Origin of the sequence: Pseudomonas sp. ICMP 10191, assembly GCF_001467335.1 — a bacterium.
GTDB classification, from domain to species: Bacteria; Pseudomonadota; Gammaproteobacteria; order Pseudomonadales; family Pseudomonadaceae; genus Aquipseudomonas; species Aquipseudomonas cerasi.
Genome location: NZ_LKGW01000118.1, coordinates 1 through 54161 on the forward strand (window position 1 = coordinate 1; position 54161 = coordinate 54161).

Consider the following 54161-nt stretch of genomic DNA (forward strand, 5'->3'; position numbering starts at 1 on the left):
GGGCTTCACTACAACACGTTTCGGTATTACGATCCGGAGATTGGACGGTTTATTACGCAGGATCCGATTGGGTTGGCTGGTGGTGTGAATCTCTATCAGTATGCGCCTAATCCAATTCGATGGACTGATGCTCTGGGTTGGGCTTGCGAACTGTTCCGGGGAGTGAGCGCCAACCATCCAGCTATTGATGATGCTAAGAGAGGTGTGGCTAGGCCAGGCAAAATTGATAGTGATATTAGTCCTGCATCGCACAACGGCGGTGATGTATCTGATATAAGTTCTTACACATCATGGACGAAAGATCTAGAAATCGCTAAATGGTGGGCTAATAGACAAGGCCCGGGAGGTGTAATTTTAGGAACACCGACCGGGGCACCTAAGCCAGGTGATACATGGCGCTGGGAGTTTTCGCCTGATGAATATGGCGAGTCAGAAATTTTACTTAAGGGCATAAGAGATAAATTACAGGTATTTACTCCAGATGAACTCTAAAAAGTCAATAACCACTCAAACCATTGACGAGGCACTGTCAATTAACGACATTGACAAAGACACCAGAGCCTTACTATCTTGCTCAAAAAAAGATAAGGCTTTGGTGAACGGCATTAACATAGATAGGTACGACATACATAAATGCTCAGAGCTTAAAGAAATTGTTAATTATAGAATGGAGAGGCTGCAGTTAGAAAAAAGACCACTTGTAGGCGCTCAGACATGTATTGAGAAATTAAAAAAACTACCAAAAGACATGCCAACGAGTTGGGCCTCCGTACACATAGATAAAGAAGTATTGATTTTTATTATAAACCGCGTTAACAACAGCATCATACACGCAATGTCGTTCATCTCTAAAAATAAAATCAAACAACCAGACAAGTGACCGCTTGATTAATTCAACAAAAAGCATAGGAAACCTTCACTACGAAACGTCCCAGTATTACGATCCGGCGATTTGAAGGTTTATTACACCGCATCCGATTGGGCTGAGTGGTTGGGAGAATCTTTATCAAGATGCGCCTAATCCTAATGGGTGGGTTGATCCGTTAGGCTGGTGCGTCAATGCGAGTGTTACCCGAGGCACCGCAGGACAGCCTTTGCGAGCAGCGGCTACGATTACCAAGGCCGACATCAAAAAAGGCGGAACTGCGACAAACACGTCGTCCCGGAGTTGGGCGAGAAGTCTTGGAAATCCGGACGATGATGCTGGTCACATAATCGCTAAGCTACTCGGTGGAGCTGGAGGAAAAAATGGTGTCTTCCCTCAACTTCCGGGAATTAACAGAGGGCTTTTTAGAGACTTCGAAAAGGACGTTGCTGAGTATGTACTAAAAAAGGCCCTGTAAACGTCGATATAAAGTTTGTATATGGAAAGTCTCCAACACGCCCAGACCAAATATTGTACGATGTTTCACAAAACGGCAAGCGTGCACTATTTAATATATTTGATAATTAGAGGCACCCATGGAAAAAAAATCTAAACCCCTTGATGTGCTAATACAGTTTCTAGGCGACATGAATGAATGGGAAAGTAGTTTTTTTCGCGAAAAATCTTCTCTAATAGAAAAAGGCACTGATACAAAGTCATGCAGTGAATACTATAAAAAAAGACTTGAGGAAATTTTGCAAAAACACTCAATAAAGTCACCGAAAAGCTGGGCACGATTAGAGGGTTTGGCGTGTGGAGAGCCTACAATGTATGACCCTATAAGAGACCAGGTCGAAATGGACAAAGAAAGCGAGCATTCCGCTTCTTTTATAGTTGAGCAATCTATTGGACTTGAGGCGTCTTTTAAATTCACTTTAGTCAATTCGCAATCAGGATGGATGATTAGAAAAAAGGAGACTCTACTCAGTGGAAAATGGCAAGAATCGACACTTTAAAATTTGTACTAATATTGTCAATCTATTGGCATTGAAAACATAGTCATTATTCTGGATATTAAAAATCTGCTCCTTAAAAAATCAAACAAAACCACTACACTGGAGCTTAGGCCCAGAGACGGTAGAAAACTCGGTACCACTGCCGAGAAACTGACCGCCTGACACAGGAATCTTCGCCTCAGGGCACGCTGGCCTACGAGTACGATCCACTCAGCAACCTGACCACGCTGACCCTTCCCACCGGGCAGCACCTGAACCATTTGTATTACGGCAGCGGTCACCTGCATTAACTGAATCTCGATGGCCAAATGATCAGCGACATGACCTGCACCGCGAGATCTATCGCACGCAGGGCAAACTCACCAGTTGCTTCGGCTATGACGCTCTGGGGCGCAAGACCTGGCAATACGCAACCACCCTGCCCGCTGAAAAACTGTCACAGATCCAGAACCCGCTCATAAAGCCAGAGCGCTACGTCGAGCACGCCTACAACCCGCTCCACCGCCGCTACGAATATGACCCGGCCGGCGAACTGAGCCGCACCCTCGACAAACTGCGTGGCGAAGTCACCTACGAATACGAAGCCAACGGCCGCCTGCTTGAACACAACCCAGAAAAACGCTTCGACGGCGAAGAATTCCGCTACGACGCTGCCGGCAACCGCCTGAACTTCAACACCAGCCGCTTTGACCGCGTCAAAGACGACCGCCTCAAGCAATGGAGCAACCACGAATACAAGTACGACGCGTGGGGCAATCTGGTCGAGAAAATCGTCGGCATCGTCCGCTGGCAAACCTTCACCTACGACAGAGAAAACCGCCTGGTCAAAACCGAGACCATGGCCAACACCCTGGGCAGGCGGGTCGCCAAACACTCAGATATCAAGGGGCAGAGCGAATGCCCTTGCCACCGGTCGTTCCCTCGCCTGCCCGTCAATTGTGAAGCGCCCCAAAGGACGCCTCACTCAATCCCCCCCTCAAAGCACACTCAACGGATACTCCACAATCACCCTCACCTCATCCAGATCCGATTCGAACGCCGTGGCCCGGGTCGTTGCCTGGCGCACGCGAAGTGACAGGTCTTTGAGTGATCCGGTCTGCACGATGTATTTCGCTTCGATATCGCGCTCCCAGCGTTTTTGATCGGTCAGCGGGTTGCCTTGTGCGTCGCGGCGCATGTAGGTGCTGTTGGCGTTGGAGTAGTCGGCGTCGGTGCCTTTGCCGTAGCGGGTCATGAATGACAGGCCGCTCACGCCGAAGGTGGACATGTCGAGGTTGTAGGTGACCATCCACGAGCGCTCCTTGGGTGAGTTGAAGTCGCTGTACTGGATGGAGTTGGCCAAGTAGATGGAGTCGGACTGCCTGAGGTAGTCGAAATCGTCATCACCTTCGTTGCGCTGGTGCGAAAGCGACAGGGTGTGTGCGCCGTATTGGAGGGCGACTTTTGCACTCCAGATGTCGTTGTCGAATTCGCCGAGCAGTTTTTTGCCTTCGTCAGTGGCGTTGTAGTAGTTCAGGCTGCTGGTCAGCGACAGGTCGTCTGAGAGCGGCAGCACGTAGGACGCTGAAGCGTATTTCTGATCCCAGGCGTCTTTGAGTCGGCTGGTGTAGAGGTCAAGGCTCAGCCTGTCGGTGGCCTGATAGTCACCGCCGAAGTAGGCAACCCATGGAGAGTCCACGGCACCGCCGTAGAAGGTGACGAAACCGTCGCGCATGCTGCTGGAAACGGGCTGGCTCATGGAGTGCAGGCGACCGCCTTGCAGGGTCAGGCCGCTGATGCTGTTGTTGACGGCGGTAACGCCGCGAAAGCTTTCCGGCAGCAGTCGGGAGTCGCCGAAGGCAACCACCGGGGTGGAGGGAAACACATCGCCCACGTTGACGACGGTGTCGAAGGCTCTGGCCTTCAGCGAGCCACCTACCTTGGTGTATTCGTCACGGGCGCGGCCTTCCCCATCGACCGGCAGCACGTCGAATGCGCTGCGGCCGCCGTTGCGTCCGTCACCGGTGTCGAGCTTGATACCGATCATGGCAAATGCATCGACCCCGACGCCGAAGGTGCCTTGAGTGAAACCTGACTGGAATCGCCCGATGATGCCTTGCGCCCACGCTTCGGAGTAACCATTGCCGGTAGGGCTGGATTCGCCGTTGCGGTGGTCGCGGTTCATGTAGAAGTTGCGGTTGAGTACGGTCAGCGTGCTGCCTTCGATGAAGCCTTCTTTTTGCTCTTCGGCGAATACGGCAGCCGGTGCGACACCGGCAAGGGTCGAGCACAGGGCCAGTGATAGTGTTTTAAGTTGAGTCATGTGCGCTCCGTCTAATCGGCAGATTGTTATAAACATGTCGACCTGGCTCTTTTTATAGGTACGAGAGCTGCCAGTGGGGCACCATCTTGAAGTGGCGAAGATAACGGCGGGGTGACAGCGGGATTACAAATATGAAAGGAAGTGCGCTGCAGCGTGTGTCTATTCAATAAAAATGACTCACGCTTTGACCAACACAAGCCAACATTCAAGATAGGGCGCAGAGCGTCCAAAACTGCATTCCCTGGTTCAAGTGCACTCCTTCTGGCGGCTGTACCGGCCTTTTCGCGAGCAAGCTCGCTCCCACGGGCGCTGGAGCACGGGCGTGATAACGATTTTTGTAGATACGGGAATAAAAAAAGCGCCCCGAAGGACGCTTAAAGATTCGCCCCGACCAAAGGAGCAGGGAGCTGCTACAAAGGGCGAATGGGGGTGCAGCGGGTCGGGCATCAAAGGCATCAGCCTTCGGACTTGGTCGACCGCTCGGCCTTGGCGTTGTCGTCTGTATTGACGTAGCGCTCGGCTTTATTGCTGCTGTTCTGTTCCTTGAAGCGCAGTTCCTGTGCAAGACGCATCTTGTCAGCCGCTGTGCTTGCGTACTCGTTACCGTCGTCGGCAAAGGCTGCGCTGGCGGACAAGGCAGCTACTGCGAAGACCATCGATTTGACCAGTTTCATCATCGTTACCTTTATCGGTTGAATGTCGGACCTGCGCAGCGCTCGGCGCTCGTCAGGGATGAAACAAGCTTACGGAGGGGGAGCTAACAGGAAGGTGAGCGAACAATGACAATACTGTTAGGAAGCTGACATCTTCGAGATGACCGATTTGTAATGTTTCAGCAACCTTCCGGTTAGTGCGCATTGGTTAGGGTTAAGCCACATTCAAACGGAGACAAAAGAAAATGCGCACAGCCAAATCGTTGTTACTTGCTCTGGTCATCCTTTCGCCCATCAGTGCTTTCGCCTACACCTCTGATGAAGTCAAAGCCACTACGGTGATCAAGGAGCACCAGGCCAGCGTGCAGAAGTATGCCGCCATCCATAACAAGCCAATGCCGGAGATCAAGGAATACACGTACGGAATGAAGCTGGACATTGCCAAGCTGGTCCGCAAATCCCCGGATCTGCAAACCTGTAGCGTGATGCCAAAGCTGATGACTTACGAAGACTCCAAAGGCAAGCTGAACACGGTTCAGTACCAGGTCCTCGGCGGATGCAGAAACAGCCAATGATTCTGATCCTGCCAGGAAGGCCACTCAGCGTTACATCCCCCGTCAGCCCGGACCGTCATTCGGGCTGACTTTTTTGTGTCTGCAATGCCCTGCCTCTCCCGTCTCAAATCCAGCTTCGCTGGGTGATTCCAGCATTTTTTGCAACATCACCGCCTTTGCGTGGTCAACGCAAACCCCACTGTGGCGTGTCGAGATGTGTCTGGACGTAGATCCAGTCCATCAAACACAGGCTCGGTTACGGTGATCGAGACACTGCACTTACGGACTCTGGAATGACGGATGCTTGAACTCGCTGCTGGTTTTATCTGCCTCACTGCGCTGCTGACCTACGTGAACTACCGTTTCATCGGTCTGCCACCCACCATTGGCGTGATGGTCACTGCGCTGATGTTCTCGTTGCTGTTGCAGGGTCTGAGCTTTCTGGGCTATCCCGGCCTGGAAGATCGCGTTCAACAATTGATCGGTCAGATCGACTTCGGCGACCTGCTGATGAACTGGATGTTGTCCTTCCTGCTGTTCGCCGGGGCGCTGCACGTCAACCTTGGCGATTTGAGGAGCTACCGTTGGCCCATCGGCCTGTTGGCGACTTTCGGGGTGCTGATTGCGACTATGGTGATCGGCGCACTGGCCTACTGGATCTTCGCCCTGTTCGGCTGGCACGTCAGCCCGTTGTACTGCCTGCTGTTTGGTGCACTGATCTCGCCTACCGATCCGATTGCGGTGCTCGGTGTGTTGCGTACTGCCAACGCCTCGAAACCGCTGAAGACCACGATCGTCGGCGAAAGCCTGTTCAACGACGGCACCGCGGTGGTGGTGTTTACCGTTCTGCTGGGTATCGCGCAGCTGGGCGAAACGCCGACGGTGGGCGAAACCGCTCTGCTGTTCGCCCACGAAGCGGTGGGCGGTGTGCTGTTCGGCGGCCTGATCGGTTACGCCGTGTACCTGATGATCAAGAGCATCGAGCAGTATCAGATCGAGGTCATGCTCACGCTGGCGCTGGTGATCGGCGGCTCGGCGATGGCGTCTGAACTGCATGTGTCCGGTCCTATCGCGATGGTCGTGGCCGGCCTGATCATCGGCAACCTGGGACGTAATCTGGCGATGAACGACATGACCCGTCGTTACATGGACGGTTTCTGGGAGCTGCTGGATGACATGCTCAACGCACTGCTGTTCGCGCTGATCGGCATGGAGTTGTTGCTGTTGCCGTTCTCGTGGCAGCACCTGATTGCGGCCAGCCTGCTGGCAGCGGCGATTCTGCTGTCGCGCTTCGTCACCGTGGCCCCGGCCATCCTGCTCCTGCGTCGCTGGCGCAAGGTGCCGCACGGCACGATCCGCATCCTCACCTGGGGCGGCCTGCGCGGCGGTGTCTCGGTGGCCTTGGCGCTGGCGCTGCCGACCGGGCCGGAACGCGATCTGCTGCTGAGCATCACCTACATCGTGGTGTTGCTGTCGATCCTTCTGCAGGGCCTGACCATCGGCAAGCTGGTGAATGCCGTTACCCGTGCCCCGCAGGCGAAAGAACCGGCAGAGCATTGATCAGGCCGATGCAGCGGCGCGCCGGTATTCACTGGGCGTCTGCTGCATCTCCACGCGGAAGTGCCGGTTGAAGTTGGACAGATTGGCATAGCCGACTTCAAAGCAGATGTCCGACACCGACATCTCGCTGTGCAGCAGCAACCGGCAAGCCCGCTGGACCCGCAGTTTGCGCATCAGGTCGATAAAACAATGGCCCGTGGTGCGCTTGAAGAAGCGTGAAAAACCCGGATCGCTCATGTCCAGCCGCTGCGCGATGACGGACAGGCGAATATCGCTGGTCAATTCGGTCAGCAGATAGTCGAACGCCTTGTTGATCCGTTCGGAGCTGCGCGCATCCAGGGTCGGTGCATACCAGGTGCTGGCCAGCAGACGAACCTCCTGCGCAGGCGCTTTCATCAGCGTGTTGACCAGTTGCAGGAACAGAATCAGCCGCTCCAGCCCCTGAGCCGGGCCGATCTGTTCAAGCAGGCGCGCGGCCTGCACCGCTGTTGCACCGCTGAACTCAAGGCCACGTCGCGCCTGCTCGAACAGACGCTGCAAATCGCCTATCTCCGGCAGCGTGCCGCGTAAGGCCAGCAACGCGGCACCATCAAACTGCAGAACCACGTCCCGCCCGGGCAGATGCTCACCGGGGGCCAGATCGCCGATCCAGTCATGCGGCAGATCCGGGCCGATCAGGGCCACATGCCCTGCCGCGAACTCACCGATGTAATCCCCGGCCACCAGCTTGCCGCTGCCTTGGCGGATCAGATGAATTTCGAATTCCGGATGATGGTTCCAGCGCGCCAGTGCGTAGGGATAGTCATGCTCGTACCAGCGAAAGCAGTGGTCGGGCTGCGGGAGAATAACCTCGAGCTCGGCAGGGCGCTGCTCGAGCAAGGCGGCTCGGCTGTCAGGCACGGGATGCCCCTTTTTATCGTTATGAATGCGCTGTTGACGCTTGAACATACCCCCTCGCGTCCAACCAGCGCTAGCTCGCGTTCAAACCGGCACTGATACTTTTTTGCTTTCGGACAGCCGGAGCGCGGCCGGTTAAAAAAGTATCAGTCGATCATCCGCGCTGCGTTTGTTCAGCCCCCTGAGGGCTGCTGTAATCAAGCCGTCCACCAGGGTGACTCAACCGTGGCCAACAACAAAAACAATGACTCCCGCCAGACAAGGCGCGGGGTGGAGAGCACTACGATGAACATTCGGAAAACGCTTTTCCTGTCCGCAGGCGTGTCCGCCGCCCTTTTCAACCTGACCGTCCAGGCCGCCGAAACCGTGACCATCGCCACGGTGAACAACGGTGACATGATCCGCATGCAGCGCCTGTCGAAAACCTTTGAGCAGCAGCATCCCGACATCAAGCTCAACTGGGTAGTGCTCGAAGAAAATGTTTTGCGCCAACGCCTGACCACCGACATCGCCACGCAGGGCGGCCAGTTCGACGTGTTGACCATCGGCACCTACGAGACCCCGTTATGGGGCGCCAAACATTGGCTGGAGCCGATTACCGATCTTGCGCCGGACTACGATCTGGAGGATATCTTTCCCTCGGTGCGCCAAGGCTTGTCAGTCAAGGACACGCTCTATGCCCTGCCCTTTTATGGCGAAAGCACCATCACTTATTACCGCACCGATTTGTTCAAGCAGGCAGGCTTGAGCATGCCCGAACACCCGACCTGGACGCAGCTGGGCGACTTCGCCGCGAAGCTGCATCAGCCCGACAAGGGCGTTTACGGCATGTGCCTGCGCGGCAAGGCCGGTTGGGGCGAGAATATCGCTTTGCTCAGTACCATGGCCAATGCATTCGGCGCGCGCTGGTTCGATGAGCAATGGAAACCGCAATTGACCAGCCCGGAATGGATCAAGGCTGCGAATTTCTACGTCAACACCCTGAAAAACTATGGCCCGCCGGGCGTGTCGAGCAACGGCTTCAACGAAACCCTCGCGCTGTTCAACAGCGGCAAATGCGCCTTGTGGGTCGACGCCAGCGTGGCCGGCTCCTTCACGACGGACAAGGAACAGAGCAAGGTGGTCGACAGCGTCGGCTTTGCACCTGCGCCGGTTGAAGTGACTGACAAGGGTTCATCATGGCTTTACGCCTGGTCGCTGGCGATACCGACCACCTCCAAGCACAAGGATGCGGCCAAGGCGTTCATCACCTGGGCGACGTCCAAGGCGTATATCCAGCTGGTCGCCGAGACGGACGGCATCAGCAACGTGCCGCCTGGCACCCGCGCCTCCACCTACAGCGAGGCTTACCTGAAAGCTGCACCGTTCGCCAAGGTCACGCTGCAAATGATGCAACACGCCGACCCGGCGCACCCCTCGGCCAAGCCTGTGCCCTACGTTGGTATCCAGTACGTGACCATTCCCGAGTTTCAGGCCATCGGCACCTCGGTCGGCAAGCTGTTCTCTGCCGCCGTGACCGGGCAAACCACCACTGAACAGGCGCTCACAGCCGCGCAGGCGGTGACCGAGCGCGAGATGAAACGTGCCGGCTACCCGAAGTAGAGCGCCAGCCCTCAACTGTATTGAACGGACGATGAACCCATGAAACGACTTGAAGGTAAAAGCGCGCTGATCACCGGATCGGCGCGAGGCATCGGGCGGGCATTTGCGCAGGCGTACATTCACGAAGGTGCGCGCGTGGCGATTGCCGATATCGATCTGCAGCGCGCACAGGCGACAGCGACCGAACTGGGCCCCAACGCTTATGCGGTGCGGATGGACGTCACGGATCAGTCGTCCATCGATCAGGCCATCGCCGCTGTGGTCGCACAGACTGGCAAGCTGGATATCCTGATCAACAACGCCGCGCTGTTTGATCTGGCACCAATTGTCGATATCACCCGCGACAGTTACGAACGGCTGTTTTCGATCAACGTCGCGGGCACCCTGTTCACTTTGCAGGCAGCAGCCAGGCAAATGATTGCCCAGGGGCACGGCGGCAAGATCATCAATATGGCCAGCCAGGCTGGTCGGCGGGGCGAGGCGCTGGTGGCGGTGTATTGCGCGACCAAGGCTGCGGTGATCAGCCTGACCCAATCGGCCGGGCTGGACCTCATCAGGCACGGCATCAATGTCAACGCCATCGCGCCGGGTGTGGTCGATGGCGAACACTGGGACGGCGTGGATGCGCTGTTCGCCCGCTATGAAAACCGGCCGTTGGGCGAGAAGAAAAGGCTGGTGGGCGAACAAGTGCCTTTCGGGCGCATGGGCAAAGCGGACGATTTGACCGGCATGGCCATTTTCCTGGCTTCAGCGGACAGCGAATACGTCGTAGCCCAGACCTATAACGTCGACGGTGGCAACTGGATGAGTTGAAGTGCGACGGGAGTAAAGATGAGCCGAACCGCGCAAAAAAGCCTGCAACTGCTTCCATTGCCGAAGCGATTGGCTAAGATGCGCGGACCGCCTGCAGCCTGAGGCGGCTCATTGATGTACAGGAGTACGAATGTCCACTGAAGAGGAGATCGCCATTTCCGGCGGTACACCTATGATCCCTGACCAGCGCCGGGAGCTGATGCTGCGTCAGTTGCGCAAGCATCAGGTGCTCAGCGTGCATCAGTTGATGGAGATGTTCGATTGCTCGCACATGACCATCCGCCGCGACATCGCCCAGCTGGAGCAGGAAGGTCGCGCCTACTCGGTCACCGGGGGCGTGCGTATCGCCAGCCAGGTCCACAGCGAGCCCAGCCACCAGTCCAAGGCCGTAGTGGAGTTGCCGCACAAGCAGGGTATGGCGCGGCTCGCAGCGGGCTTGTTGCACCCGGACATGACGATCTATCTGGACGCAGGCACCAGCACACTCGAAATCGTCCCGCATATCATCGCGCTGTCGGGCATGACTGTGGTCACCAATGATTTCGGCGTGGTCAACGCGCTGGCCGATGCTGCGCATGTGGATGTGATTCACACCGGCGGGCTGCTCGATCATCCGAACCGCTCCAGCGTCGGCGGCCTGGCTGCGGCGACCCTGCGCCAGCTGGCGACCGATGTGGCCTTCATGTCCACCAGCTCGTGGGACCTGCAACGCGGCACCACCACACCGTCGGCGCTGAAGGTCGAGGTCAAGCAGGCCGCCATGCAGTCCGCCTCGCAAACCGTGCTGATCGCCACCAGCTCCAAATACGGCACCTTCGGCATGTACAAGGTCGCCGGGCTCGAGCAGTTCGACACCATCATCACCGACGCAGCCCTGGCCGAAGCGGCTGCCGACGGGATTCGCAAGCAGCGTATCGAACTGTTGCTGGCACCCGTGGCGGGCAAACGTCAGGCCCTCGATATCAAGTCCTGAACCTCATTGCGATGATCAGCAGGTCAAAAAAACCCCCGGTCTCTCGACCGGGGTTTTTTATTCAGCGCGGGCTAAGTATCAAGCCTTGGCTTTCTTGGCAGCGCGGGTACGCTCGCTTTCGTCCAGGATCTTCTTGCGAAGACGGATGGACTTCGGCGTTACTTCGCACAGCTCGTCGTCCTGGATGAATTCCAGAGCCTGCTCAAGGGTGAACTTGACAGGTGGAACCAGGGCGATGGTTTCGTCTTTGCCCGAAGCACGCATGTTGTCGAGCTTCTTGCCTTTGGTAGGGTTCACACCCAGGTCGTTGTCACGGCTGTTCAGACCAACGATCTGACCACCGTAGATTTCCTGACCGTGCTCGACGAACAGCTTGCCGCGCGCCTGCAGGGTTTCCAGGGAGTAGGTCAGTGCCTTGCCGGTTTCAACCGAAACCAGAACGCCGTTCTGGCGGCCGGACATGTCGCCGGACTTCATCACGTCGTAACGGTCGAAGATCGAGGTCAGGATGCCTGCACCGGAAGTGAGGGTCAGGAACTCGTTACGGAAACCGATCAGGCCACGGGCCGGGATGTTGTACTCGAGGCGAACACGGCCCTTGCCATCCGGAACCATGTTGGTCAGGTCGCCTTTACGCAGACCCATTTGCTCCATGATCGCGCCCTGGGATTCTTCCGGCAGGTCGATGGTCACGTTTTCGTACGGTTCGTGCTTCACGTCGCCTACACGACGGATGATCACTTCCGGACGACCAACACCCATTTCGAAGCCTTCGCGACGCATGGTTTCGATCAGTACCGAGAGGTGCAGCTCACCACGGCCGGAGACCTTGAACTTGTCGGCGGTGTCGCCTTCTTCAACGCGCAAGGCAACGTTGTACAGCAGTTCCTTGTCCAGACGTTCCTTGATGTTACGGCTGGTGACGAACTTGCCTTCCTTACCGCAGAACGGCGAATCGTTAACCTGGAAGGTCATCGAAACGGTAGGTTCGTCAACGGTCAGCGGCTTCATCGCTTCGACATTCAGTGGGTCGCACAGGGTGTCGGAGATGAACAGCTGGTCGAAGCCGCTGATGCAGACGATGTCGCCGGCAGCTGCTTCTTCAACGTCCACACGGTGCAGACCGTGGTGACCCATCAGCTTCAGGATACGACCGTTACGCTTCTTGCCTTCGGCATCGATGGCAACAACCGGAGTGTTTGGCTTGACGCGGCCGCGAGCGATACGGCCAACACCGATGACGCCCAGGAAGCTGTTGTAGTCCAGAGCCGAGATCTGCATCTGGAAAGGACCGTCACGGTCAACTTTTGGCGCAGGAACGTGATCGACGATCGACTGGTACAGCGGAGTCATGTCTTCAGCCATATCGGTGTGTTCCAGACCGGCAATGCCGTTCAGGGCCGAGGCGTAGACGACCTTGAAGTCCAGCTGTTCTTCGGTGGCACCCAGGTTGTCGAACAGGTCGAAGATCTGGTCCAGAACCCAGTCCGGGCGCGCGCCTGGACGGTCAACCTTGTTGATGACCACGATTGGACGCAGGCCGGCTTCGAATGCCTTCTTGGTCACGAAACGGGTTTGCGGCATAGGGCCGTCCTGGGCGTCGACCAGCAGCAGTACGGAGTCGACCATCGACATCACGCGCTCTACTTCACCACCGAAGTCGGCGTGGCCCGGGGTGTCCACGATGTTGATGTGGTAGCCATTCCAGTTGATCGCGGTGTTCTTCGCGAGAATGGTAATACCGCGCTCTTTTTCCTGGTCGTTGGAGTCCATCACGCGCTCGTCGTTGAGCTCGTTGCGCTCAAGGGTGCCGGACTGGCGCAGGAGTTTGTCTACCAGGGTGGTCTTACCATGGTCAACGTGGGCGATGATGGCGATGTTGCGTAGATTTTCGATCACTTGTGTATCTCGATCAGAGGATTCGGTCTGCTGACTGTTTAAAGGCAGCGATTAACTATTTCGAGTCGGCAAAAGCCGTTACGGCATGACGACTGGTGTCGGGGGGCCGGTGACGCAAGCCACAGGCAAACAGCCCCGGGCACTTAGCTCGGTCGATATACGCGCACATTGGCATGTCCCTCACTGAGCAAATGGTGGGCATGCAGGCGACTCATGACGCCTTTGTCGCAATACAGCAGGTACTGGCGCGTGTCATCCAGTGCCTTGAAACGGCTGTTCAATGCGTAGAACGGCAACGTCTGTATCTCCACGCCAGGCACCTGCAACGGCTGGTCTTCCTGGGCATCCGGGTGACGGATGTCGAGGATCACCTGACCGGCCAGCGCCTGGCTGACTTCTTCTATATCGACATTGCGGCTCAGATCGTCGATGACCCGATCGATCGAAACCAGCTTCGCGCGTTCGAGCGCCTGCTCGAGAATCGCCATGTCGAACTGTTTTTCTTCGTACTCAACGCGATTTCGCTTGGCGTTGGTCTTGGGGTTGACCGAAATCACCCCGCAATATTCAGGCATGTGCCGGGCGAAATCAGCAGTACCGATTTCAGTCGCCAGGTCCACGATGTCCTGCTTGTGGGTGGCAACCAGCGGCCGCAGGACCAGCTTGTCGGTCGCCGCGTCAATCAGCGACAGGTTGGGCAGCGTCTGGCTGGCAACCTGAGAAATCGCTTCGCCGGTCACCAGCACATCGATTTCAAGACGATCGGCCACGGCGGATGCAGCGCGTAACATCATACGCTTCAAAACTACACCCATATGACTGTTATCGACTTTCTGCAGAATTTCTCCGAGAACTTCCTCGAACGGTACGCTGACGAACAGCACGCGCTGAGAACTGCCGTACTTCTTCCAGATGAAGTGCGCGACTTCCATCACGCCCAGTTCATGGGCTCTTCCGCCCAGATTGAAGAAGCAGAAGTGCGCCATCAGGCCGCGGCGCATGATCTGGTAGGCCGCAACGGTCGAATCGAACCCGCCGGACATCAATACCAGGGTCTGCTCCAGCGCGCCCAGCGGGTAACCGCCCATGCCCTGATGTTGGTCATGAACGACAAACAACCGTTGGTCGCGAATTTCCATGCGCACCACCAGATCGGGCTTTTTCAGCTCGATTCCGGCCGCGCCGCACTGCATGCGCAACTTGCTGCCGACGTATTTCTCGACGTCCATGGAGCTGAAGTCGTGTCGGCCGGCGCGCTTGCAGCGCACTGAAAACATCTTGCCAGGCAACAGGTCGGCGTAGTGCAGTTTGCACTTCGCAACCACGTCATCCAGATCGCCCAGCGGGTACTCGGCGACCTGCAGAAAGTTGGCGATGCCTGGCATGCAGCTCAGCCGCTCCCTGATGCCCTGCAGCACTTTGGGGTCGGTCAGCCGGGTTTCGACCTCAAGGTTGTCCCATACGCCACCCACGACAATGTCCGCGTCCAGTTCACGGAGCACGGTACGAATGTTCTTGCCCAGTTGCCGGATGAACTTCTTGCGCACCGGCGGGCTTTTGATGGTGATTTCTGGGAAAACTTTAACGATTAGTTTCATGGAAACGGAGCGTGAGGTGCCGACCAAAAAAGGGGGGCGCGGATTATAGCGGAAATTGCTCAAGGTTTAACCAGTTATCGTACACGCAATCACTGATGCACCAAAAAGAGTCGGCGCACCAAATTGAAGCGCCATAAAGGTGCGTGTTTTTCCTGCGTGGTGCGTTTTCGCCCCCTGAAAACCAGCGTTTGAGGCAAAAAACCCAACACGGGGCACTGGCATGCAAATTGCTCCCTTGTGAGGCAGGTTGCCTTGGCAGAGTATTTGCGCCGGCATCACCCAAATTCAAGGGACCACAACTCTATCAAGTCGGTCTCTAGCCACCCGGAGGACACCATGTCGAAGTCGGTTCAACTCATCAAAGATCATGACGTTAAATGGATTGATCTGCGCTTCACAGACACCAAGGGCAAGCAGCAGCACGTCACCATGCCTGCGCGCGATGCACTGGAAGACGATTTCTTCGAAGTCGGCAAAATGTTCGACGGTTCCTCCATCGCTGGCTGGAAAGGCATCGAAGCGTCCGACATGATTCTCCTGCCGGATGACGAAACCGCCCTGCTCGACCCGTTCACCGAAGAGCCAACCCTGGTTCTGGTGTGCGACGTCATCGAACCTTCGACCATGCAAGGCTACGACCGCGACCCGCGCGCCATTGCCCACCGTGCCGAGGAATACCTGAAGTCCACCGGTATCGGCGACACCGTATTCGTAGGTCCGGAGCCAGAGTTCTTCATCTTCGACGAAGTGAAGTTCAAGTCCGACATCTCCGGTTCCATGTTCAAGATCTTCTCCGAACAGGCTTCCTGGATGACCGACGGCGACGTCGATGGCGGCAACAAGGGCCACCGTCCGGGCGTCAAAGGTGGTTACTTCCCGCTGCCACCGGTCGACCACGACCACGAAATCCGCACCGCAATGTGCAACGCTCTGGAAGAAATGGGCCAGGTCGTGGAAGTTCACCACCACGAAGTGGCAACTGCCGGCCAGAACGAAATCGGCGTGAAATTCAACACGCTGGTCAAGAAGGCTGACGAAGTTCAGACCCTCAAGTACTGCGTGCACAACGTTGCCGACGCGTACGGCCGTACCGCTACTTTCATGCCCAAGCCACTGTACGGTGACAACGGTTCGGGTATGCACGTACACATGTCCATCTCCAAGGATGGCAAGAACACCTTCGCAGGCGAAGGCTATGCCGGTCTGTCCGATACCGCCCTGTACTTCATCGGCGGCATCATCAAGCACGGCAAGGCTCTGAACGGCTTCACCAACCCGTCGACCAACTCCTACAAGCGTCTGGTCCCGGGCTTCGAAGCCCCGGTCATGCTGGCCTACTCGGCCCGTAACCGTTCCGCGTCGATCCGTATTCCTTACGTCTCCAGCCCGCGCGGCCGTCGTATCGAAGCACGCTTCCCGGATCCAGCGGCCAACCCGTACCTGGCATTCGCTGCCCTGTTGATGGCTGGCCTGGACGGCATCCAGAACAAGATCCACCCTGGCGACGCAGCTGACAAAAACCTGTATGACCTGCCGCCTGAAGAGGCCAAAGAGATCCCACAAGTTTGCGGCAGCCTGAAAGAAGCCTTGGAAGAACTGGACAAGGGCCGCGCGTTCCTGACCAAGGGCGGCGTTTTCAGCGACGACTTCATCGATGCCTACATCGAGCTGAAAAGCGAAGAAGAAATCAAGGTTCGCACCTTCGTACACCCACTGGAATACGAGCTGTACTACAGCTGCTGATCCAGCCACGCCAGCGTTGATGGCGTAACAGGAGACCTCCTTCGGGAGGTCTTTTTTTGCCCGGAGTTTACCGCGTGAACTTTTGTTCACCCCGCAACGCTGGCTCTGCCCGGTCGCCTGGAGTTAAATCTGCATCTCCCCACCGAACCGAGATGGAACTGCCATGCGCCTTATCCTGGCCACTTCCCTGCTGACAATGACGTTCATGTCTACCTGTTTCGCCTTCACTGCCGAGCAGAAGCCTTCTGCACTTGAACCTCTGCTGCAAGCGATCAGCGAGCGCCTGACCATCGCCGATCAAGTTGCCCTGAGCAAGTGGGACAGCGGCAAGGCCGTCGAGGATCCGCCGCGCGAGCTGCAAGTGATCAACGCCGCCCAGGCCCGCGCTGCCGAGTTCAAGCTCAACCCCGATGATGTTCAACGTCTGTTCCGCGCCCAGATCGAAGCCAATAAACAGGTGCAGAACGCCCTGCTCGCCCAGTGGCACGCGGCAGGCAAAGCGCCCGACACAGTCAGGCTCAGCCTGGTCGATGACATCCGTCCGAAGCTGGATCGCCTGCAGACCCAACTGCTCCAGGCCTACGCGGACTTCCAGCCACTGCGCAAGGCGGAAACCTGCCAGATGCAACTGGATGCGGCGCTGAAGCGTTATCAGACCGACCCGATTCACGATCAGGCGCTGGTACTGGCCACTGCCGACCTTTGCCCTGCGAAACTCTGACACATCAGGCAGATAGCGCAGCATAGGGCGATGTGTTCTATGCTGACGGCCAATCTTGCCCTGCTGTCGAGAGTCTCATGCGTCAAAGTCTGATTTGCCTGCTGCTGTTGATCAGCCTGCCCGCGCTGGCGCAGATCTATAAGTACACCGATGCGAACGGTAACACCGCGTTCAGCAACCAGCCGCCCAACGGGGCCAAGACCGAAGTGGTCGAGTTGCCGCCACTCAACAGCATAGAAACGCAGACGCCTTCCAGACCGGTCGTCAACAGTGCGCCGCAACCAGCCCCTGTCGCACCACCCTCGCAGCCGCAAACGGCCTATGACGTACTGGAACTCACCGACCTGCCCACCGACGAAGCGTTACGCGCCAACAATGGCACGTTCATCATCGGCGTGAAGATCCAGCCGCGTCTGCAACCGACTCACAGCCTGCAACTGCTGCTGGACGGCAACCTGTACGGGCAGCCCTCCAACCTGCCGCGCTTTCAAGTGGTCAACGTAGATCGCGGCGAACACAGCTTCGCGGTGGTCGTGAAAGACGGCGATCGGATCATTCAGCAGAGTGAAACCATCACCCTGACCGTACAGCGCGTACACCTCGGCAAGCCATGAGCAGACACACGATGCGCCGTCTGCTGACCTGCCTGTTGCTGCTGTTGACGCTGCCCGCAGCGGCCGACGTCTATACCTATATCGACGCGCAGGGTAATCGGGTGTTTACCGACCAGCCGCGCAAGAACGCCACCCGCGTCGACATCGCGCCCAGCAACAACATGACCGGCACGCCGCCGACCCGGACCTTGAAGGCCCACCCTGCCAAACCTGCAATAAAGCCGATGTTTCATTACCAATTGCTGAGAATTCTGGTGCCCGAACCGGACGCCACCCTGGTCAATCCCAGTGGCGACCTGATCGTTACCGTCACCAGCGAACCGGTGTTACAGGAGGGGCACAGCTATCGATTGCTACTGGATGGTGTTGCCGTCGGCCAGGCCGGCCGCAGCCCGGTGTTCCCGTTGAGCAATGTCGATCGTGGCACGCATCAACTGTCGGTAGAGATTTTCGACGAACTTGGCCGTGTGCTGGAAAAAACACCGAACCAGCCCTTTCACGTGCAGCGCATTTCCCTGGCGCAAAAGCGCGCGACTCACCCCTGCAAGGAGGATGACTACGGTGTGCGGCCGGAGTGTCCGCTCAAGGACAAGCCCGAGCCCAAAAGCAGCATCCTGCCCTTCTTCTGATCTCGCCAAAACGCCAGCACCTTTTTGGTGCGCTCAATGACTGCCTGCGCAACAATACAGCCCAATCTGGTTCAGGAAGCCCGGCCGGGTAGCGCCGTATGCGGGCACGCTTTGCAAAAACGTCCCGACTTTGCAGATAAAACGCTTCTTTTCGGAGCCTTGGTTTGTTTTTTGCAACTTCACTGACACAGCACCGTATTGGTGGCTTTGCTCCTGCTGGCGCAGACCAGCCAGCACCAGCATGGCGCGACTGCAATGTGCCAAAAGAGGTCAACACGATTCATGACTATCAGCGATGCGCTGCACAGACTGTTACTGGATAACCTGACCACTGCCACCATTCTGCTCAACGCCGACCTGCGACTTGAGTACATGAACCCGGCAGCGGAAATGCTGCTGGCCATCAGCGGGCAGCGTAGCCATGGGCAATTCATCAGCGAGCTGTTCACCGAGTCGGCCGAAGCATTGAGTTCCCTGCGTCAGGCAGTCGAACAGGCTCATCCTTTCACCAAGCGCGAAGCGATGCTCACTGCACTGACCGGTCAGACCCTGACTGTCGACTATGCGGTGACGCCTATCCTCAGCAAGGGCGATACCCTGCTGTTGCTTGAAGTACACCCGCGTGACCGGTTGTTGCGCATTACCAAGGAAGAGGCCCAGCTGTCCAAGCAGGAAACCACCAAGATGCTGGTGCGTGGCCTGGCTCACGAAATCAAGAATCCGCTGGGCGGCATTCGCGGGGCCGCACAATTGCTGGCCCGCGAGCTGCCTGAAGAAAGTCTCAAGGACTACACCAACGTCATTATCGAAGAGGCCGACCGCCTGCGTAATCTGGTCGACCGCATGCTCGGCTCCAACAAGCTGCCATCGCTGGCCATGACCAATGTGCATGAAGTGCTGGAGCGTGTGTGCAGCCTGGTCGAGGCCGAAAGCCAGGGCTGCATCACCTTGGTGCGCGACTATGACCCGAGCATTCCCGACGTGTTGATCGACCGCGAGCAAATGATCCAGGCCGTGCTCAATATCGTGCGCAATGCCATGCAGGCCATCAGCGGCCAGAACGAATTGCGCCTTGGCCGGATCACCCTGCGCACCCGCGCCATGCGCCAGTTCACCATCGGCCACGTTCGCCATCGACTGGTGAGCAAGATCGAAATCATCGACAACGGCCCCGGTATTCCGGCCGAACTTCAGGAAACCATTTTCTACCCCATGGTCAGTGGCCGCCCGGACGGTACGGGATTAGGTCTTGCCATTACCCAGAACATCATCAGCCAGCACCAGGGTCTGATCGAGTGTGACAGCCATCCCGGCCACACCACATTCTCGATCTTCCTGCCGCTGGAACAAGGAGCAGCTTCGACATGAGCCGTAGTGAAACTGTCTGGATCGTAGACGACGATCGTTCTATCCGCTGGGTACTGGAAAAGGCCTTGCAACAGGAAGGCATGACCACGCAAAGCTTCGACAGCGCCGACGGGGTGATGAGCCGTCTGGCCCGTCAGCAACCCGACGTGATCATTTCCGACATCCGCATGCCGGGTGCCAGTGGCCTGGACCTGCTGGCGCGGATTCGCGAGCAGCATCCGCGTCTGCCGGTGATCATCATGACCGCCCATTCAGATCTGGACAGCGCTGTGGCGTCTTATCAGGGTGGTGCGTTCGAGTACCTGCCCAAGCCATTCGACGTCGATGAAGCCGTCTCGCTGGTCAAGCGCGCCAATCAGCACGCTCAGGAACAACAGGGCCTGGACGTTGCACCGACACTGACCCGCACCCCTGAAATCATTGGCGAAGCGCCAGCGATGCAGGAAGTGTTTCGCGCCATCGGCCGTCTGAGTCACTCCAACATCACGGTGTTGATCAACGGTGAGTCGGGAACCGGCAAGGAATTGGTCGCTCATGCATTGCATCGCCACAGCCCGCGTTCGGCCTCGCCGTTCATTGCGCTGAACATGGCGGCGATCCCCAAGGACCTGATGGAGTCCGAACTGTTCGGGCATGAAAAAGGCGCGTTCACCGGCGCGGCCAACCTGCGTCGTGGACGCTTCGAACAGGCCGACGGCGGCACGCTGTTTCTCGATGAAATCGGTGACATGCCGGCCGACACCCAGACCCGTCTGTTGCGTGTACTGGCCGATGGCGAATTCTACCGGGTCGGCGGTCACACGCCGGTCAAGGTCGATGTGCGGATCATTGCCGCGACACACCAGAATCTGGAAACCCTGGTGCAGGCCGGCAAGTTCCGCGAGGACTTGTTCCACCGCCTGAACGTGATCCGTATCCACATTCCGCGCATGTCGGACCGTCGTGAAGACATCCCGACCCTGGCAAAGCACTTCCTCAGCCGCGCGGCTCAGGAACTGGCGGTCGAACCCAAGCTGCTCAAGGCCGAAACCGAGGAATACCTCAAGCATCTGCCGTGGCCTGGCAACGTGCGTCAGCTGGAAAACACCTGCCGCTGGATCACGGTCATGGCGTCGGGTCGTGAAGTGCACATCAGCGACCTGCCACCGGAACTGCTGAGCCTGCCGCAGGACGCCGCACCGGTCACCAACTGGGAACAGGCGCTGCGCCAGTGGGCCGATCAGGCCTTGTCTCGCGGTCAGTCCAGCCTGCTGGACAGCGCCGTGCCGACCTTCGAGCGGATCATGATCGAAACCGCCCTCAAGCACACCGCCGGTCGCCGCCGCGACGCCGCCGTACTGCTGGGCTGGGGCCGCAACACCCTGACCCGCAAGATCAAGGAACTGGGCATGAAGATCGATGGCGGGGATGACGACGAGGCCGATGAGGGCTGAGTGGTTATATGATGGTCATTAGTGCCAATGCTCCGCATTGGCATGCATTTCGAAACACTCTGCGCCGCGCCTACTATTCAAGGCAGGACGCAGAGCGTCCAGAACTGCATTCCCACGCGGAGCGTGGGAACGATAGTCATCTCAGGAATTGCGTGTAACGCGCAGCGCAGCGCAGCTCAGCACCGCATCACTCAGCCAGTGATGGTTTTTCCCACAGGTTGATTCCGCCTTCCACCGCAAAGCTGTCGATCTCGGTCAGTTCTTCGGGACTGAACGCGAGGTTCTTCAGCGCGCCGACGTTCTCGACAATCTGCTCCGGACGGCTCGCACCGATCAACGCGGAGGTCACGCGCGGATCGCGCAGCGTCCAGGCCAGGGCCATTTGTGCCAGGCTCTGACCGCGACGCTGGGCGATTTCGTTGAGCGCACGCACGTGGGCGATGTTCTGCTCGGACAGGTGCGAAGCCTGCAGCGAGCCGCCACCCGGACGATTGACCCGCGCATCCTTGGGCACGCCGTTCAGGTATTTGTCCGACAGCAACCCCTGGGCCAACGCGGTAAAGGCGATCACGCCCGCGCCCAGCTCTTCAGTCGCGTCGAGCAAGTCTTTCTCGACCCAGCGATTGAGCAGGTTGTAGGCCGGCTGGTGGATCAGCAACGGCACTTTCCACTCTTTGAGCAACGCCGCGATCTCACGGGTCTTGGCCCCGGAATAGGATGAGATACCGATATACAGCGCCTTGCCCTGCTGAACCGCGGTGGCCAGCGCGCTGGCGGTTTCTTCCAGCGGAGTGTCCGGGTCGAAACGGTGGGAATAGAAGATGTCGACGTAATCGAGCCCCATGCGCTGCAGGCTCTGGTCGAGGCTGGCGAGCACGTATTTACGTGAACCACCGCCCTGTCCGTATGGGCCCGGCCACATGTCCCAGCCAGCCTTGCTGGAGATGATCAGTTCATCACGGTAGTGCTTGAAGTCTTCGCGCAGCAGACGGCCGAAGTTGATCTCGGCGCTGCCGTACGGCGGGCCATAGTTGTTGGCCAGGTCGAAATGGTTGATGCCCAGATCGAACGCCGTGCGCAGCATGGCGCGCTGGGTGTCGATCGGCGTGCTGTCACCGAAGTTGTGCCACAAGCCCAAAGACAGTGCCGGAAGCACCAGCCCGCTGCGGCCGGTACGGCGATAAGGCATGTCTTCGTAACGATTTTCGGCAGCGATGTAGGTCATTGAATCCTCTCTTGTCTGGGGGATATTCGAGGCGTCTTGATTGCATTTGCGAACAGGCGACGCCTGTTCGCAACGCCGGAATCATGGCTTTTGCCAGACAACCTGCTGAATGTCGACCCGCTTAGGTATCAAGTGGTTGTCGTAAAACAGATCAGCGGTCGCCTGCTGCGCACTTACGATCTCCGGCGTGATCGGCAGGCTGGGTGATACAGGCCGATGGTCAAGATACTGAGTCATGACCGCTTCGGACAAGCCCATGCTCCGCGCCAGTATCTGAATACTCTCGGCACGCTGCGAGCGCGATAGCCCATCGGCAACTGTCAGTTCATCGAGCACCTGCTGCACGAGCGCTGCATTTTCCTCGGCAAACGCCCGCCGTGCGGTATAGAACGGCCCGGACAATCCAAGCCCCTCGCCGTTGGCCAGCAGGCGAGTGTGGCCTTCGCTCATAGCGATTGAGTAGTAAGGGTCCCAGATCGCCCAGGCATCGACACTGCCGTTTTCAAAGGCAGCGCGGGCATCGGCAGGGGTCAGATAGATTGGCTGAATATCCTTGAAGGTCAGGCCTGCTTTGTTGAGCAAACGCAGCACCACGTTATGCGAGCTGGAGCCTTTCTGAAGCGCGACCTTGCGGCCTTTCAATTCTGCGACGCTATGCACCGGGCTTTCGTTGCGCACCAACAGGGTTTCCACCTGCGGCTTGGGTGGCTCGGCACCAATGTAGACCAGGTCGGCACCTGCGACCTGGGCGAAAATCGGCGGAATGTCGCCGGTGGAGGCGATGTCCAGGCTGCCAATGTTCAGCGCCTCCAGCATCTGCGGCCCGGCCGGAAACTCGATCCATTTGATTTGTTTCTCGGGAAAACGCTTTTCCAGCAAGCCGTGTTCCTTGGCCAGCACCAGCGTGACAGAGCCCTTCTGGTAGCCGATGCGGAGGGTGTCGGGCTCGTCGGCAGCAGCTGTCCCGAACAGGCCACTGAAAGCCAGAATGGCGGCGATAAACGTGAATGGTTTCATGGGTGATCCCTTAATTCTGTATAAAAATCTGCCTCTGATTCTGGCCGAAGGCCGCTTTCTGCGCTCATCAGGACTTGCATGCGGCAACGATCAAAATCTGTAAGCAGGCCGTTGCAAGCCCAGGTTTTCACGCAAGGTCGTGCCCTCATACTCGGTACGAAACAGCCCGCGCCGCTGCAACTCCGGCACCAGCAACTGCGCGACATCTTCCAGACCACCCGGCAGATGCGGCACCAGCACATTGAAGCCATCCGCCGCGCCTTGCTCGAACCAGCGTTGCAACTCATCGGCAATCTGCTCAGGCGTACCGATCAGGCTGTAGTGCCCTCGCCCGCCGGCAATCCGCCGCCCCAGTTGCGCCAGGGTCAGGTTTTCCTGATCGGCCAGTTCGGTGAGCAGTTTCTGCCGGCTGCGCTGGCCGCTGTCGGTCAGTGGCAGCTCTGGCAACGGGCCATCCAGCGGGTAACCCGACAGGTCGAAATTGCCCAGCATGCGGCCCAGCAGAGCGACCCCGACCTGAGGCTCGACCAGCGCCTGAAACGACTCGAATTTAGCTTTCGCGAAGGCTTCGGTTTCGGCCACGACGATGAACACGCCGGGCATGATTTTCAGCGAATCAACGTCACGCCCGTAAGCACTCAGACGGCCTTTGATGTCCGCATAAAACGCCTGGGCGCTGGCCAGCGAGGTCTGCGCGGTGAACACCACTTCCGCCGTCTGCGCCGCCAGGTCACGCCCGACTTCCGAGGAACCGGCCTGCACCACCACCGGTTGTCCTTGCGGCGAACGTGCCACGTTCAGCGGGCCTTTGACGCTGAAGTGCTCGCCCTGGTGATCGAGCACATGCAGCCTGGCCGGGTTGTAATACTCGCCGCTGGCCTTGTCGCGGGTGAAGGCATCGTCTGCCCAGCTGTCCCAAAGGCCGGTCACCACCTGATGAAACTCTCGTGCGCGGCTATAGCGCTCGGCATGCCCCACATGCTCGGCGCGACCGAAGTTCTGCGCTTCGGCGGCGGCATCCGAGGTCACCAGATTCCAGCCCGCTCGCCCACCGGAGAGATGATCCAGCGAGGCGAACTTGCGGGCTACGTGATACGGCTCGTTGTAGGTGGTGGTTGCCGTCGCGATCAGACCGATATGCTCAGTCACCGCACTGAGTGCCGAGAGCAGGGTCAGCGGTTCGAAATGATCGGAGCGTGCCATGCGGCTGGCGATATCACCGGTCGCGGCAGCCACGCTGTCGGCGACGAACAGTGCATCGAATTTTGCCGCCTCCGCAACCCTGGCCACGTGCCGGTAATGCTTGAAATCCAGCCCTGCATCCGCAGGCACATCCGGGTGCCGCCAGGCAGCGACATGGTGCCCGGTGGCCATCAGGAAAGCGCCCAGCTTCATCTGTCGAGCAGTCGTGCTCATACCTCACTCCTTACGTTTTGCCTGGGGTCTCGGCTCAAAAATCCTTGCGTAACTGCACACCGAAATAACGTTCATCATCACGCGGCACGGATCGGTAAACGTAGTTGCCCCCGGTCGCCAGCATTGGCGAATAGGACTTGTCAGCCAGGTTCTTGCCCAGCAATGCCACACGCCAGCCACTGTTGTAATCAGCCAGTGCCACGCTGGCGTTCCAGATGCCGTAAGCGCCCTGTTTGGTGTCCGGGTTCTGGCTGATGTCGTACTGCACTTCGCTCTGCCAGCTGTAATCGGTGCCCAGTTCGATATCCAGGCCGTTGTCCAGCGGGAGGGTGTAGTCGGCGCGCACGTAGCTTTTCCAGTCCGGGCTGTACGGCAGGGTTTTGCCGTCGACGTTGCAGGACGCCGCCGCACCGGCCGGGCAGGCAAAGCTGTCGATGCGTGCTCTGGTGTAGGACAGCGCGCCGGAGAGTTTCAGGTGTCGCGTGGCTTGCAGGGCGTAATCCAGCTCGACGCCTTCGGTGCTGACACTGCCGGCGTTGATCAGGCGCGTCACGACCTGTCCGGCAACACTGTCGAAGAAGTTCGCCTGATAGTTGTCGTATTCGCTGTGGAACACCGCCAGGTTGGTGGTCAGGCGATTATTCCAGGTGGTGGCCTTGAGGCCGACCTCCCAGGTGTTCGAGGTTTCCGGCTTGAGGGCCTCGGTGTCACGCGGCTGCATGTTGAAGAACACGTTGTAGGCCGGGCCTTTGTAGCCGCGCGAATAGGTGATGTAGGTCATCACACTGTCGCTCAGGTCGTATTGCAAACCGAGACGCCCGGACTTGCCGTCTTCGTCCACCGACCCGGAACTGCTGGTCGCTGGCTGAATGCCGCTGACGGTCGTAGCCGATGTCGAGACGCGGCGATGATCGTATTCCAGATCGTCGTGGGTCCAGCGTGCCCCGGCAATCGCACGGAAGTCCGGGGTGAAATTGAACGTGGTTTCGCCGAACACCGAATAACTGTCGGTGGTGGTGCTGTAGTCGGCGATGCCGCGATCCTGAGTCGTCGGTGTGATCAGCGTGCGCTGATAGGTCTCGTCGCTCTTGCCGTGCATGTAAAACAGCCCGCCCACGTATTCGACGAACTGGCCTTTCGGCGACGCCAGACGCAGCTCCTGTGAATACTGGTTGAACTCAAGATCGCCCTTGTCTTCAGTGCCGGGGAACGCGGCGGTGATGGTGCCAAGCCGGTCGCCGTCCTGATACTGCGTGTTGTCCCAGCCGCGCCAGGCGGTGATGGAGGTCAGGGTGTAGTCGCCCAGTTGCCAGTCGAGCTGACCGGACAGGCCTTTGTTGACGTCCTCGACATGGCTGCGGTAATCGCTGACGACATTGCGGTTATCGCTGTCGGCACGTACCGGCGCCAGGGCACTGGCGAAGGACGGGGTCGGCGCCTTGGTTACCACGCCGTTGGGCGCGTCGTCATGGGACTGCATGTAGTCCGCTGCGAGGGTGAAGGTGATGTCGTCATTGGGCGTGAATTCCAGCTTGCCGCGTGCGCCCTTGCGGTTGTAACCGTTGACTTCCTGGCCATTGAGCTTGTTATCGACATTGCCGTCATAGCTGCCGAACAACGTCGTGATCGAGCCTTTGAGGGTCTGCGGAATCAGGCTGCCGCCAATACCGAAACGGGTGCGGCTTTCGTTGCCGCTGTAATACGACTGATCGATGTAACCGTGAGTCTCTTCGGTCGGTGCCTTGGTGGTGACGTTCAGCACGCCCGCCGAAGCGTTCTTGCCGAACAGCGTACCTTGCGGGCCGCGCAGCACTTCGATGCGTTCCAGGTCGAGCAAGTCCAGCGTGGCCTGACCCGGACGGGCATACACCACGCCGTCGATCACGGTTGCCACGGTCGGTTCGACGCCTGGCGAGGTGGAAATGGTGCCGACACCGCGAACGAACAGCGAAGTGTCCTTGTTGGAAGCCCCGGTGCGGAAATTCAACGACGGCACCTGCTGCACAATACTGGCCACGCCATTACGGTTATCGCGCTCCAGTTGTTCGCCCTCGATCACGGACACGGCAACCGGTACTTTTTGCAGCGATTCTTCACGGCGTGTGGCGGTCACGGTCACCGATTCCAGCGCTACCGTTTCTGTATTCTGCCCTGCCGCTGTCTCTGCCATGGCCGGAACACACGGCAATGCCGTCAGCCCCATCAATAACCACCCACAACGACGCCCCCGCGCCGCATGGACCTGATCGATCGCCTGCGCCAGAAGCGTGTGTCTGACGCCATCCCCAGCTGTTGTGTGCATCTGCGTGCCTACCTGAAATATGCCCTGATCCGACAGTGCGATGCGCACTGGCGCCTATACGTGCTGACTAAACCGGGTCCGGGCATTCGCGGTGGCGAGTAGCAGACAAACCATCTTTGTTAGCGCTAACATCGCCAGTATCGGGAAATGCTAGATAGACCGTCCAATACTGAAAAATTAGTTTTATATTCTTTTTACTTTTATGCGAAGTGATCGAGCATGGCCGACGAGAAACCCCTGACACGTAAACGCCGAGGCGCAGGCCGGGTGACGATCACTGCCGTGGCGCGTCAGGCGGGGGTGTCGGCCATTACCGTATCGCGCTATTTCAATCAGCCGGAACAGGTATCGCCCGAACTGCGCGAGCGGATTGCGAGCACGGTCAATGCACTGGGTTACGTGCCCAATCTGGTTGCTGGCGGCCTGGCGTCAGCACGCAGCCGGGTGGTGGCGATGGTGATTCCCAACATCTCCGGGCCGATCTTTGCCAATACCATTCAGGGCTTCAGTGACACCCTGAGCCGGCACGGTTTTCAGTTGCTGCTGGCCTCCAGCTACTTTTCCGCCGAGCAGGAAGAAAGCGCGGTACGGGCATTTCTGGGCTGGTCACCGGCGGCACTGGTGCTGACCAGTCGCTTTCACAGCCCTGCTACCGAGAAAATGATCGAGCAGACCGATGTCCCGGTGATCGAAACCTGGGACCATCAACCCGACCGCAGTCCGATCCAGATCGGCTTTTCGCACTACGACGTCGGCGTCATGGCAGCCCGTTATCTGCATGACAAGGGCTACCGGCGAATCGCGTTCGTACAGAACAGCATCGCGGGCGACTTCAGCGCACTGGAGCGCCGCGACGGCTACGCTGCGACTCTGGAAGGGCTCGGTATCACGCCGTGGGTCTTCGTCCCGGACGCGGACCGAGCGCCATTCGAGGCAGGCAAACAGGCGATGGACACCCTGATGAACCAAGAGCCCCGCCCTGACGCGATCTTCTTCGCCAACGACAACCTGGCAGCCGGTGCCCTGCTCGCCAGCCAGCGCGCAGGCCTGAGCATTCCGCAGGATTGCGCCGTGATGGGTTTTGGCGATTACGCCTTCGCAGAAATGATGCTGCCCAGCCTGACCACCATCAAACCGCCCGCACTGCAGATCGGCGTAATGGCCGCCACGCGGGTGCTTGAAAGCCTCGGAGTGTTACCGGTAGAGGGAGAGATACAACGCCTGAATCTGCTGGAATGCAGATTGGTAGAGCGAGAGAGTACGTGAGCCTGCCGCACTCTCGAGCCTAAGCGGGAGCGTGAGGAACGATGATCCTGTAACCATCGTGCGACGCTCCGCGTCCTCTCCTGAACATGAGGCGCGGCGCAGAGCGTGAGGGACGATAGTTGTAACCGCCCCCCACGTCCCGATCACCGCACCAGATGCAGGAACTGCATATGCCGTTCGTACTGATCGAGCACGTCGTTGATGACCTGTTCCTTGGTGTAGCCCACCAGGTCGTAGTCCTGACTGCCCTCGCTCAAGTGAACTTCGGCGCGGTAGTAGCGGCGATTGTTCAATTGCTTGGAGCCCATGCCGCCACGAGCGAACGAAGGCGTGAAGAAGCCTTTCATCTGCACTTGGTAAATGAACGGACGTTCTTCGCCGTGACCGATTTCCAGGGTCACCGAGTCGTTGGACGGGTCGGGCACGTTGACCACGTTCAAACCCTTTTCGACGAACACCGCCGTCACTTCTTCAATCGCCGGACGCACGGTCTGATCGAGGAAACGGTACACCTCGTCTCGCGACGGGTAATGCACAGCTTGGCTCAGGCGCTGACGCCACCCGCCGCGCCTTGAACCGGACACTGGCGCCAACGAATACAGTTGCGCAATCTGGCGCTGGGATTCCATGACGAACGCTTTGTGCAGGCCCCACATCATCAGCAGCAGAATCAGCGAGAACGGCAGCGAGGTCAGTACCACAGCCGACTTCAGCGCATCGATACTGCCCGAGAACAACAGGCCACTGGTGATCAGCGCCGTGGCCACACCCCAGAACACCCGCAGCCATTTCGGACCGTCTTCGTCAGGGTTGCCGCCTTTGGCTGACAGTGTCGACAGCACCACAGTGCCCGAATCGGCCGACGTCACGAAGAACACAAAGCTGATGAACACCGTGACCGCAATGACCGTCTTGCTCCACGGATAGGTTTCCAGCAGCAGGTACAGGGTCATCGACGGATCGTCGATAGCCGATTGACCCAGCGCAGTCATGCCATGGTTGAGCACTTGATCGATGGCGCTGTTACCGAAGATCGACATCCACGCCAGGGTGAAGCCCAGCGGGATCAGCAACACACCGAAGACGAACTCACGGATGGTCCGGCCACGCGAGATACGCGCAATGAACAGGCCCACGAACGGCGCCCAGGCAATCCACCAGGCCCAATAGAACACCGTCCAGCCGCCCAGCCAGTCACTCGGCTCGTTGTAGGCATACACGTCGAAACTCTTGCTCGGCAGTGCACCCAGATAGTCACCGATGTTCTGCACCAGCGTGTTGAGCAAGTGCTGAGTCGGGCCGGCGAACAGCACGAACAACAGCAACGCACAGGCCAGCAGCATGTTGATGTCGGACATGACGCGCACGCCTTTGTCGACACCGGCGATCGCCACTAGAATCGCAGCGCCCATCATCAGGGTGATCAGTCCGACCTGAATCCAGTGGGTGTGCGCCACGCCAAACAGGTAATCCAGACCGGAGTTGAGGTGCAGCACCCCGAAGCCCATGTCTGCGCCGAGGCCGAAGATGGTCGCAATGATGCCGAAACCATCGACCGCATAGCCGATAGGGCCGTTGATGCGTTTGCCGATCAGCGGATACAGCGCCGAACGCAGGGCCAGCGGCAGGTTGTGCCGATAGGCGAAATAGGCCAGCGCCATCCCGACGAAGGCAAACACGCCCCAGCCATGCAGCCCCCAGTGCAGAAACAGCAACTGCATGCCCTGGCGTGCTGCTTCTGCGCTACCACCCTCGCCCTGCGGCGGTTGCAGCAGGTGCGTCAGGGGTTCTGAAACGCAGAAAAAGAACAGCGTGATGCTGATGCCGGCGGCAAACAGCATCCCGGCCCATGACAGGTAACTGAACTCGGGTTCGTCGTGGTCGGCACCGAGCTTGATCTTGCCGAAGCCCGACAAGGCGGTGACCACCACGAAGACCAGGTACAGGGTCATGACCATCATGTAGTACCAGCCGACCGTGTTGGCCGCCCAGTTTTGCGCCGCCAGCAGCCATTCGCCGCTGGCTTGCGGGAACGCGATCACGACGATGCCGAAAATCAGAATAAAACTCGCAGCGAAATAGAACACTGGAGCATTCATGCGAACCATGCCGCTTGAAGAGGAACTCGCAGAACTCATCGGTTGAGTGCCTCCGGACTGATAAAACCAACTGCAAAAAGCGGATACGGCAAGGGTAAGCCTCCTGTTGTGAGCGGGCAGCGAACCACCGGTTTAACTTGAACGAGCGTTCAATTTAAACACGAAAACACCCGCGAGACCTAATCGCAGGCCGGTGAATGCTGGCTCAGGCCTGGGTATGACGCATGCTTGATCGGGTTCGTTCCCATGCTGAAGAGGCCATTTGCAGCCCGCCAAATGCGCTGCTTGCAAACACCCAGCGGCAGTTCATTCCCGGCCCGAACGCGGCGCACACATCCCCCGCACCAATCTGTTACCTGCCGCCCCAAAACTGCGCAAAAAGTCATTCAGGTAACAACGTCCAGCCCTTTTCGGAGAAACGCCCCTTTGCTGATCAAAAGCACCAGGCCCTCATAAATAAAGCCCTGCAGATAGATTCGATGGGCAAAAAACAGCGACAGCACAAAGTTGGTCTTTTGATTGCATATGCTTGTATGTACAAGTAGAGACAGGCTGAACACTCTGTCTTCTACCCAACTGAATAGGCCTGCTTCGCCAGGCGCTGCTCGCCCTTCATCGGGCTGGTTCGAATTGATCGCCGAGGATTTTTTTGTGACCGAGAATAATCAAGACCTTAAGCAGGACTGGACCCGCCATCGCGAAGGCGTCGTACGGGCTGCACGCGGTACTCAACTGACCGCCAAGAGCTGGCTGACCGAAGCACCGCTGCGCATGTTGATGAACAACCTCGACCCGGAAGTCGCCGAAAACCCCAATGAACTGGTGGTTTACGGTGGCATCGGTCGTGCCGCACGCAACTGGGAGTGCTACGACAAGATCGTCGAAAGCCTCACTCAGCTCAACGATGATGAAACCCTGCTGGTGCAGTCCGGCAAGCCGGTCGGCGTGTTCAAGACCCACAGCAACGCCCCGCGCGTACTGATCGCCAACTCCAACCTGGTGCCGCACTGGGCCAGCTGGGAGCACTTCAACGAACTGGATGCCAAGGGCCTGGCCATGTATGGCCAGATGACCGCCGGCAGCTGGATCTACATCGGCAGCCAGGGCATCGTGCAAGGCACTTACGAAACCTTCGTCGAAGCCGGTCGCCAGCACTATGACGGCAACCTCAAGGGCCGCTGGGTGTTGACCGCAGGTTTGGGCGGCATGGGTGGTGCGCAGCCGCTGGCCGCGACATTGGCCGGGGCCTGCTCGCTGAACATCGAATGCCAGCAGAGCCGTATCGATTTCCGCATCAAGACCCGCTACGTCGACGAACAGGCCGCTGATCTCGATGACGCACTGGCGCGTATCGCGAAATACACGGCCGAAGGCAAAGCCATCTCCATCGCCCTGTGTGGCAACGCGGCGGACATCCTGCCGGAAATGGTCCGTCGCGGTGTGCGCCCGGACATGGTCACCGACCAGACCAGCGCCCACGACCCGCTCAATGGCTACCTGCCCAAAGGCTGGACCTGGGACGAGTACCGTGCCCGCTCGGTCAGCGAGCCGGCCAGTGTGGTCAAGGCGGCCAAGCAATCGATGGCCGAACACGTCGAAGCCATGCTCGCCTTCCAGCAAGCCGGCATTCCGACCTTCGACTATGGCAACAACATTCGCCAGATGGCCAAGGAAGTCGGCGTCACCAATGCCTTCGATTTCCCGGGTTTCGTGCCCGCCTACATCCGTCCGCTGTTCTGCCGTGGCATCGGGCCGTTCCGCTGGGCCGCGCTGTCGGGCGATCCGCAGGACATCTACAAGACCGACGCCAAGGTCAAAGAGCTGATCCCGGATGACGAGCACCTGCACAACTGGCTGGACATGGCCCGCGAGCGCATCAGCTTTCAGGGTTTGCCAGCGCGTATCTGCTGGGTCGGTCTGGGCCAGCGCGCCAAGCTGGGCCTGGCCTTCAACGAAATGGTCCGCAGTGGTGAGTTGTCGGCACCGGTTGTAATTGGCCGCGACCACCTGGACTCCGGCTCGGTCGCCAGCCCCAACCGCGAAACCGAATCCATGCGCGATGGCTCCGATGCCGTCTCCGACTGGCCGCTGCTCAATGCCCTGCTCAATACCGCCAGCGGTGCGACCTGGGTCTCGCTGCACCACGGTGGCGGCGTCGGCATGGGCTTCTCGCAGCATTCCGGCATGGTGATCGTCTGCGACGGTACGGATGAAGCCGCCGAGCGTATCGCCCGCGTATTGCACAACGACCCGGCCACCGGGGTGATGCGTCATGCCGATGCCGGTTACGACATCGCTATCGATTGTGCCAAAGAGCAGGGCTTGAACCTGCCAATGATCGGACGTTGACAACGTTGCCGGCCATCAGGCCGGCACACGTCGGGGACGGGCATGAGCATGCCCACGGGCCGGATGCCTACTTGAAGCTGCCGTCATCCATTTCAGGCTTAGGAGCATCGACAATGAATATGAAAAAGGCCCTGCTGACCACCCTGGTATCCGCTGGCCTGCTCGCCAGCACAGGCGCAAGTCAGGCTGCCGGCTGGTGCGAATCAGGCAAGCCGGTGAAATTCGCCGGTCTTAACTGGGAAAGCGCGATGCTGCTGACCGACATTCTGCAGGTCGTTCTGGACAAGGGTTACGGCTGCACGGTTGACGCCCTGCCCGGCAATTCCATCGCCATGGAAAACGCCCTGGGCACCAACGATATCCAGATCTTTGCCGAAGAATGGGTCGGTCGCAGCGAGGTCTGGAACAAGGCCGCCGCTGCCGGGAAAGTGGTTGGTGTCGGCGCGCCGATCGTCGGCGCAGTGGAAGGCTGGTACGTGCCGCGCTATGTGATCGAAGGCGATGCCAAACGCAAGCTGGAAGCCAAGGCACCCAACCTGAAATCCATCAGCGATCTGGCCCAGTATTCAGCCGTGTTCAAGGATCAGGAAGAGCCATCCAAAGGGCGTTTCTACAACTGCCCGGCGGGTTGGACCTGTGAATTGGAAAACAGCGAAATGCTCAAGAGCTACGGCCTGGAAAGCAAATACACCAACTTCCGCCCGGGCACCGGCCCGGCGCTGGATGCGGCGATTCTCTCCAGCTACAAACGTGGCGAACCGATCCTGGCCTACTATTGGTCACCCACGCCGCTCATGGGTCAGGTAGACCTGGTGCGTCTGGAAGAGAAAGCCGGGGTCAACAAGACGATCGATATCAAGGTCGGCGTGTCCAAAGTGTTCCACGATGAGGCCCCTGAACTGGTCGCCATCCTGGAAAAGGTCAACCTGCCTATCGACCTGCTCAACCAGAACCTGGGGCGCATGGCCAAGGAACGCATCGAATCGCCGAAGCTGGCGAAGATTTTCCTGAAAGAGCACCCCGAAGTCTGGCACAAATGGGTCAGCGAAGACGCCGCGAAGAAGGTGGACGCTTCGTTGTAAACGACCGGGCTGTCGGACTGAACGGTTCGACAGCCCCGTCGTTGACCCGACACACCTCATTTGAGAGCCGCTTATGTTTCCTGAAAGCTTAACTTTCTCGATCGCCAACTGGGTCAACGATGGCGTCGACTCACTGGTCACGCAGTACGGCGATGTGTTCCGGCACATTTCCGACACCCTGCTATGGGCCATCGTCAACCTCGAAGGCCTGCTGCGCATGGCGCCGTGGTGGCTGATGCTGATGATCGTCGGCGGTATTGCCTGGCACGCGACACGCAAGATCGTCACGACGCTGGTCATCGTCGGCCTGCTGTTTCTGGTCGGTGCGGTCGGGTTGTGGGACAAGCTGATGCAGACGCTGGCGCTGATGCTGGTCGCCACGATCATCGCGGTGCTGATCGGCATTCCGCTGGGCATCCTCTCGGCACGCAGCAATCGGCTGCGCTCGGTGCTGATGCCGCTGCTGGACATCATGCAGACCATGCCCAGCTTCGTGTACCTGATCCCGGTGCTGATGCTGTTCGGTCTGGGCAAGGTGCCGGCGATCTTCGCCACCGTGATTTACGCCGCACCGCCGCTGATTCGTCTGACCGATCTGGGCATTCGTCAGGTGGATGGTGAAGTGATGGAAGCCATCAACGCGTTCGGCGCCAATCGCTGGCAGCAACTGTTCGGCGTGCAACTGCCTCTGGCGATGCCGAGCATCATGGCCGGTATCAACCAGACCACCATGATGGCGCTGTCGATGGTGGTTATTGCCTCGATGATCGGCGCACGCGGGCTTGGCGAAGACGTGCTGGTGGGCATTCAGACCCTCAACGTCGGGCGCGGGCTGGAAGCGGGCCTGGCCATTGTCATTCTGGCGGTCGTCATCGACCGTATCACGCAGGCCTATGGCCGCCCACGGCATGAGGCGCACAAATGAGCAGCGTGGAACCGAACAAAATTGTCGTCAAAAACGTATTCAAGATCTTCGGCAACCGCTCGAAAGAAGCGCTGGAGTTGATCAGGCAAAACCAGAGCAAGGACCAGGTGCTGGCCCAGACCGGCTGTGTGGTTGGGGTCAACGACCTGTCGCTGTCGATCGGCAGCGGCGAAATCTTCGTCATCATGGGCCTCTCCGGCTCGGGAAAATCGACGCTGGTGCGTCACTTCAACCGGCTGATCGACCCCACCAGCGGCGAGATTCTGGTCGATGGCGAAGACATCCTGCGTTACGACATGGAGGCCTTGCGCCAATTCCGCCGGCACAAGATCAGCATGGTGTTCCAGAGCTTCGGCCTGCTGCCGCACAAGACCGTGCTGGCCAACGTGGCCTACGGCCTGACCGTGCGTGGCGAGAGCAAGGCGCTGTGTCAGGAACGCGCGCTGCACTGGATCACCACCGTAGGCCTCAAGGGCTATGAGAACAAATACCCGCACCAGCTTTCTGGCGGCATGCGTCAGCGTGTGGGTCTGGCCCGCGCGCTGGCGGCCGACACCGACATCATTCTGATGGACGAAGCATTCAGCGCCCTCGACCCGTTGATCCGCGCCGAGATGCAGGACCAGTTGCTGGAGCTGCAAGCCAGCCTGCACAAGACCATCGTGTTCATTACCCACGATCTGGACGAGGCCGTGCGCATCGGCAATCGCATCGCGATCCTCAAGGATGGTCGATTGATTCAGGTCGGTACGCCGAAAGAAATTCTCCACTCGCCCGCCGACGATTACGTGGATCGTTTCGTTCAGCGTCGCGTAGCCACCCTTTAAGGACCGTTGCAGATGTCGCGAGCAGAACAGATCGTCATCGGTGAAGCACCTGCAGGCTGGCAGGACGTGGTCGCCGTGGCCCGGCATGGCGCAAGACTGGTCCTGTCGGATGCTGCCTGGGCACGGATCGACAACGCTCAGGCCATCGTGCAGCGCATCGTCGTCAGCGGCGAGCGCGCCTATGGCGTGAACACCGGGCTCGGCGCGCTGTGCAATGTGTCACTGCAAGGCGAACAGCTCAGTCGCCTGTCGCGCAATACCCTGCTCAGCCATGCCTGCGGCGTCGGTGCGCCACTGGCCGACGAGCAGACCCGCGCAATCATCTGCGCCGCGATTCTCAACTACAGCCAGGGCAAGTCCGGCATTCACCGGCAAGTGGTCGAAGCGCTGCTGGCCCTGCTCAACCGGGGCATCACGCCGCAAGTACCGGCGCAGGGCTCGGTGGGTTACCTGACGCACATGGCGCACGTCGGCGTCGCGTTGCTGGGCATCGGCCAGGTCAGCTATCGCGGGCAGATCGTCCCGGCTGAGCAGGCCTTGAACGAAGAAGGTCTGGCTCCGGTCATCCTCGGCGCCAAGGACGGATTGTGCCTGGTCAACGGCACACCGTGCATGACCGGCCTGAGCTGTCTGGCCATCGCCGACGCCGAGCGTCTGAGCCAGTGGGCCGACGTGATCGGCGCGATGAGCTTCGAAGCCCTGCGCGGCCAGCTGGACGCGTTCGATGCAAGCATCCTCGCCCTCAAGCCGCATCCGGGCATGCAACAGGTGGGCAAGAACCTGCGCACGTTACTGGCAGGCAGCGAAGTGCTCGCCAGCAGCGAAGGCATTCGGACCCAGGATGCGCTGAGTATTCGTTCGATTCCCCAGGTGCATGGTGCCACCCGCGACCAGTTGGCTCACGCCACTCGCCAGGTCGAGATCGAGCTCAATTCAGTCACCGATAACCCGCTGCTGCTCGGCACGCCCGACGCTTTCCGAGTGGTGTCCCAGGCCAATCCACACGGCCAGTCGGTGGCCATGGCGGCAGACCTGCTGTGCATGGCGATGGCCGAGCTGGGCTCGATCGCCGAACGGCGCCTGGACCGCCTGATCAACCCGATGGTCAGCGGCCTGCCGGCGTTTCTGGTCACCCAGCCGGGGGTCAACTCGGGAATGATGATCGTCCAGTACGTCGCCGCTTCGCTGTGCGCGGAAAACCGCCAGATGGCGCAGCCGGCTGTGGTCGACAACTACGTGACCTCCGGTCTGCAGGAGGATCACCTGAGCCTGGGCACCAGCGCCGCGCTCAAGCTGCACAAGGTACTGGGCAATACCACGCAGATTCTGGCCATCGAGTATTTGCTCGCGGCCCAGGCATTCGAATTTCTCAAGACACAGGGTTTTGGCGTGGGCACCGGTGCCGCGTGGCGACTGCTGCGCGAGCGCATCCCGGCCTACGACGAAGACCGCTGGCTGGCTCCGGACATCGCCAGCAGCGCGGCCCTGATCAAAGACGAAACGTCACTGGAAAGGGTTTTCCAGCACTGCCGTAACAACGCGGCAGGCCTATAAAAACAGCGTATGGCCACAAGCCGTCGCTGACATTCATCAAGGAGTAGCAGCATCGTGACCACCTTATCTGCCAAGACGCTGAACCTGATCCCCGGCCAACTGACCCTGGCGCAACTGCGCGGTATTTATCTGCAGCCGGTCAGCCTGAAGCTGGACAGCAGCGCAGACCAGCAGATCGACGACAGCGTCGCCTGTGTCGAGCGCATTCTGGCCGAGAACCGCACCGCCTACGGCATCAACACCGGGTTTGGTCTGCTGGCTTCGACGCGGATTGCCAGCGAAGACCTGGAAAACCTGCAGCGTTCGCTGGTGCTGTCGCATGCGGCCGGTGTCGGTCAGCCGATCAGCGATGAGCTGGTGCGTCTGATCATGGTGCTCAAGGTTAACAGCCTGAGCCGCGGCTTCTCGGGCATTCGGCGAGTGGTCATCGACGCCCTGATTGCGCTGATCAATGCCGAGGTCTACCCGCATATTCCGCTCAAGGGCTCGGTCGGTGCTTCCGGCGACCTTGCACCGCTGGCGCACATGTCGCTGGTGCTGCTGGGCGAAGGCAAGGCGCGCTACAAGGGCGAATGGCTGAACGGCGTCGATGCGCTGGCGGCTGCCGGGCTGCAACCGCTGACCCTGGCAGCCAAGGAAGGGCTGGCACTGCTCAACGGTACGCAAGTGTCTACCGCCTACGCATTGCGCGGCCTGTTCGAAGGCGAAGACCTGTTCGCTGCAGCCCTGACCTGCGGCTCGCTGACGGTTGAAGCCGTGCTCGGCTCGCGCTCGCCCTTCGACGCGCGCATTCATGCCGCACGCGGTCAGCGCGGGCAGATCGACGCGGCAGCCTGCTACCGTGACCTGCTGGGCGAAAGCAGCGGCGTGTCCGAGTCGCACCGCAACTGCGACAAGGTTCAGGACCCCTACTCGTTGCGCTGCCAGCCACAGGTCATGGGCGCATGCCTGACCCAACTGCGTCAGGCCGCCGAGGTGCTGGAAATCGAAGCCAACGCGGTGTCCGACAACCCGCTGGTGTTCGCCGCCGAGAACGACGTCATATCCGGTGGCAATTTTCACGCCGAGCCGGTCGCCATGGCGGCGGACAACCTCGCGCTGGCCATTGCCGAGATCGGCTCGCTCAGCGAACGTCGCATTTCGCTGATGATGGACAAGCACATGTCGCAACTGCCGCCCTTCCTGGTGGCCAACGGCGGCGTCAATTCCGGGTTCATGATCGCGCAGGTGACCGCCGCCGCGCTGGCCAGTGAAAACAAGGCATTGGCCCATCCGCACAGTGTCGACAGCCTGCCGACCTCGGCCAATCAGGAAGACCATGTGTCGATGGCCCCGGCCGCCGGCAAGCGCTTATGGGAAATGGCAGAAAACGTTCGCGGGATTCTTGCCGTAGAATGGTTGGCTGCCTGCCAGGGTATGGACTTGCGTGAGGGTCTGAAAACCTCTCCGAAGCTGGAGCAAGCCCGCAGCCTGTTGCGCAGCAAGGTCCCGTTCTATGAAAAGGACCGCTTTTTTGCACCGGACATCGAAGCTGCCAGTCAGCTGTTGTCCTCCACTTGCCTGAACCCGTTGGTTCCTGCACGTCTGCTACCCAGTCTGTGATGCACCGCGAGCCTGGCAGGGCTCGCTTTGGTCATCGCTGCGGGAGGCCGGATGCAGGCGTTCTCGCGGCTTTTGCCATACCTGTAATGAAATGGACCTGAAATGACGTCACAAGATGGTTTGAAACGCGGGTTATCCGCCCGCCACATCCGCTTCATGGCCCTGGGCTCTGCCATCGGCACAGGGTTGTTCTACGGCTCGGCCTCGGCGATTCAACAGGCCGGGCCTGCCGTACTGCTGGCGTACCTGATCGGCGGCGCGGCGGTGTACATGGTGATGCGCGCGCTCGGCGAAATGGCGGTCCACGACCCGGTGTCCGGTTCGTTCAGCCATTACGCCACGCGTTACATGGGCCCGCTGGCCGGCTTCGTGCTCGGCTGGACCTACGCGTTCGAAATGATCATCGTCTGCCTCGCCGACGTGACCGCATTCGGCATCTACATGGGCTTCTGGTTTCCGGAAGTACCCCGCTGGATCTGGGTGCTGGGCATCGTCTTTCTGATCGGCGCGCTCAACCTGTGCAACGTAAAAGTATTTGGTGAAACCGAGTTCTGGCTGTCGATCCTCAAGGTCAGCGCCATCGTGGCGATGATCGTCGCAGGCTTCGGCATCATGATCTTCGGTATCGGCAGCTCGACCAGCGGCACCGAAATCGGCATCAGCAACCTGTGGGCACATGGCGGCTTCATGCCCAACGGCGTCACCGGTCTGATCGCCTCGTTTGCGGTGGTGATGTTTGCCTTCGGCGGCATTGAAATCATCGGCATTACCGCAGGCGAAGCGAAGGACCCGCAACGCAGCCTGCCGCAGGCGATCAATGCCGTACCGCTGCGCATTCTACTGTTCTACGTGCTGACACTGTTTGTGCTGATGTGCATCTACCCGTGGCCGCAGATCGGCACGCAGGGCAGCCCGTTCGTGCAGATTTTCGACAACCTGGGTATCGCTTCGGCGGCGACCATCCTCAACATCGTGGTGATCTCGGCGGCCGTATCGGCAATCAACAGCGACATCTTCGGCGCAGGCCGCATGATGTATGGCCTGGCCCGTGATGGTCAGGCGCCCGCCAGTTTTGCCCGCGTTTCACGCCATGGCGTGCCGTGGATGACCGTGCTGGTCATGGGCATCGCGTTGCTGGGCGGCGTGCTGCTCAACTACCTGATCCCCAAGGATGTGTTCCTGCTGATCGCGTCGCTGGCCACCTTCGCTACCGTGTGGGTCTGGCTGATGATTCTGCTGACGCAGGTCGCCATGCGCCGCTCGATGCACCGCGAGGAAGCGGCACAGCTGAAATTCGCCGTGCCGTTCTGGCCTTACGGGCCTGCGGCCGCCATCGCCTTCATGCTGTTCATCTTCGGCGTGCTGGGCTATTTCCCGGACAACCGTGCAGCCTTGATCGTCGGCGCAATCTGGATCGTGCTGCTGCTCATCGCCTACGCTGTGTGGGTCAAGCCCAAGGCGCTCAACAACACTCATTGATCAACGAGGCCTGGAATGAAAACGCTCTGGAAAAACTGTCACATCGCAAGCATGGCGCACGGCAAATACTCGATCATCGAGCATGCCGCCATCGTGACTTCCGGAGCGCTCATCGAGTGGATCGGGCCTCAGGCCGAGCTGGCCGAGCCGGAACATGACAACTGCATCGATCTGGGCGGTGCATGGGTCACGCCCGGCCTGATCGACTGTCACACCCATACGGTGTTCGGCGGCAACCGCAGCGGCGAGTTCGAACAGCGTCTGCAGGGCGTCAGCTACGCAGAAATAGCGGCAGCGGGCGGCGGTATTGCCAGCACGGTGCGTGCGACTCGCGCCGCCAGTGAAGATGAGCTGTACGCCAGTGCCGAGCGCCGCTTGCGGCACTTGCTCAAGGACGGCGTCACGACCGTCGAGATGAAGTCGGGCTACGGGCTGGACCTGGAAAACGAGCGCAAGATCCTGCGGGTGATTCGTCGTCTGGGCAACACCCAGCCAGTCACCGTGCGTGCCACCTGCCTGGCCGCCCATGCGCTGCCACCGGAATACGCCGATCGCGCCGACGATTACATCAACCACATCTGCAACGACATGCTCCCGGCGCTGGCAGCCGAAGGGCTGGTCGATGCGGTGGATGCTTTCTGTGAATACCTGGCGTTTTCACCTGCGCAGGTCGAGCAGGTGTTCATCACCGCAGGGCAGTTGGCACTGCCGGTCAAACTGCATGCCGAGCAGCTGTCGTCATTGGGTGGATCGAGCCTGGCCGCGCGCTACAAGGCGCTGTCGGCGGATCATCTGGAGTTCATGACCGAGGACGACGCCATCGCCATGGCGGCTGCCGGAACCGTCGCGGTGCTGCTGCCGGGGGCGTTTTACTTCCTGCGTGAAACGCAACTGCCGCCGATGGACGCGCTGCGCAAGCACGGCGTGCCGATTGCGATTTCCACCGACCTCAACCCTGGCACCTCGCCGGGCCTGTCATTGCGCCTGATGCTGAACATGGCCTGCACGCTGTTTCGCATGACGCCCGAAGAAGCACTGGCGGGGGTGACGTTCAATGCCGCCAGGGCGTTGGGCATGAGCGCGACCCACGGCTCGCTGGAGGTCGGCAAGGTGGCGGATTTCATCGCCTGGAACATTGAACGGCCGGCTGATCTGGCCTACTGGCTGGGCGGCGATCTGGACAAACGTATCGTGCGCCACGGCGTCGAATCATCGATCTGAAGGAGAGCCCTGTGGATAACGTTCTGACATTCAAGCGTGGCCGTATTCCGCTGCTGATCAGCATGCCGCATGCCGGTCTGAAACTGACCCCGGTGGTCGAAGCCGCGCTGGTGGACGAAGCCTTGAGCCTGCCGGATACCGACTGGCACATTCCGCGTTTGTATGACTTCGCCGCTGAATTGGGCGCCAGCACCCTGGCCGCCGAATACTCGCGCTTTGTCATCGACCTCAACAGGCCGTCTGACGACAAGCCCATGTACGCCGGTGCGACCACCGGCCTGTTTCCGTCGATCCTGTTCGATGGCGTGCCACTGTTCAAGGACGGCCAGACGCCCAGCGCCGAGGAACGAGCGCGGTATCTGCAACAGATCTGGACGCCGTATCACCAGACGCTGGAGCAGGAACTGCAGCGCATGCGTGACGAGTTCGGCTATGCGCTGCTGTTCGACGCCCACTCGATTCGCGGCCACATCCCGCACCTGTTCGACGGCCGCCTGCCGGACTTCAACCTGGGCACCTTCAATGGTCTGAGCTGCGACCCGGAACTGGCCAGCCGACTGGAGCAGGTCTGCGCAGCGGCCAAGGACTACAGCCATGTGTTGAACGGACGCTTCAAGGGCGGCCACATCACCCGCCACTACGGCAACCCGGCCAACAACATCCACGCAGTACAGCTGGAGCTGGCGCAAAGCACCTACATGGACGAATTCGTGCCCTTCCACTACCGCCCGGACCTGGCCGAGCCGACCCGCGCCGTGCTCAAGCCACTGCTGGAAACCTTCATCGCCTGGGGGCAGGAGCGCTTTGGCTGATGAAGGCGGACGCCGAGCGTCCAGAAAGGCGCTACCACGCGGAGCGTGGGAGCGATAGCCAGTGATCGGAGCCGGTGGCCATGATTATCGTTCCCATGCTCCGCGTGGGAATGCCGTTTGGACGCTCCGCGTCCGCCCTTCAACGTTGCCGACTGATCACTTCTTGAGCAAGCGCAAACCGTTGAACACCACCAGCAAGCTCACGCCCATGTCGGCAAACACCGCCATCCACATGGTCGCCAGGCCCGCGAAGGTGATGCCGATGAACAGCACCTTGGTCACGATGGCCAACACGATGTTCTGCTTCAGCACCGCCGATGTCCGGCGTGAAAGCGCAATGAATGTTGGAATCTTGCGCAGATCATCGTCCATCAGGGCGACATCTGCTGTCTCGATAGCCGTATCAGTGCCTGCAGCGGCCATCGCGAAACCGATCTCCGCACGGGCCAGCGCAGGCGCATCATTGATACCGTCGCCCACCATGCCTACCCGGTGATTACGGCCGTAAAGCGCCTCGATCGCACTGAGCTTGTCGGCAGGCAGCAGATTACCCTGCGCTTCATCGATGCCGACCTGATCGGCAATCGCCTTGGCGGTGTGCGGGTTATCACCGGTCAGCATGACCGTCTTGATGCCCAGCTCGTGCAACTGGGCAACGGCTTCGCGGCTGGTCTCCTTCACCGTATCGGCGACGGCAAACAGCGCGATCGGGCCAGAGGCATCAAGCAACAGCACCACGGTCTTGCCCTGCATTTCCAGCGCATCGAGCCTGGCCTCCAGCTCCGGCGAACATAGGCCCAGCTCCTCCACCAGGCGATGGTTGCCCAGGTGATACATCTGGCCGTTGATCTCGCCTTTCACACCCCGCCCGCCCAGCGCCTCGAACGCGCTGACTTCATGCAGCGTCAGGCTGCCATCGGCGGCCTTGGCAATCGCTTGGGAAACCGGGTGATCTGAACGCCCGGCAAGGCTCGCGGCAATCACCGGGGCACTGTCGGCAACAGCAGGGTTCAATGGCACATAATCAGTCTGCACCGGTTTGCCGTGGGTCAACGTGCCGGTTTTATCCAGGGCCAGGTAATCGAGCTTCTCGCCCATTTCCAGATAAACGCCACCCTTGATCAAAATCCCCTTGCGCGCCGCCGCTGCCAGACCGCTGACGATGGTCACCGGCGTGGAAATCACCAGCGCACATGGGCAGGCCACCACCAGCAGCACCAACGCCCGGTAGATCCAGTCATACCATTCGCCGCCGAAGAACAGCGGCGCGACCAACGCCAATGCCAACGCAACGACGAACACCACTGGCGTGTAGATACGGGAAAAGCTGTCGACAAAGCGCTGGGTCGGCGCACGCGAACCCTGAGCCGCTTCTACCGCATGAATGATGCGCGCCAGCGTCGAGTTGTTCGCGGCGGCGGTGACGCGATATTCCAGCGAACCGGCCTGGTTGATGGTGCCCGCGAAAACCTTGTCGCCGACAGTCTTTTCCACCGGCAGGCTTTCACCGGTAATCGATGCCTGATCGATCGTCGAGCTGCCGGACACCACTTCACCGTCCAGTCCGACACGCTCGCCGGGCTTGATCCGGACGATAGCCTCCAGTTCGACGTTTTTGGCGTCGATTTCCTGCCAGCTGCCATCCGCCTGCTTGACGGTGGCAAGCTCAGGCGTCAGTTGCATCAGGCCACTGATCGCATTGCGCGCGCGGTCCAGTGACTTGGCTTCGATCAACTCGGCGATGGTAAACAGGAACATCACCATTGCCGCTTCCGGCCACTGACCGATCAGAATGGCGCCGGTCACCGCGATGCTCATCAGCGCATTGATGTTCAGGTTGAAGTTCTTGAGTGCGATCCAGCCCTTCTTGTAGGTCGTCAGCCCGCAACTGAAGATCGACACCAGCGCCAGCAAAGCAACCACCCAGGTCGGGCCGAGCGATGCAAAATGGACCACCTCTGCGCCCAGCGCCGCAACGCCGGACAACGCCAGCGGCCACCAGTGTTTCTTCACCACCGACGCCGAGTCGGCAGACGCTGCACCCTCCTCGACCGGCTCGGCCTGCATGCCCAGTGAACTGATAGCCTCACGAATCGGGTCGGTGGACGGCAGGTCGTGCCAGACCCCCAGCATGCGGTTGATCAGGTTGAATTCCAGCTTCTGCACACCGGCCAGCTTGCCCAGCTTGTTCTGGATCAGCGTCTGCTCGGTGGGGCAATCCATCGCCTCGATACGGAAGCTGCTAAGACGACCACCCGCTGCAGACGCTTCGCCAAAGGTCACTACAGCGGGCTGTGCATCGCTGGAGCAGCACGAATGGGCATGCTCCACGGGCTTTTGCTCGTGTGCGTGCTCGCCGTGATCATGGTCATGATCGTGGTCATGTGCGGGGGAATTCTTGATCGTCGTGCCCATTCGTTGTGGCTCCAGGATTCTGCTTGTTGCCAAGTGAACACCCTGTAGCCACTATAGGGTCAAGCACTCAAACGAGATGAGTCCACATGAAAATCGGCGAACTGGCAAAACTGACCGACACCCAGGTCGAAACCATCCGTTATTACGAGCGCGAAGGCCTGCTGCCCGCCCCCGCCCGCAGTGACGGCAATTACCGGCTGTATACCCAGGCGCACATGGAGCGCCTGTCGTTCATCCGCAATTGCCGCAGCCTGGACATGACCCTCGAAGAAATCCGCAACCTGCTCAACCTGCGCGACAGCCCGCAGGACCAGTGCGAAAACGTCAACACCCTGATCGACGAACACATCGAACACGTCAACGCCCGCGTCGCAAGCCTGCAAGCGCTCCAGGAACAACTGCTCGACCTGCGTCGCCGCTGCAGCGATGGCACGACAGAACATTGCGCGATACTGGAGAGGCTGGAAGTGACGGGGGCTGTGGCAGCGCCAGAGGGCGAGCCTTCACATGTGGGGAGGAGTCATGGGCATTAAGACGGGTTTGAGACCTATGGTTCAGCGCTGCGCGGCCTGCACCACCGCCACAAGCTCAGTGATCGCCTTGACGAGCTGATCCTTGGCAGCTTTCTCTTTCGCTGACTCTTCACCGGCCCGCTCAGAATCTGCGCGCTTGAACGCTTCACGCACCTCATCGCTGAAGATGCTGATCGAGACAATATTTTCTTGCCGAAAACCAATAGGCCTGAGCGGTGTATCACTTGGGTAATCGGTCGTGTACACCACTTTCAGGGTGTCCTTGTCCCGATAGCCACTGACGGTCGGGATAAGCAAAATTTCCTGATTCACACCCGTCACTTCGGTAGGGGCTCCGACGTCCATGATGTAACCGACGTAGACCTTTCGATCCGCCATCGTGATCATCACTTCTTCCTTGTCGACAAATGCATCGAAAAGCGTCGAGCAGATAGGGCTGTGATCTACAGACTCACCCAGCAGATAGACCGCAATTTCTTCTTTTTTACCCGCGCCCAGTTGCCACTTGAGAATCCTGACAGTAAGAAAAGCTCCGAGGCTTGGCATCGCCAAGGTCAGTAAACCCGACAGGGCAAGGAACACGCCCACTTGGCTAAAATTCCTGCCAGTGATGTCGAAGTCCTGCCCCATTTGACCTAAAGCGCCCATGAAATCGGTGTTCACGGCAAAACAGACTTGCGAGGTCGCGTCCATCGTTTGGGCCCATTTTGGGCAAAACACACCCCAATCATGCGAGAACAGGCCTGCAAGGGCTGCGGTAACAAACATGGCCGCTAAAAAACAGTAGATACCATACCGCCCCACCAGCAAGTAAAGCATCTGGCCTTCATAGCGATGCAGCCTGCAATAAACGGTGGGATCCTTCAGGCACACCAAAAAGCCGCTGACGAGTAGTGGCAGCAGAAGTAAAAAAGCCATTTATCAGGATTCGGCTTGCGGAGTGACCAGTTTTTTAGCCTTATCGCGGGAGGAGCGAACCAAACCTTCGATTTCTTTGGCGTCCATGGACATGCGACCACCCCTTACCACAAGAGTGTCGATGCTCTTGATTGCCTGCATGAGGGCCGCGTCTTCAGCCTTCTTCGTATCACTACGATATCCAATCCGATTGAAAAACATAGTCGATTCCATTAAACAGGGTCAGGGGACTTACGCCAAAACTATAGCACAACGCTCAATTCGCTCTCGTACGGACTCAAACCGCCATCGGCGCCGTCATTGCCGGGTGGTGCTGGTAGCCTTCCAGGGTGAAGTCCGAAGGCTCGATCAGTTCCAGCCATTCAGGCTGGTACACACCGGTCTTGGCGAATTCCGGCACGCGCTCGGAGATGACCAGTTTCGGCATCGGGTACGGCTCGCGGGTCATCTGTTCGTTGAGCATGTCCAGATGGTTTTCGTAAACGTGGGCGTCGCCGATGAAGTAGGTGAACCAGCGTGGGGTGTAGCCGGTCAGGCGGCCGATGAGGCTCAGCAGCGCGGCGCCTTCGGTCAGGTTGAACGGCGTGCCGAGGCCCAGATCGTTGGAGCGAATATACAGCGTCAGCGAGATTTCGCGGGTCTGCGGGTTCGGGTGCAGCTGGTACAGCAGGTGGCACGGCGGCAGGGCCATTTCATCGAGCTGTGCGCAGTTCCAGCCGTGGAACAGGATGCGGCGGCTGCCTGGGTCGTTGATGATGGTGTCGACGCACTGGCGAATCTGGTCGATGGCCTTGTACAGGACCACGAACGACTGACCGTCTTCTACGGATTCGGCAATCTGACGATACCCCTGGCCCAGCGCCAGCTCGATGGCCGCGACATTGCCGGCATCGATACGCTTGTAGGCTGGCCACTTGCGCCATTGCACGCCATAGATTTCGCCCAGATCGTCCTCGCCCTTGCGGAACGGGTTGTTCAGCCACTGAGCGTTTTCGTTGGCGTTCTGATCCCAGACCTTGCAGCCCAGTTCGCGGAATTCGGCGGCGTTGTTCACGCCACGCAGAAAGCCGACCATCTCGCCGATGGCCGATTTGAAGGCCATGCGCCGTGTGGTGATCGCCGGAAAACCTTCCTGCAAGTCATAACGCAGCATCGCACCCGGAAAGCTGATGGTGTTCACGCCGGTACGGTTGGCTTGCAAGGTCCCGTGCTTGATCACATGAGCGACCAGTTCCAGATATTGCTTCATAAATCACCTGCCTTGTTGAACGCGCCGGGCGTTGTCACCCGGCGTTTCGGTGTTAGACCGCTGCCTTGCTGGCGGACGGATCGCGCTTGTAGGCCAGCCAGATCAGGAACAGGCCGGCGATGATCATCGGCAGGCTGAGGATCTGACCCATGGTCACCCAGCCCCACGCCAGGTAGCCCAACTGGGCGTCAGGAACGCGGACGAACTCGACCACAAAGCGGAAGATCCCGTAGAACAGCGCGAACATGCCGGAAACGGCCATGGTTGGACGCGGTTTTCGGGCGTACAGATTGAGGATGATGAACAGCGCAACGCCTTCCAACGCGAACTGATACAGCTGCGAAGGATGACGCGCCAGTTGCGCAGGGTCGCTGAACGGCGGAAAGACCATGGCCCACGGCACGTCGGTCGGCTTGCCCCACAGCTCGGCATTGATGAAGTTGCCGATACGCCCGGCACCCAGGCCGATCGGCACCAGCGGAGCAACGAAGTCCATCAGCTGGAAGAAGCTTTTGCCGTTGCGCTTGCCAAACCACCAGGCCGCGATCATCACGCCGACAAAGCCGCCGTGGAACGCCATACCACCCTTCCAGACTTCAAAGATCAGCAGCGGGTTGGCGATGTAGGCCGACAGATCGTAGAACAGCACGTAGCCCAGCCGCCCGCCGACAATCACGCCCATGGCCAGCCAGAAAATCAGGTCGGAGAGTTTTTCCTTGGTCCAGGTCGGGTCGAACTTGTTCAGGCGACGCGACGCAAGCAGCCAGGCGCCGCCGATACCGACCAGGTACATCAAACCGTACCAGTGAATTTGCAGCGGGCCGATAGCGACGGCTACCGGGTCAATCTGCGGGTAAGGCAGCATTGCGACTCCTCAATTGGAACGCCCTTGCGAGCGACTGAATCAGGCGCGCATGTTACCGGAGCCCGGCAGGATGCTCTAGCGGCGACCGATGGAAGCCGCCTGAACGAAATGAAAAAAGATACGCCTGATGTGTCCAGCCGTACGCTTAGCGCTTCCGCGCACAGCGTTATAGACAGGTGGAGCGCACTGAATACGTGCCTTACAGGCTTCTGCCCCCAGGGCGCAGGAGCGAACCGGGCAAGGCTTGGCGTATTCGCGAAGATGGTGATTCAGACAATGCATTTTCGGCGATCATGCCGGCCTCTTCGCGAACAAGTTCGCTCCTACGGGGCAGTGTGTACCCCTGTGGGAGTGAGCTTGCTCACGAAGGCAGTAGCCCAAACGCCCCATTCCCCGGAGTCTGTACCGGCCTCTTCGCGAACAAGCGAACGTCGACCGGCCCGCCCCAAAGGTGCATGTGTACCCCGGTGGGAGTGAGCTTGCTCACGAAGGCGGTAGCCCAAACGCCCCATTCCCCGGAGTCTGTACCGGCCTCTTCGCGAACAAGTGAACGTCGACCGGCCCGCCCCAAAGGTGCATGTGTCCCCCTTGTGGGAGTGAGCTTGCTCACGAAAGCATTAGTAGCGCTTAGTGCCCTTTGACCGAGCTCGGGTTGATCATCCGCGACAGGCCGAGGTTTTTCAGCGCCAGTTGCAGAGAACTGCTGATGACTTGCGGGTTATCGTTGGTCATCAGTTGCGCCAGCAGTTCCTTGGCCTTGCTGAGGTTGATCTGGCGCAGCATCCACTTCACTTTCGGCAGGTTGGTGGCGTTCATCGACAGGCTGTCGAAACCCATCGCCATCAACAGCACCGCTGCTGCCGGGTCACCCGCCATTTCGCCGCAGATGCTCACCGGCTTGCCCTCGGCGTGGGCATCACGCACCACGCTTTGCAGCGCCTGAAGCACTGCCGGGTGCAGGTAATCATAGAGATCGGCCACGCGCGGGTTGTTGCGGTCGACCGCGAGCAGGTATTGAGTCAGGTCGTTGGAGCCGACCGAGAGGAAGTCCACCTGACGCGCCAGATCGCGGGTCTGGTAGACCGCGGCAGGCACTTCAATCATCACGCCCACCGGCGGCATGGGCACGTCGGTGCCTTCGTCGCGCACCTCGCCCCAGGCGCGGTGGATCAGGTGCAGCGCTTCTTCCACTTCGTGGGTGCTGGAGATCATCGGCAATAGAATGCGCAGGTTATTCAGGCCCTCGCTGGCCTTGAGCATGGCGCGGGTCTGGACCAGGAAAATTTCCGGGTGGTCGAGGGTGACGCGAATACCGCGCCAGCCGAGGAACGGGTTGTCTTCCTTGATCGGGAAGTAGGACAGCGACTTGTCGCCACCGATGTCCAGGCTGCGCATGGTCACCGGCAGTGGATGGAAGGCGGCCAATTGCTCGCGGTAGATCGCCAGCTGTTCCTTTTCACTCGGGAAGCGCTGGTTGATCATGAACGGTACTTCGGTGCGGTACAGGCCCACCCCTTCGGCGCCACGCTGTTGCGCACGCGCCACGTCGGCCAGCAGACCGGTGTTGACCCACAGCGGCATGCGATGCCCGTCGAGAGTGACGCAAGGGAGTTCGCGCAGGGCATCCAGCCCCTGGGAGAGCTGACGCTCCTCCTCCACCACCTTGCCGAACTGCTTGCGCATGATTTCGCTGGGGTTGGTGAAGACTTCGCCATGATAGCCGTCGACCACCAGATCGATGCCATCGACCTTGGAGTAAGGGAAGTCCACAAGGCCCATGACCGTGGGAATGCCCATGGCCCGCGCCAGAATCGCGACGTGGGAGTTGCCGGAACCCTGAACCGACACCAGGCCGACCAGTTTGCCTTCCGGCACTTCGCCGAGCATGGCCGGGGTCAGCTCCTCGCTGACCAGAATCGTGTTATCGGGATAGACCAGCGCCTGTTGTCGCGCCTCCTGGAGGTAAGCCAGCAGACGGCGGCCCAGGTCCTTGACGTCCGACGCCCGCTCGCGCAGGTAGGCATCGTCCATCAGCTCGAAACGTTTGACGTGCTCACTGACCACCGAGCGCAAGGCACCCTGCGCCCATTGACCGGTCTTGATGACGTCGGTTACTTCGCTGCCCAGCGAGGCGTCGTCGAGCATCATCAGGTAGACATCGAACAGCGCCCGCTCTTCGGGACGCAACTGGGTGGCCAGTTTGGCTGACAGGGTGCGCATGTCATTGCGTACGCCTTCCAGCGCGTTCTGGAACAGCGCCAGTTCAGCGGCGATGTCAGTGACGGTCTTGTCGGGGACCACTTCCAGATCGGCAGGCGGCAGCATGACCACGGCGACACCGACCGCAGCACCCGGCGAACCGGCGACACCCACGAACTTGGCTTCCTGAATACCCTTGCCCTGACGACCCAGACCGCGGATCGAGCCGGTGGCTTCGGCATGCGCGATAACGCCCGCCAGTTGCGCGCTCATGGTGACCAGGAAGGCTTCTTCGCCCTCGTCGAACTGACGGCGCTCCTTTTGCTGGATGACCAACACGCCAACCACGCGCCGGTGGTGGATGATCGGCGCGCCCAGGAACGAGGCGTAGCGTTCCTCACCGGTCTCGGCGAAGTAGCGATAACGAGGGTGATCTGCGGCGTTTTCGAGATTCAGCGGTTCTTCGCGCGTACCGACCAGGCCGACCAGGCCTTCATTCGGCGCCATGCTGACTTTGCCGATGGAGCGCTTGTTGAGGCCTTCGGAAGCCATCAGGACAAAGCGGTTGACCTCGGCATCGAGCAGGTAGACCGAGCAGACCTGGCTGCCCATGGCCTCCTTGACGCGCAACACAATAATGCCCAACGCCGCCTTGAGATCCTTGGCGGAGTTAACTTCCTGGACGATCTTGCGCAGCGTATTGAGCATGGCTCGGGGTCGAACTCCGTGTCAGTCGCGCGATAAGAGGCGCGGGGCAAGCTCTTTGAGTGCGCGTCGATACACCTCGCGCTTGAATGTCACCACCTGGCCTAACGGATACCAATAACTGACCCAGCGCCAGCCATCGAACTCCGGTTTACCGGTCAAATCCATCCGCACCCGCTGCTCGTTGGAGATCAGGCGCAGGAGAAACCATTTTTGCTTCTGGCCGATACACAGCGGCTGGCTGTGGGTACGGACCAGTCTTTGCGGCAGACGATAGCGCAACCAGCCCCGAGTGCAGGCAAGTATTTGCACATCATGTCGTTCCAGACCGACTTCTTCATTCAATTCGCGATAAAGCGCGTCTTCCGGCGTCTCCTGCGGGTTGATACCCCCTTGAGGAAACTGCCAGGCATCCTGGTTAATACGCCGAGCCCATAGGACCTGACCAGCATCGTTTGTCAGAATAATCCCGACATTAGGACGGAAACCATCGGGGTCGATCACGGCAACAACCTCGCAAACGCATGTCGCCGCATTGTTCCACAAAGGCGATCAAACCAGCAACGAGGCTTATCACCTTATGTGAAGACTTGTGAAAACCTCGTATTCTGGGGCTCTTTTTTCAACTATTTCAGCGAGTAACCCTATGCGCCTGGCTTTATTCGACCTCGACAACACCCTTCTGGGCGGCGACAGCGATCACGCCTGGGGCGATTACCTGTGCCGGCGCGGGATCCTTGATGCCGCGACCTACAAGACCCGCAACGACGAGTTCTATCAGGATTACCTGGCCGGCACGCTGAACATGACCGACTACCTGAATTTTACCCTGGAGATTCTGGGCAACACTGACATGGCGCAGCTTGAGCAGTGGCATCGCGAGTTCATGCGCGACTGCATCGAACCAATGATGCTGCCCAAGGCGCTGGAATTGATCGCCAAACACCGAGAGGCTGGCGACAAGCTGGTGGTGATCACCGCCACCAACCGCTTTGTGACAGCACCTATCGTGGCGCAGCTGGGCATCGATACCCTGCTGGCGACCGAGTGCGAAATGGTGGATGGACGCTATACCGGTCGTACCACGGGTGTGCCCTGCTTCCGTGAAGGCAAGGTGACACGCCTCAACCAGTGGCTGGAAGACAACGCGTTCAGCCTCGAGGGCAGCTATTTCTACAGTGACTCGATGAACGACCTGCCTCTGCTGGAGCAGGTGGCCAACCCGGTCGCGGTCGATCCGGACGATAAATTGCGTGCCGAAGCCGAGCGACGCGGCTGGCCGGTGATTACCCTGCGCCACTGAGTGCTGGCAATACTCAGGCCGGTTTGAAGCCCGTCAGACCGGCCATTGCCACGAAGCACACAACGCTGATCACCGTCAGCGCCAAGGTGAAGCCGCGCTTGCCACCTTTGGCACCAAGACGCAAGCGGTTGAGCCTGGCCACCAGCCAGACCCAACTGCACAGCCCCAGGGTGTAAAGCACGCTGCTGCCCAGCACCCAGGTCTGGCCCAGTGACAGGCCTTTCAAATGCACCAGCCACCAGCCACTGAACGGCAGCGTCGCCAGGCAAACGGCCATCAACACCCAGAAAAACAGCAATGGCCGCTTGAGCAGGCGATTCTGCACGGTCGTGTCGCCTTCAAGACGCACCTTGACCACCCCGCTGGCCAACACCAGCGCGCTGATCAGCAACAACGCGATGGCGACGATGTGCAGGGTGTTAAGGGTGGTGATGGGTTCCATGACGCGGTGTTCCTCTGGAATCGGGCTTGGGTGAGTTTAGCAGTGTGGACACAAGAGCCGTGCCTTAAGCGCTATCGCGCCCGTGCTCCACGTGGGCATGCCGGTCTGGACGCTCTGCGTCCTCTTGCGACGCAGAGCGTCGTGAACTGCGTTCCCACGCTGGAGCGTGAGGAACGATAGTTGTCAGTCAGATCCCCATCGTGCCCTCGCTCCGCGTCCTCTTGCGACGCAGAGCGTCGTGAACTGCATTCCCACGCTGGAGCGTGAGGAACGATAGTTGTCAGTCAGATCCCCATCGTGCCCATGCTCCGCGTGGGTATGCCGGTCTGGACGCTCTGCGTCCTCTTGTGACGCGGAGCGTGAGGAACGCGAGATATCCCGGCCTCAGCCCAGAAACAACCGGTACGCTGGGTTCTCGCTTTCATCCCAATACGGGTAACCAATCTCATCCAGCGCAGCACCGACCAGATGCCGCTCATCCTCCGGCACCACCAGTCGGCCGTCAGCAGCGCCGTGGTTGCGGTAGTGGAACATGGAGATGGTCCAGCGGCCGCCCAGACGGTTGAGGAAGTTGAACAGCGCGCCCGGTCGCTCCGGGAACTCGAAGCGCAGCACCACTTCATCATTGACCCGCTCGGCATGCCCGCCAACCATGTGGCGAATATGCAGTTTGGCCAGTTCGTTGTCGGTCAGGTCCAGCACCGGGAAGCCCTGGCCGGTCAGGCTGGCGATCAGGGCGCTGCGTGGGTCGTTCTCGGGATGGGTCTGCACGCCGACGAAGATNGGGGATGGTCACCGCAATGATCGCCTCGCGGCCTTCGCCCAGTTCGGCGCGCTCGGCCACGTGACGCAAGCGGTCGAAGTTGACGTTGGCCCCTGAATCAATCGCCACCAGCGTCTGGCCGCTGACGCCGCGCTGCTCGACATATTTCTTGATCCCGGCCACGCCCAGCGCGCCTTCGTCGTAGATGTCCTTGATCGCCGCGCAGATCTCGTCGGTGCTGACGGTGATCACATCATCGACATAATGGCGGCACACTTCGAAGGTGTGATGGCCGATCTGCGCGACCGCCACGCCATCGGCAAACAGCCCGACCTGGCTCAGCACCACGCGCT

At 59.5% G+C, this 54161-nt stretch carries 46 protein-coding genes and 3 pseudogenes; 29 read left to right on the top strand and 20 right to left on the bottom strand.

All coding sequences use genetic code 11. The annotated features are described in order from the left end of the window. The 5 genes and pseudogenes from AO388_RS27695 to AO388_RS29195 form a co-directional block, all read left to right on the top strand. Positions 1-492, top strand: a 492-nt coding sequence (locus AO388_RS27695) for an RHS repeat-associated core domain-containing protein (RefSeq protein ID WP_236713914.1), incomplete at its 5' end; no start/stop codon positions are given. Further along, positions 482-880, top strand: a complete 399-nt coding sequence (locus tag AO388_RS17150) for a hypothetical protein (RefSeq protein ID WP_046720119.1) — start codon at positions 482-484, stop codon at positions 878-880. The genes AO388_RS27695 and AO388_RS17150, both read left to right, overlap by 11 nt. 34 nt (positions 881-914) lie before the next feature. Continuing rightward, a pseudogene (locus AO388_RS30360) lies at positions 915-1453 on the top strand (DNA/RNA non-specific endonuclease); the annotation flags it as partial. Between the two features lie 8 nt (positions 1454-1461). Beyond that, on the top strand, positions 1462-1881 hold the full coding sequence (locus AO388_RS27705) for an NTF2 fold immunity protein (RefSeq protein WP_083515827.1): 420 nt from the start codon (positions 1462-1464) through the stop codon (positions 1879-1881). A 111-nt stretch (positions 1882-1992) separates the two neighbouring features. Further along, positions 1993-2779: pseudogene (locus AO388_RS29195) on the top strand (RHS repeat domain-containing protein); the annotation flags it as partial. Positions 2780-2857: 78 nt separating this feature from the next. Here AO388_RS29195 and AO388_RS17165 read toward each other — a convergent pair. Both AO388_RS17165 and AO388_RS29200 read right to left on the bottom strand, forming a co-directional pair. Then, positions 2858-4183: an OprD family porin gene (locus AO388_RS17165; RefSeq protein WP_058416791.1), complete on the bottom strand. Its 1326-nt coding sequence runs from the start codon at positions 4181-4183 to the stop codon at positions 2858-2860. A gap of 455 nt (positions 4184-4638) precedes the next feature. After that, entirely contained in the window at positions 4639-4860 is a 222-nt protein-coding gene (locus AO388_RS29200; RefSeq protein WP_054081749.1) for a hypothetical protein, read from the bottom strand. A gap of 221 nt (positions 4861-5081) precedes the next feature. Here AO388_RS29200 and AO388_RS17175 point away from each other — a divergent pair, with 221 nt between their 5' ends. Beyond that, complete coding sequence (locus AO388_RS17175) at positions 5082-5411, top strand: DUF2790 domain-containing protein (RefSeq protein ID WP_003372061.1); 330 nt, start codon at positions 5082-5084, stop codon at positions 5409-5411. Positions 5412-5690: 279 nt separating this feature from the next. Further along, the gene (locus AO388_RS17180) at positions 5691-6950 is read left to right on the top strand and encodes a cation:proton antiporter (RefSeq protein ID WP_058416792.1); all 1260 of its coding nucleotides are present in this window, start codon (positions 5691-5693) and stop codon (positions 6948-6950) included. Here AO388_RS17180 and AO388_RS17185 read toward each other — a convergent pair whose 3' ends face one another. Further along, complete coding sequence (locus AO388_RS17185; protein ID WP_024663424.1) at positions 6951-7850, bottom strand: AraC family transcriptional regulator; 900 nt, start codon at positions 7848-7850, stop codon at positions 6951-6953. Positions 7851-8132: 282 nt separating this feature from the next. Between AO388_RS17185 and AO388_RS17190 the strand changes: the two genes are divergently transcribed. The 3 genes from AO388_RS17190 to AO388_RS17200 all read left to right on the top strand — a co-directional run bounded on the left by AO388_RS17190 (position 8133) and on the right by AO388_RS17200 (position 11235). Continuing rightward, a complete protein-coding gene (locus AO388_RS17190; RefSeq protein ID WP_003372069.1) occupies positions 8133-9449 on the top strand; it encodes an ABC transporter substrate-binding protein in 1317 nt (438 codons plus the stop codon). A gap of 39 nt (positions 9450-9488) precedes the next feature. After that, the gene (locus AO388_RS17195; RefSeq protein WP_058416793.1) at positions 9489-10262 is read left to right on the top strand and encodes an L-iditol 2-dehydrogenase; all 774 of its coding nucleotides are present in this window, start codon (positions 9489-9491) and stop codon (positions 10260-10262) included. Between the two features lie 130 nt (positions 10263-10392). Then, positions 10393-11235 carry a DeoR/GlpR family DNA-binding transcription regulator gene (locus AO388_RS17200; protein ID WP_003372074.1) on the top strand — a complete coding sequence of 281 codons (843 nt, stop codon included), beginning with the start codon at positions 10393-10395 and terminating at the stop codon, positions 11233-11235. Between the two features lie 78 nt (positions 11236-11313). On the opposite strand, the gene typA is transcribed toward AO388_RS17200, so the two are convergent. Together typA and thiI are read right to left on the bottom strand one after the other, a co-directional pair. After that, on the bottom strand, positions 11314-13134 hold the full coding sequence (gene typA / locus AO388_RS17205) for a translational GTPase TypA (protein ID WP_002555714.1): 1821 nt from the start codon (positions 13132-13134) through the stop codon (positions 11314-11316). A 143-nt stretch (positions 13135-13277) separates the two neighbouring features. Next, entirely contained in the window at positions 13278-14732 is a 1455-nt protein-coding gene (gene thiI / locus AO388_RS17210; RefSeq protein ID WP_003426934.1) for a tRNA uracil 4-sulfurtransferase ThiI, read from the bottom strand. A 336-nt stretch (positions 14733-15068) separates the two neighbouring features. On the opposite strand from thiI, the gene glnA reads away from it, so the two are divergent. The 4 genes from glnA to AO388_RS17230 all read left to right on the top strand — a co-directional run bounded on the left by glnA (position 15069) and on the right by AO388_RS17230 (position 18439). After that, positions 15069-16475 carry a glutamate--ammonia ligase gene (glnA, locus tag AO388_RS17215; RefSeq protein ID WP_003372080.1) on the top strand — a complete coding sequence of 469 codons (1407 nt, stop codon included), beginning with the start codon at positions 15069-15071 and terminating at the stop codon, positions 16473-16475. A gap of 163 nt (positions 16476-16638) precedes the next feature. Beyond that, positions 16639-17196 (top strand): chorismate mutase, encoded by a 558-nt coding sequence (locus tag AO388_RS17220; RefSeq protein WP_003372082.1) that lies wholly within the window; start codon positions 16639-16641, stop codon positions 17194-17196. Between the two features lie 77 nt (positions 17197-17273). Continuing rightward, positions 17274-17810 (top strand): DUF4124 domain-containing protein, encoded by a 537-nt coding sequence (locus tag AO388_RS17225; protein ID WP_003432413.1) that lies wholly within the window; start codon positions 17274-17276, stop codon positions 17808-17810. An 11-nt stretch (positions 17811-17821) separates the two neighbouring features. Continuing rightward, positions 17822-18439, top strand: a complete 618-nt coding sequence (locus AO388_RS17230; protein ID WP_044310463.1) for a DUF4124 domain-containing protein — start codon at positions 17822-17824, stop codon at positions 18437-18439. A 33-nt stretch (positions 18440-18472) separates the two neighbouring features. On the opposite strand, the gene AO388_RS29205 is transcribed toward AO388_RS17230, so the two are convergent. Continuing rightward, a complete protein-coding gene (locus AO388_RS29205) occupies positions 18473-18682 on the bottom strand; it encodes a hypothetical protein (protein WP_058416794.1) in 210 nt (69 codons plus the stop codon). A 39-nt stretch (positions 18683-18721) separates the two neighbouring features. Between AO388_RS29205 and glnL the strand changes: the two genes are divergently transcribed. Both glnL and ntrC read left to right on the top strand, forming a co-directional pair. Further along, entirely contained in the window at positions 18722-19807 is a 1086-nt protein-coding gene (gene glnL / locus AO388_RS17240; RefSeq protein WP_002555720.1) for a nitrogen regulation protein NR(II), read from the top strand. Next, positions 19804-21240, top strand: coding sequence for a nitrogen regulation protein NR(I) (gene ntrC / locus AO388_RS17245; RefSeq protein WP_003413458.1), 1437 nt, complete (start codon positions 19804-19806; stop codon positions 21238-21240). The genes glnL and ntrC overlap by 4 nt, the downstream gene beginning before the upstream one ends. A gap of 187 nt (positions 21241-21427) precedes the next feature. On the opposite strand, the gene mgrA is transcribed toward ntrC, so the two are convergent. The 4 genes from mgrA to AO388_RS17265 all read right to left on the bottom strand — a co-directional run bounded on the left by mgrA (position 21428) and on the right by AO388_RS17265 (position 27200). After that, positions 21428-22465, bottom strand: coding sequence for an L-glyceraldehyde 3-phosphate reductase (mgrA, locus tag AO388_RS17250; RefSeq protein ID WP_003372090.1), 1038 nt, complete (start codon positions 22463-22465; stop codon positions 21428-21430). An 81-nt stretch (positions 22466-22546) separates the two neighbouring features. After that, positions 22547-23482 carry a sulfonate ABC transporter substrate-binding protein gene (locus AO388_RS17255; protein ID WP_058416795.1) on the bottom strand — a complete coding sequence of 312 codons (936 nt, stop codon included), beginning with the start codon at positions 23480-23482 and terminating at the stop codon, positions 22547-22549. Positions 23483-23572: 90 nt separating this feature from the next. Beyond that, positions 23573-24898 (bottom strand): LLM class flavin-dependent oxidoreductase, encoded by a 1326-nt coding sequence (locus AO388_RS17260; protein WP_058416796.1) that lies wholly within the window; start codon positions 24896-24898, stop codon positions 23573-23575. 34 nt (positions 24899-24932) lie between these two features. Continuing rightward, complete coding sequence (locus tag AO388_RS17265) at positions 24933-27200, bottom strand: TonB-dependent receptor (RefSeq protein WP_058416807.1); 2268 nt, start codon at positions 27198-27200, stop codon at positions 24933-24935. Positions 27201-27419: 219 nt separating this feature from the next. On the opposite strand from AO388_RS17265, the gene AO388_RS17270 reads away from it, so the two are divergent. After that, positions 27420-28466: a LacI family DNA-binding transcriptional regulator gene (locus tag AO388_RS17270; RefSeq protein WP_058397119.1), complete on the top strand. Its 1047-nt coding sequence runs from the start codon at positions 27420-27422 to the stop codon at positions 28464-28466. A 143-nt stretch (positions 28467-28609) separates the two neighbouring features. On the opposite strand, the gene betT is transcribed toward AO388_RS17270, so the two are convergent. Continuing rightward, on the bottom strand, positions 28610-30565 hold the full coding sequence (betT, locus tag AO388_RS17275; RefSeq protein ID WP_201023372.1) for a choline transporter BetT: 1956 nt from the start codon (positions 30563-30565) through the stop codon (positions 28610-28612). Between the two features lie 224 nt (positions 30566-30789). On the opposite strand from betT, the gene AO388_RS28860 reads away from it, so the two are divergent. From AO388_RS28860 to hutG, 10 genes are all read left to right on the top strand, one after another. Beyond that, positions 30790-31110 (top strand): hypothetical protein, encoded by a 321-nt coding sequence (locus AO388_RS28860; protein ID WP_141249893.1) that lies wholly within the window; start codon positions 30790-30792, stop codon positions 31108-31110. 106 nt (positions 31111-31216) lie between these two features. Continuing rightward, positions 31217-32914, top strand: coding sequence for a urocanate hydratase (hutU, locus tag AO388_RS17280; protein WP_016569239.1), 1698 nt, complete (start codon positions 31217-31219; stop codon positions 32912-32914). Positions 32915-33027: 113 nt separating this feature from the next. Then, positions 33028-33996, top strand: a complete 969-nt coding sequence (locus AO388_RS17285) for an ABC transporter substrate-binding protein (RefSeq protein ID WP_058416797.1) — start codon at positions 33028-33030, stop codon at positions 33994-33996. Positions 33997-34069: 73 nt separating this feature from the next. After that, positions 34070-34921 (top strand): ABC transporter permease, encoded by an 852-nt coding sequence (locus tag AO388_RS17290; RefSeq protein ID WP_058416798.1) that lies wholly within the window; start codon positions 34070-34072, stop codon positions 34919-34921. Further along, positions 34918-35748: a quaternary amine ABC transporter ATP-binding protein gene (locus AO388_RS17295; protein WP_003432397.1), complete on the top strand. Its 831-nt coding sequence runs from the start codon at positions 34918-34920 to the stop codon at positions 35746-35748. Before AO388_RS17290 ends, AO388_RS17295 begins: the two co-directional genes overlap by 4 nt. A gap of 12 nt (positions 35749-35760) precedes the next feature. Beyond that, positions 35761-37302 carry an HAL/PAL/TAL family ammonia-lyase gene (locus AO388_RS17300; protein ID WP_058416799.1) on the top strand — a complete coding sequence of 514 codons (1542 nt, stop codon included), beginning with the start codon at positions 35761-35763 and terminating at the stop codon, positions 37300-37302. 54 nt (positions 37303-37356) lie between these two features. Next, a complete protein-coding gene (hutH, locus tag AO388_RS17305; RefSeq protein ID WP_058416800.1) occupies positions 37357-38904 on the top strand; it encodes a histidine ammonia-lyase in 1548 nt (515 codons plus the stop codon). 102 nt (positions 38905-39006) lie between these two features. Continuing rightward, on the top strand, positions 39007-40383 hold the full coding sequence (locus tag AO388_RS17310) for an amino acid permease (protein WP_003432387.1): 1377 nt from the start codon (positions 39007-39009) through the stop codon (positions 40381-40383). A 15-nt stretch (positions 40384-40398) separates the two neighbouring features. Next, entirely contained in the window at positions 40399-41604 is a 1206-nt protein-coding gene (hutI, locus tag AO388_RS17315) for an imidazolonepropionase (RefSeq protein ID WP_003432386.1), read from the top strand. Positions 41605-41615: 11 nt separating this feature from the next. Further along, positions 41616-42416: an N-formylglutamate deformylase gene (gene hutG / locus AO388_RS17320; RefSeq protein ID WP_003350448.1), complete on the top strand. Its 801-nt coding sequence runs from the start codon at positions 41616-41618 to the stop codon at positions 42414-42416. A gap of 156 nt (positions 42417-42572) precedes the next feature. On the opposite strand, the gene AO388_RS17325 is transcribed toward hutG, so the two are convergent. After that, complete coding sequence (locus AO388_RS17325; RefSeq protein ID WP_058416801.1) at positions 42573-44831, bottom strand: heavy metal translocating P-type ATPase; 2259 nt, start codon at positions 44829-44831, stop codon at positions 42573-42575. A gap of 86 nt (positions 44832-44917) precedes the next feature. On the opposite strand from AO388_RS17325, the gene cadR reads away from it, so the two are divergent. Continuing rightward, positions 44918-45364, top strand: coding sequence for a Cd(II)/Pb(II)-responsive transcriptional regulator (gene cadR / locus AO388_RS17330; RefSeq protein ID WP_058416802.1), 447 nt, complete (start codon positions 44918-44920; stop codon positions 45362-45364). Positions 45365-45385: 21 nt separating this feature from the next. Here cadR and AO388_RS29210 read toward each other — a convergent pair whose 3' ends face one another. The 6 genes from AO388_RS29210 to AO388_RS17360 form a co-directional block, all read right to left on the bottom strand. Beyond that, positions 45386-46282 carry a hypothetical protein gene (locus AO388_RS29210; RefSeq protein ID WP_058416803.1) on the bottom strand — a complete coding sequence of 299 codons (897 nt, stop codon included), beginning with the start codon at positions 46280-46282 and terminating at the stop codon, positions 45386-45388. 3 nt (positions 46283-46285) lie between these two features. Further along, a complete protein-coding gene (locus AO388_RS17340) occupies positions 46286-46483 on the bottom strand; it encodes a hypothetical protein (protein ID WP_058416804.1) in 198 nt (65 codons plus the stop codon). Between the two features lie 76 nt (positions 46484-46559). After that, a complete protein-coding gene (locus AO388_RS17345) occupies positions 46560-47531 on the bottom strand; it encodes a thymidylate synthase (RefSeq protein ID WP_058416805.1) in 972 nt (323 codons plus the stop codon). Between the two features lie 52 nt (positions 47532-47583). Beyond that, a complete protein-coding gene (gene lgt / locus AO388_RS17350; protein ID WP_003343867.1) occupies positions 47584-48396 on the bottom strand; it encodes a prolipoprotein diacylglyceryl transferase in 813 nt (270 codons plus the stop codon). Between the two features lie 627 nt (positions 48397-49023). Then, the gene (ptsP, locus tag AO388_RS17355) at positions 49024-51303 is read right to left on the bottom strand and encodes a phosphoenolpyruvate--protein phosphotransferase (protein ID WP_002555744.1); all 2280 of its coding nucleotides are present in this window, start codon (positions 51301-51303) and stop codon (positions 49024-49026) included. 21 nt (positions 51304-51324) lie between these two features. Further along, on the bottom strand, positions 51325-51804 hold the full coding sequence (locus AO388_RS17360; protein WP_002555745.1) for an RNA pyrophosphohydrolase: 480 nt from the start codon (positions 51802-51804) through the stop codon (positions 51325-51327). 142 nt (positions 51805-51946) lie between these two features. Between AO388_RS17360 and AO388_RS17365 the strand changes: the two genes are divergently transcribed. Next, on the top strand, positions 51947-52603 hold the full coding sequence (locus AO388_RS17365; RefSeq protein WP_003372134.1) for an HAD family hydrolase: 657 nt from the start codon (positions 51947-51949) through the stop codon (positions 52601-52603). Between the two features lie 13 nt (positions 52604-52616). Here the strand turns inward: AO388_RS17365 and AO388_RS17370 are convergent, their stop codons facing one another. Together AO388_RS17370 and AO388_RS17375 are read right to left on the bottom strand one after the other, a co-directional pair. After that, positions 52617-53045: a DUF2269 family protein gene (locus tag AO388_RS17370; protein ID WP_003343869.1), complete on the bottom strand. Its 429-nt coding sequence runs from the start codon at positions 53043-53045 to the stop codon at positions 52617-52619. 384 nt (positions 53046-53429) lie between these two features. Beyond that, a pseudogene (locus AO388_RS17375) lies at positions 53430-54161 on the bottom strand (threonine ammonia-lyase, biosynthetic); the annotation flags it as partial.

Coding starts and splice junctions, on each gene's coding strand:
- AO388_RS17150 (WP_046720119.1), top strand. CDS start 482: ATGAACTCTAAAAAGTCAATAACCACTCAAACCATTGACGAGGCACTG.
- AO388_RS27705 (WP_083515827.1), top strand. CDS start 1,462: ATGGAAAAAAAATCTAAACCCCTTGATGTGCTAATACAGTTTCTAGGC.
- AO388_RS17165 (WP_058416791.1), bottom strand. CDS start 4,183: ATGACTCAACTTAAAACACTATCACTGGCCCTGTGCTCGACCCTTGCC.
- AO388_RS29200 (WP_054081749.1), bottom strand. CDS start 4,860: ATGATGAAACTGGTCAAATCGATGGTCTTCGCAGTAGCTGCCTTGTCC.
- AO388_RS17175 (WP_003372061.1), top strand. CDS start 5,082: ATGCGCACAGCCAAATCGTTGTTACTTGCTCTGGTCATCCTTTCGCCC.
- AO388_RS17180 (WP_058416792.1), top strand. CDS start 5,691: ATGCTTGAACTCGCTGCTGGTTTTATCTGCCTCACTGCGCTGCTGACC.
- AO388_RS17190 (WP_003372069.1), top strand. CDS start 8,133: ATGAACATTCGGAAAACGCTTTTCCTGTCCGCAGGCGTGTCCGCCGCC.
- AO388_RS17195 (WP_058416793.1), top strand. CDS start 9,489: ATGAAACGACTTGAAGGTAAAAGCGCGCTGATCACCGGATCGGCGCGA.
- AO388_RS17200 (WP_003372074.1), top strand. CDS start 10,393: ATGTCCACTGAAGAGGAGATCGCCATTTCCGGCGGTACACCTATGATC.
- thiI (WP_003426934.1), bottom strand. CDS start 14,732: ATGAAACTAATCGTTAAAGTTTTCCCAGAAATCACCATCAAAAGCCCG.
- glnA (WP_003372080.1), top strand. CDS start 15,069: ATGTCGAAGTCGGTTCAACTCATCAAAGATCATGACGTTAAATGGATT.
- AO388_RS17220 (WP_003372082.1), top strand. CDS start 16,639: ATGCGCCTTATCCTGGCCACTTCCCTGCTGACAATGACGTTCATGTCT.
- AO388_RS17225 (WP_003432413.1), top strand. CDS start 17,274: ATGCGTCAAAGTCTGATTTGCCTGCTGCTGTTGATCAGCCTGCCCGCG.
- AO388_RS17230 (WP_044310463.1), top strand. CDS start 17,822: ATGCGCCGTCTGCTGACCTGCCTGTTGCTGCTGTTGACGCTGCCCGCA.
- AO388_RS29205 (WP_058416794.1), bottom strand. CDS start 18,682: ATGCTGGTGCTGGCTGGTCTGCGCCAGCAGGAGCAAAGCCACCAATAC.
- glnL (WP_002555720.1), top strand. CDS start 18,722: ATGACTATCAGCGATGCGCTGCACAGACTGTTACTGGATAACCTGACC.
- ntrC (WP_003413458.1), top strand. CDS start 19,804: ATGAGCCGTAGTGAAACTGTCTGGATCGTAGACGACGATCGTTCTATC.
- mgrA (WP_003372090.1), bottom strand. CDS start 22,465: ATGACCTACATCGCTGCCGAAAATCGTTACGAAGACATGCCTTATCGC.
- AO388_RS17255 (WP_058416795.1), bottom strand. CDS start 23,482: ATGAAACCATTCACGTTTATCGCCGCCATTCTGGCTTTCAGTGGCCTG.
- AO388_RS17260 (WP_058416796.1), bottom strand. CDS start 24,898: ATGAGCACGACTGCTCGACAGATGAAGCTGGGCGCTTTCCTGATGGCC.
- AO388_RS17265 (WP_058416807.1), bottom strand. CDS start 27,200: ATGCACACAACAGCTGGGGATGGCGTCAGACACACGCTTCTGGCGCAG.
- AO388_RS17270 (WP_058397119.1), top strand. CDS start 27,420: ATGGCCGACGAGAAACCCCTGACACGTAAACGCCGAGGCGCAGGCCGG.
- betT (WP_201023372.1), bottom strand. CDS start 30,565: ATGAATGCTCCAGTGTTCTATTTCGCTGCGAGTTTTATTCTGATTTTC.
- AO388_RS28860 (WP_141249893.1), top strand. CDS start 30,790: ATGCTTGATCGGGTTCGTTCCCATGCTGAAGAGGCCATTTGCAGCCCG.
- AO388_RS17285 (WP_058416797.1), top strand. CDS start 33,028: ATGAATATGAAAAAGGCCCTGCTGACCACCCTGGTATCCGCTGGCCTG.
- AO388_RS17290 (WP_058416798.1), top strand. CDS start 34,070: ATGTTTCCTGAAAGCTTAACTTTCTCGATCGCCAACTGGGTCAACGAT.
- AO388_RS17295 (WP_003432397.1), top strand. CDS start 34,918: ATGAGCAGCGTGGAACCGAACAAAATTGTCGTCAAAAACGTATTCAAG.
- AO388_RS17300 (WP_058416799.1), top strand. CDS start 35,761: ATGTCGCGAGCAGAACAGATCGTCATCGGTGAAGCACCTGCAGGCTGG.
- AO388_RS17310 (WP_003432387.1), top strand. CDS start 39,007: ATGACGTCACAAGATGGTTTGAAACGCGGGTTATCCGCCCGCCACATC.
- hutI (WP_003432386.1), top strand. CDS start 40,399: ATGAAAACGCTCTGGAAAAACTGTCACATCGCAAGCATGGCGCACGGC.
- AO388_RS17325 (WP_058416801.1), bottom strand. CDS start 44,831: ATGGGCACGACGATCAAGAATTCCCCCGCACATGACCACGATCATGAC.
- cadR (WP_058416802.1), top strand. CDS start 44,918: ATGAAAATCGGCGAACTGGCAAAACTGACCGACACCCAGGTCGAAACC.
- AO388_RS29210 (WP_058416803.1), bottom strand. CDS start 46,282: ATGGCTTTTTTACTTCTGCTGCCACTACTCGTCAGCGGCTTTTTGGTG.
- AO388_RS17340 (WP_058416804.1), bottom strand. CDS start 46,483: ATGTTTTTCAATCGGATTGGATATCGTAGTGATACGAAGAAGGCTGAA.
- AO388_RS17345 (WP_058416805.1), bottom strand. CDS start 47,531: ATGAAGCAATATCTGGAACTGGTCGCTCATGTGATCAAGCACGGGACC.
- lgt (WP_003343867.1), bottom strand. CDS start 48,396: ATGCTGCCTTACCCGCAGATTGACCCGGTAGCCGTCGCTATCGGCCCG.
- ptsP (WP_002555744.1), bottom strand. CDS start 51,303: ATGCTCAATACGCTGCGCAAGATCGTCCAGGAAGTTAACTCCGCCAAG.
- AO388_RS17365 (WP_003372134.1), top strand. CDS start 51,947: ATGCGCCTGGCTTTATTCGACCTCGACAACACCCTTCTGGGCGGCGAC.
- AO388_RS17370 (WP_003343869.1), bottom strand. CDS start 53,045: ATGGAACCCATCACCACCCTTAACACCCTGCACATCGTCGCCATCGCG.